This is a genomic window from Avibacterium sp. 21-594 (genome assembly GCF_026226815.1).
Taxonomy (GTDB): Bacteria; Pseudomonadota; Gammaproteobacteria; order Enterobacterales; family Pasteurellaceae; genus Avibacterium; species Avibacterium avium.
The window spans coordinates 2108812-2166482 of sequence record NZ_JAKKOC010000001.1; the positions used below are offsets into that span (position 1 = coordinate 2108812).

A 57671-nucleotide genomic window follows, 5' to 3' on the forward strand; every position below is an offset into this window, starting at 1 on the left:
TGGCTTCGATTAAAGGAATATTCAAAAGGCGCACTAATTGCCCCGCATTAATATTTACCCCTTTAGACTGTAAAAAGCCCTCTACATCTTTTTCACCCGTTGAAAGTGCGGTGATTTTCCAGCGTGAAAGTTCATCGTTGCCGCCTTCTTTCATTCCTTTTGCTCGCCCTTTTTCATTGAAAAGTGAATAGGCGATATTTTCCACGTCATAAATCTTTTTGGCTTGCCCTAATTCATCAAGGGTAATGAAGCCGTCATTTCTGGCTGCCGCTTCGTTATTTAGGGCGGTGGCTGTGGTGTTCCAGCTTAAATCAATTAAATCAGGGTTGCCATAAAGACTATTGGCAATGTTCAGCGTGGTTGTTTTCCCCTTACTTGAAGAATTAAATAAATGAACGCCAAAACTTTTTGCATTAATCAGGCGTAAAAGCGGGCTAGCTAAGGCGGTAGCAATGCCTAACATCATAGACGTGTTTTTGTTGGCATAGCGGGCAATTTCTTGCTGCCAGCTTTCAAGCGTGCCTTTGGTGCCATAGCCGCCCGCATTGGCGCTTTTGTTTTTGAAGATAATAGGTTGGCTAGGTTCGCCCAAAATCTCACCGCTAGGCAATAAATACGCCCCATTATGCCAGCCTGTGGAATGGGTAACCGCCCAAGATTGCACATTCAGCCCCAAGGCGTGAAAATGCTCAACAAGGTTTTGTGCAATCCCTGTTTTCGGTGTCATTTTAAAGCCTTGGTTTTTGAGTAAGCGCCAAGCGGTATCAGTGCCAAAATCACCGCAATTTATGGCCTCAATGCGGGGTTCTTTTTCGTCTGGGTTGTGCCATTGGAAAATATAGAAATAATCGCCGTTTTCGTTTTTACCTTTGCCGATTAATTCCAGTTTATCGCAGATCCATTTCAAATCTTCCCGCAGCACTTCGCCCGTATCTTTGTCTAGCTTTGGTACAACATAAAATAGCCCCTCAAGTAGCCCGTTTTCGCGATAATCAATATAAGGCGAGGTTTTCAGGGCGTTTTGGTCTATGCTGGCTTGTGCGATCAGTTTCGCCGCCTCCGCTTCGCCTTTGCGTATGCGCTCAATATAGGGGCTGAAGTTTTCGATTAATTCCCCAGTTGCGACATTATGCAAAGAAACCACTTTTGCGGCGGTTTTGGTGGCTAAATTATGGCAAATTGCTGTGCGTTGTTGCTCGCTTAATTGCCCGCATTCAAACAGTTTAATGTATTCTTGCATTTTTGGCGCAAGGGTTTGTGCGGGGATATTTTTAAGCGGATTTTCGCCAAAAATATAAGGCTTGAAATCGCAGCCTAATTTAAGCAAGTTTTCATTGAGCATTTGCCATAATGTGCCGTTTCCGTTATCCCACGCTTGCCACGCTTCATCACCAATTAAAATGATTTGATCTTCTTGCGCTTTGGGTTTGGTTGGCTGATATTTTCTCTTTCCGTTCATCATAATTTCTAACCTTTTTTGCGTTGATTGCCGCCTTAACTCAATAAGGCGGCGTGTATGACTAAGCTCTTTTTGGCATTGTTTTGTTGGGCTGTCTGCCAAGACTTAAGCGATTGGCGGCTTTTTCCGTTGGAATATGTGCGGCTAAATAAACAACCAATAACGGCAATTTTGTGTATGTCATTATTGCCCCCTTGCTCTGCGTCTTGCCTGCTTTTGGCGTTGTAGGTGCTTTCTGCGGGCTTTTTTCTGGTTGCGTTGGGTTTCTTTTAGCTGCTGCAAGTATGCCGCCCGTTTTTGGGCGAGCTGTTCGGCGTATTCTGGCAGCATTAGCGCCATTTCTTCCGTATTATTGGCGAAAAATTCGATAAGCGTGCCATCTGGTAGGGTGATGCGTTTAGTGATCATCTTTACCCCCTTTCAATTGCGTTATTGCCATTTCTAAGGCTTCTAAGGTTTGGCGGGCGTTGCTGGCTAAGGTTGAGGCGTTCCATAACATCGCACTAACAATTTCATTGCTTACGGTGAAATGGCTGTTTTCGGCTAAATCAATTTCTAAATAAGCAATAACGCCTTCAAGCTGAATTAAATGCTGGCTTAGTTCATCGTGTAAATTCAGGATATTACGCATAGCGCACCCCCTTAATGCGGGCAAAGCAAATCGCATCTTGTGGGGTGAGGTTTAGGAATTGGCGCGCGTGCGCTTCGCTTTTGGCATAGGTTGAAACGTGTAGGCGTGTGCCTAGCAATTGAAATTTGTAGATCATTGCTGATAGCTCCATTTGTTGAATAATTTGGGCTATCGCTAAACTTCTCACGGTTTGGCGATAGCGTGTAGCAGGGTGAGAAACTGCGACAAATGGAACGCAGCCAACCGCAAAGGGTTGCCCACTACACGCCATCATAGAGAGAATCACCGCTAGGCGGTTTTCTTTGGGTGTGTGAAATCTACGAACAAAAAAAGCACGGGTTGGCGTGCTGTTCGCCATTTGTTTATTCAGCTTCTCACGGCTGGCTTTCGATTTTGCGAAAGCGGGAATACTGTAATTTTTAAAGGCGTTTTCTGTCAAGCAAAAATCTGCAAAAAAAGCACCGCACTTATAAAAAAATGGCGTGAATGCCTTGATTTTAAGGCGTTTTGATGTATTATGAAAGTTATTCATAGCGTTCCTATTTTGTTATGAATTGTTTTAATCTCATTTTGATTTAATTGATGGCATAGTGAAAAAAGGCTTACATTATTGGGGTGTGAGCCTTTTTTATTGGCTAAAATCTGAATTTCTGTTGTGGTTCTTCCTTTTTCATTAGGCTGTCTAGCCGTTCTTGATTGCTCACGGCTTTTAGCGTGCCTTTGTCTATCTGTTCTTTTTCTGTTTCATTCCACTTTTGCGCCTCTGGGCAATCGATATAAACGGCTCTTTTCACTTCGTAAAGCTGCCCCATAAATTGCGCCTTTAGTTGCCCGCAACTCGGGCAATAAATGGTCGCTTTTACGCTTAATAGTGATGGTTTATTACTTGATCGGGTTTTGGTATCGCCCCCACAAAACGGGCATTTAATGTTAATTGCCATTGGGTTCCCTTATTAGTTGGTGAGTTGTTGCCATTGTGCTAACGCATTAATGAGGTTAGGCAAGCCAGCGAGTAACAAATACACAAAAACAGTAAAAAGTACCGCCCACATAAAGCGTCTAACGGTTTTTGATTTATCCATTAATTCAAGCATTTTTGTGATTTCCTTGAGTAAGTGAAAATTGATTTTCATTGGGTTGGTTGTTCTTGTTTCGCTATCCAAGCCCGCACGCTTTCCATATTCCAGCGCAAGCAGTTGCCTATCTTGATTGGCTTTGGAAATGTGCCGCTTTTGCTGTATTTATGAATGGCTGTTTTTGAAATGCCAAGCAACGCACAAACTTCTTTGGCATTGGCATAGCGGGATAATGTGATCGTTTCGGTCATAGTTTCCCCTGTGGTTTTGGTTGGTTGAAAAAGTTCTTTTTGTTTGTTCTGTGCTTTAAGCGTGTTTTTGTTCGGGGGTGATGATAGGAAGGTTAGGGCGTGAGAAAAATCGAAAAGAGAAAGAGAAAATCGAACGGCAAAAATTGCACCGTTCGATTATTTTATAGACTTTGTTCGATTATTTATTAGGCTGTTCGCTATCTAAGATAACGTTGATTTTGGTTTTTCGATTTCCGCTATTTTTTGGAAAGGTTAGCTTGAGTTCTTTTTTAGCTTTATCGAGATAATGGCGATCAGAATAAAGATCAGTAACATCTTTTAAATTATAACGCGCCTTTATTTCAGCGATTACGGCTTTAACTATCTGATAGCCGCCGCATTCTGGATTTGCTGCGGCGGTGAGCCTGATTGCGTTAAAAATTGCTTTGTTGTAAAAGTCTTTCTTGTTTTTGATTTTTTCATCTGTTCCATTATTCGATTCTTCATTCGATTTATTTTTAATCATTTTGTTTATTTTTTCGGCTGTTTCTGTCGTTTCTATTCTTTCATCGGCAAGAGATTTTAAATTTACCCGCTCATTTTCAATTATTCGCTGTAAATCATCATAAAGAATAATAATTTCTTCAGCGGGAATAAAAATAGGGCTGGTTAATTCTAAGCGGTAAAGGGCAAGTTTATCATCAAGATTTTCTATAGGCGGTGTAAATAAATCGGTATGGTAAAGCATTACGCCCTTTTCTAGTGTTCGCATTTCTTCAAAAGTTGAAGAATAGCCATTATATAGGCTGTCTATTTTTATTGCTAATAAGCCATCAATTCCATAGGTCATTACGCGATTTTTACTAAAAAAATTATCAAGTATATTGTCGTTGAGTTCATTTTCTGATTTAAGGTTAAGAATATCAAGAAAATTAGCTAGATATTCATTTATCCAAATTTCTGAAGGGATTTTAGGGCGATCTATATGAAAAACGGCTAATTTACAATAGTCATCAAGAATAGTTAAGTTTTGATAGTTTAGTTTAAGTGTTGAATTGATTTTCTCTAAAAGTTTATTCTTTGTTTCTTTAAAATCAAGATAATATTTACCGTTAAAAATAAGGGAGTGATTTAATTTATATTTTGTATGAATATAAGGTAAGAAATAACCATTAAATAAATAATGTATCATATCTGATACGGTGATTTGATGATTTATTTCATAAGTAAATTTTTCAGCGGCTTGTTTTAGGGTGTACCACTTTCTAGGCGGTAAATTTATTTTTTGTTGTGCCATTTTGATTTAATCCTTGATTTATTTGATGGTTATTTGATTGTTATTTGATAGCAAAAAAGCCCGTTATTGGGCTTTTCTTGATAGGGCTTTTTTATAGGCTTGTAGGCGTTCTCTTTTGCCTACTGAAAGCACAATAACTCTAATTTCATTGTCATTGACATCATAAACAAGCCGATAGCCCGCTGATCGCAATTTAATTTTATAAAGCGTTTGATAACCGTGCAATTTATCGCTTAAAACGTGGGGATTTTCCAGCCGTTCGATTAATTTTGCTTTAAATTGCTGGCGCAGGGTATCGCCCAATTTATGCCATTCTTTTAATGCCCGTTTATCAAAAGAAAGTTTATAGGTCATCTAAACGCACCTCGACGGGGTCAAGGGTTGCAAGGCGTTGTGTGGCGAGTTCGCCTAGTTCTTTGTCTTCAAGGATTTCTTGAATAACCGCAAAAAGACGGGGATTTACGCAATAAAACACGGGTTCATTACGGTTTAGAATAGCGATCGCCCCTTCTTGCTCTGTTCCCTCTGATACAATCCCCATAGGATTTTTTTTCAAGTCGCTAATGCTTGCCGTGTGTCGGGTTAAAATTTGCTGAATTGCCATTTTCTTAATCCTTACTTGTGGTTAATTTGTTCTAATATTAGCACTAATAAAAGATTTGTAAAAGTCTTATGATTGGTAAAATTGAGCAATAAAAAAGGGCGGTAATAAATCCGCCCAAAGCTTACTGCGCAACGAAAGCTAATCTATGATATTGATGTTTTCAATTAATGCTACGGCGTTGTAGTCTTCGATAATAAAATCAGCCACTAAAGAATTATAAATATCTAGGCGATCTTTGGCTGGGTTGCGTTCCATTATGCGGCGAATTGTGCCTTTTTGTACATAAAGGGAAAGATTATCAAGACGGGTAATTAAAATGCTGTCTGCGGGGAAATAATCCACGCCAACCGCTTTTAATCCGCCGATCAGTTTTTGCGATACGGTCATTCTTGGTGTTGATAAAGCCGCATCAATCGGGAAATCTGAAAGCACGTTGCGCCCACAAATTGCGATCATATCCCCGCCGCCTTTGATTGGATCGCCAATTTTGGCTAATCCAGCTTTCACTAGAGAATTAAGGTTTTTATATTCTTGATCAGCCCCTACGTTTGCCGCACTAATCAATTTATCTACGGCGTTTTCTCGAATTTTTTGTAGCCAGCCTTTTTTTACATCTTCAGCCAATTTATTAATTGCTGGGTTAGAGGTTTGAAGGCGGTTTTTACCATTCCAGCCAACTAATAATAAACTTAATAAAATTTCAGTTGTTAGGTGTTCATCAAATTTTCGGCTGAAATCAACGTCTAGCACGCCAGCAATGCGATCTAGTTTTGGATAGCTGATAGAGGTATCTAAATCAATTTGTTCACAATGGAATTTTTGCGGCGGTGAAATATGCCCTTTTTCGGGTGTGCGGTCGTGTTGGTTAATATCCGTCTGGCTTGGCATTGGTACGCTAATCCCTAGCGCTTCGCCTTTGTGTTCTGTTGTTTTGATGATATTGATTAAGCCTAAAAATGGTGAAGTTTCTAGGGATTTAAAAAATTCCTTTTCTACTTTTCCGTCTAAATCAAAAACGGCTAATGCACCGTCAATATTGACTTTAAGCATTGTAGATAAATGTTGGATATAGTTGTTATATTGTTTTGCTGTGAAGTTTTCCATTGTTTTTATTTCCTAATATAAGTTATCAATTAATTTTTGAAAGCCTTTTTTGGTTGTGGCTTGTTCTTTGCTGTCTTTCTCTTTTTGTGCCAATGTTTTTAATTCATCACGGTTCACAAAAAGAGGCAATTCCCATTCATTATCTAGCGGAATTTCGCTATTTATCCCTTTTTCAATCTTGTTAAGTAGCATTTGTTTTACGGCATATTCAAGCGAGCCTTTGTAGCTGTCATCAAGGGGATTAGGTTGCGCAATGCCGCTATATTTGAGCAATGAATAAAGGCGGGTTAGGGTGTCTTTTTGTTCATTTAAAAAATGTTCAAATAATGCGTTAAATTCAGCCAGCAGGCTTTTTTCTCGCATTTGCAAAATTTGCTGATATTCGTTAAATAAACGTTCTTTCTGTTGATATATTTTGGCGTCTATTTCTTCTAAATAGGCTTGGTAATATTCAATTCGTGTTTTTATCCCCGTTTCAGCCTGTTTTAATGCAACATAATCATCAGCTGAAATAAAATTTTCTTTTTCTAGCTTGTTTTCTGCATTATTCGCTTGTTCGATTAAATCTTGCTGAAGTGCGGCAATAATATTCTGCGTTTTGCTTTTTTCTTTCAGAAGATTATCTAAGGCTTGTTTTTCAGCTAGATATTTCGTTTTATGTTGCTGAAATTCGGTTTTTGATTTTTCCATTGGTTAAATCTCTTTTTGTGCGTTGATTTTGCTTTCTATCCAGTCTTCTATTTCGCTTTCCAGCCAAGCACGGCGATTTGCTGAAATGCTGATAGATTGTGGGAATTCATTTCTTGCCATTAGTGTGTAAATGGTCGTTTTTTTCAGGCTTGTGCGGTCGATCACTTGCTCAAGGCTGATAAATCGCTGTTTTCTTTGGTTTTCACTCACATTTTTAGCCCCTTGTCTTTTGTTTCCGCCCTGTTTCGTTGGCGTTCGTTTTTGTTCGTGTTAAGGATAAAAAAGGGGCGTTTTTTTGTCATTTTGTTTGAATTGTGAGGGTGATGATCACAAAATCAGGCTTATTTTTTATGTAGCAACGCCAAAAATAAGGCTAGAAATATGATAAGGGCAAAATTTAGGCAAAAAGCACCGCACTTTCTTATAACTCAAAGCACAATTTTTTGCGTTTTTTTGCGTTGATTTGCGTTGAAGAAACGCGGTTTATGAATTTAATTCATACCAGACGGGGCAAGGCTTGAACCATCACCGCAATTTGCGTTGAAAACACTACATTTAATGCGCGGGCGTGGCGGGGAAATGTCAGCGATTTTATCGCCGCACGTTTTCCAACGTTTAGCCCAAGCAGAAGCGCACCAAGAAGGGAAAATAAAAAATCTGTAAATAGACTAGGCTAAAAGAAACGCCCCAAAATAGGCGTTTTATAGCGTTTTTGGGGGCTGTATATAAATACAATAAAAATTAGCCGATTTATTGTTTATGAATTATTTTCATATTCCATTACGAGTAGCAAAGACAAAAAAGAAGAAAGCAAACAGAAATTATATAAAACAGAAGAGCAATATTCTTCCTATGATGATGAAGAATGCGAGGATGAAGAAGAATGCGAAGAAGAATAAAAAAAGCGGCATTGCGCCGCTTAATTTCTTGCTTAACGATTTTTCTTGCATTGCTCTACATAATCGCCCCATATTTGCATAACGGGGATCCGTCTTTCATAGAAGTTACTGCGCAAATAGACTTTTGCAGTTGTTGATTTCTCATTGTGCGCCAAGCAAGCGTTAATCACTTCGTGAGCTTCTGCCCCAACATCCTCTAAATACGTTGCAGCCAGTGAGCGCATACCGTGGGCAGTCATAATATCCTTGTAGCCAATCCGCTTAAGAACTTGATTTGCAGAACCTGATGAAGCGTGATTGCCATCTTCTGAACGATGCACAAAAACATATCTTTTATGCCCATTTAGCTTCTGTAATAGCCGCAATATCTCAATGGCTTGCGAGCTTAATGGCACATAATGCGGCTTATCCATTTTCATTTTTTCCGCAGAAATAACCCAGCGTTTATTCTCAAAATCAATATCAGCCCATTCTGCTGTAACAACTTCTTTAGCTCTCATCATTGTTAAAAGCTCAAATTCGATAATCAAGCGTGTTTGTAGCATTGTATTTGATTCAAATAAGCGCTTAAAGAATAGCGGTAATTCTTGCGATTTAATGCAAGGATTAGGCTTTGATTTCGGTCTAGGGAAAGACTGCTTGATTAAAGCGAGATGATTACTAGATAAAATCCCCATTTCAACGGCGTGATTGCCTAATTCTCTTAAATCCCGTGCAACTTTTTCAGCCATAAACGGGGCTTTATTGGCAATAGGTTTGATCAACTCTCTTGCATTAAAAAGGGTAATGGCTGAAATAGGGTATTCGCCCAAAATTGGAAATAAATGATTTTTAAAACGTGCTAAGCGATCTTTTAAATGCGCTTCGCTTAATCTAACGCCTTTTGTCTTATGCCAATCTTCCGCAATCTCTATCAACGTGATTTTTTGCAACTGTAATTGCTTTTCTTCTGCTTGAATTTGCGCTAAAGGATCAATGCCTTGGGCAATCGAAAGATTATAAGAAATCGCCATATTTAACGCTTCTTCAAGGGAAATAATATCAGCCCGCCCAAGGTTCTTTTTTCTAATCGCCTTGGTATCGGGTAAGCGGTAAATATAACGATAAGACTTGCTACCTTTAGGGGTCATCACTAAAAAGAGTTTATGCCCTAGTGAATAGCGTTCTTCTTTGCCTGTGGCTTTCAGTTTATTGATAAAAGTTTGGTTGATTTTTGTCATAGTGTTAGCTCTTGATTTAATTAAAAAATTTCAAGAAATGATCCCTAAAATCTAAAAAATCCATTTTTGTAAGTGAGAGCTAACAAAAAAGGGATCATTTGGGATCATTTCGCCAAGAACAAAAACACGCAAAAAGAACAGAAAAAACAGAACGAACTACAAAAAGCCTTGTTTTTTAATAAGTTAGTGAACAATACGAACAAAAAGAACTGAAAAAATATCAGCGATGGCGGTGAGAGGGGGATTCGAACCCCCGATGCACTTTCGCACATACACGCTTTCCAGGCGTGCTCCTTCAACCACTCGGACATCTCACCATCGGGAAGTAGTGGCTGAATATAAAGATTTCATTGGCTTTCGTCAAGCGTTTTTCCGCCTTCGGTGCTTAACTGGTTAAAATAGGGGCAGTCAAAGTGAGCGGTGGATTATTTGAGTTTTGATACTGTGTAAAAAAACAGTGTTTTTCTTTGCAAGTTTGGGGATTTCCGCTAAACTAAGCACAATTTTAATCCGTAAAAATAGATGAAAAAAGCACCGCACTTAGCCTTATGATGTATTTTGATTTGAATATCCCAACGCAAGCCAATGATCACAAAATTTTAGCCAATGTTATTGCAGGCAGCGATACCTTAGCCCTTGCCGAAATTGCCCAAAGCCACCAAGGGCTTACCGTAGTTGTAACGCCAGATACGCGAAGTGCGGTGCGTTTATCGAAAGTTTTGGCGGAATTCGTTTCGCAGCCTGTTACCTTTTTCCCAGATTGGGAAACCTTGCCTTATGACAGCTTTTCGCCGCATCAAGACATTATTTCTTCACGGCTCAGTGCGTTATTCCATTTGCAAAATGCAAAAAACGGCATTTTCATTTTGCCGATCAGCACCTTAATGCAAAAAATTTGCCCGCCTGAGTATTTGCAACACAATGTTTTGTTGATTAAAAAAGGCGATCGCATTGTGATTAACGACTTCCGTTTGAAGTTAGAAAATGCGGGTTATCGTGCGGTGGAACAGGTGCTGGAACACGGCGAATATGCGCTGCGTGGGGCGTTGCTCGATCTGTTCCCGATGGGAAGTGCGGTGCCTTTTCGTTTAGATTTTTTTGATGATGAGATTGATAGTATTCGCACGTTTGATGTGGATACGCAGCGTACGTTAGCAGAAATTCCTTCAATTCGTTTATTGCCAGCACAAGAGTTCCCTACCGATAGCAAAGGCATTGAGTTTTTCCGCGCGAAATTTCGTGATACCTTTGGTGAGATTCGCCGTGATCCTGAGCATATTTATCAACAGGTTAGCAAAGGCACGCTGGCAGCAGGGATTGAGTATTGGCAGCCACTATTTTTTGAACAAATGGCCACCTTATTTGATTATTTGCCTGAACAGACATTATTTGTAGATTTTGAGAGTAACCAGCAACAAGGTGAGCGTTTTTATCAAGATTGTGAACAGCGTTATGAAAGCCGCCGTGTTGATCCAATGCGCCCTTTATTACCGCCAGATCAGCTTTGGTTGCCCATTGACCAAATTAATCATCAGCTCAAACATTTTCCAAAAATCACCCTGAAAACGGAGAAAGTGGCGCGTGCTTCTGTGCGTCAGCAAAACTTGCCTGTGCAAGCCTTGCCTGATTTAAGCCTAAAATTGCAACAAAAAGAACCGCTCTTGCATTTGCAACAATTTATGGCGCAGTTTAATGGCGATATTGTCTTTTGTGTGGAAACGGAAGGACGGCGCGAAACCTTGCTTGATTTGCTCAGTCCGCTGAAATTAAGACCAAAACAAATCGCGCATCTTTCAGACTTGCAAGAAAAGCAAAGTTTGCTGATTTGTAGCCAAGATCGTGGTTTTATTGTGGATAAAGGCAAGGCTTCTCTTGCGTTGATTACGGAAACGGAATTGCTGGGCGAACGTGTGCAACAGCGCAGCCGAGATCGACAAAAATCGGTTAATCCTGATACCTTAATTCGTCATTTAGCGGAGCTTAAAATTGGTCAGCCTGTGGTGCATTTAGATCACGGGGTAGGGCGTTATGCTGGCTTGGTGACGTTAGAAAATGCGGGGATAAAATCGGAATTTTTGCTGCTGCAATATGCTAATGATTCCAAACTTTATGTGCCGGTAACCTCACTGCATTTGATTAGCCGTTATGTAGGCGGCTCGGAAGAAACCGCGCCATTGCATAAATTAGGCAGTGATGCTTGGGCGAAAAGCCGCCAGAAAGCTGCCGAGAAAATTCGTGATGTCGCCGCTGAATTGCTTGATGTGTACGCACGCCGCGAAGCGCAAAAAGGCTTTGCCTTTCATTATGATCGCGATGAGTTTATACAGTTTTCAGCCACTTTCCCTTTTGAAGAAACCTTGGATCAAATGACGGCAATCAATGCGGTAATTTCTGATATGACGCAGCCAAAAGCGATGGATCGTCTAGTTTGCGGTGATGTGGGATTTGGTAAAACAGAAGTGGCAATGCGTGCCGCATTTTTAGCGGTGATGAACCATAAACAAGTGGCAGTGCTTGTGCCGACCACGCTTCTTGCTCAACAACATTACGAGAACTTTAAAGATCGCTTTGCCAACTTGCCAGTAAATGTAGAAGTGCTTTCACGCTTTAAAACGGCAAAAGAGCAAAGAGCCCTGCTTGCTGATTTAGCGGAAGGCAAGATTGATATTCTCATCGGCACGCACAAACTGATTCAGCCAGAAGTGAAATTTAAGGATCTCGGCTTGCTGATTATTGATGAAGAGCATCGTTTCGGCGTGCGTCAAAAAGAAAAAATCAAGCAACTGCGTGCCAATGTGGATATTCTCACCCTTACGGCAACGCCGATTCCACGCACGCTAAATATGGCAATGAATGGTATTCGCGATCTCTCTATTATCTCCACGCCACCAGCACGCCGTTTGACGATTAAAACCTTTGTACGGCAAGCTGATGATTTAATTATCCGCGAAGCCATTTTGCGTGAAATTCTGCGTGGCGGACAAGTTTATTATTTGCATAATGATGTGGCGAGCATTGAAAATTGTGCAGAAAATCTTGCCGCACTTGTGCCAGAAGCCCGCATTGTGATTGGGCACGGGCAAATGCGAGAGCGTGAGCTAGAACGTGTGATGTCCGATTTTTATCATCAGCGTTATAACGTGCTAGTTTGTTCCACCATTATTGAAACAGGGATTGATGTTCCAACAGCGAACACGATCATCATTGAACGTGCGGATCGCTTTGGTTTAGCACAATTACACCAACTGCGTGGGCGAGTGGGGCGTTCGCATCATCAAGCCTATGCCTATTTACTCACGCCACCGCCAAAAGCAATGACAAAAGATGCCTTGAAACGCCTTGAAGCCTTGGAAAGTCTGGATAACCTTGGCGCAGGTTTTATGTTGGCAACGCAAGATTTAGAAATTCGTGGCGCAGGGGAATTGCTTGGCGATGAGCAAAGTGGACAAATTGAAAGCATTGGTTTTTCTTTATATATGGATCTGCTAGAAAGTGCGGTGAATGCGTTGAAAGACGGGCGTGAACCTTCTCTTGATGAACTCACCCAACGTCAAGTTGAAATTGATTTGCGTATTCCAGCCTTATTGCCTGATGACTACCTAGGCGATGTGAATATGCGTCTTGGTTTTTATAAACGCATTGCAGGGGCAGAAAATACGCAAGAGCTTGATGAATTAAAAGTGGAGCTTATCGACCGCTTCGGGTTATTGCCACAGCCAGCCAAGAATTTATTACAAATTGCTCAACTGCGTTTGCAAGCCAAGCCATTGCAGATCATTCGCATTGAAGCAACGGCACAAGGTGGCTTTATTGAGTTTTCCCCTCAAGCAAGCCTTGACCCAACAAAATTCTTGCTGCTTATTCAGCAATCCCCTGCGGTGTATCGCTTTGACGGCCCAACAAAATTTAGGTTTCAGCGTGATTTAACCGATAATAAAGTGCGGCTGGATTTTGTTACAGAATTGCTTCAAGCGTTACAACCCTAGGCACGGAAATATAATGAATTAATGGCAAAATCGTGATAGATTAACGCCATTTTAACTTTAATGCGTTATCTCAAAAGGAGAACAAAATGTACTTAGATCAAATTAAAGCCGAGCTGAACGAAGCGCAGGACGTGCTTAATAAATTCGTCAATGATGAAAAAAATATCGAATTAATTCAACAAGCTGCGTTGTTAATTGCGGATAGCTTTAAACAAGGCGGAAAAGTGCTTTCGTGTGGTAATGGCGGTTCCCATTGTGATGCGATGCACTTTGCTGAAGAACTCACTGGGCGCTATCGCGAAAATCGCCCCGGCTACCCAGCCATTGCTATTTCTGATGTCAGCCATTTAAGCTGCGTGAGTAATGATTTTGGCTATGATTATGTGTTCTCTCGCTATATTGAAGCAGTAGGGCAAAAAGGCGATGTGCTATTTGGATTATCCACCTCGGGCAACTCAAAAAATATTCTCAATGCGATTAAAGCGGCGAAAGACAAAGGAATGAAAGTAATTGCAATGACAGGCAAAGACGGTGGTCAAATGGCAGGGCTTGCCGATGTAGAAATTCGCGTTCCACATTTCCGTTATGCCGATCGCATTCAAGAAATCCACATCAAAGTAATCCATATTTTAATGATGTTGATCGAATTTGAAATGGCGAAAGCAGAATAAAAAACACAAAAAAAGCCCCGCACTTTATTTTGCGGGGCTATATTTTTATCATTTGTATCGATTAGCGTTTGAACATATTGCCAAGACCACCTAGGCCGCCCATTCCGCCCATCATTCCTTTCATTCCACGCATCATTTTTGCCATACCGCCTTTGCGCATTTTTTTCATCATACGCTGCATTTCGTCAAATTGCTTGAGCAATTTATTCACGTCTTGCACCTGTGTGCCTGAGCCTAAAGCAATGCGGCGGCGGCGTGAACCTTTGATGATCTCAGGTTTGGCGCGCTCTTTTAGGGTCATTGAATTGATAATAGCTTCCATTTTGATGAACATTTTGTCATCAACTTGATTTTTAATGTGATCAGGCAGATTTTTCGCACCCGGTAATTTTTCAAGCATTGTCATCATTCCGCCCATTTTTTTCATTTCAATGAGCTGATCGCGGAAATCTTCCAAGGTGAAGTCATCGCCTTTTTGGAATTTTTTCGCCATTTTTTCCGCTTTTTCTTGATCCACAGAACGTTGTAGATCTTCGATGAGCGAAAGCACGTCTCCCATTCCTAAAATGCGTGAAGCCACACGATCAGGGTGGAAAGGCTCAAGGGCGTCAGTTTTTTCCCCAACCCCTAGGAATTTAATCGGTTTGCCGGTGATTTGGCGAATGGAAAGTGCCGCACCGCCGCGTGCATCACCGTCCACTTTGGTCAGAATCACCCCAGTGAGTGGTAGCGCTTCATTAAAGGCTTTTGCAGTGTTGGCGGCGTCTTGACCCGTCATTGCGTCCACGGTGAAAAGAGTTTCCACAGGATTAAGTGCGGTGTGAATTTTTTGGATTTCTTCCATCATTTCGCCATCAACGTGCAGGCGACCAGCAGTATCCACAATCAACACATCATAGAATTTGAGCTTAGCCTCTGCTAGGGCGGCTTGCACAATCTCTACTGGATTTTGCTGACTGTTAGACGGGAAAAAATCCACTCCAACGGCTTGCGCGAGGGTTTCAAGCTGTTTGATCGCCGCAGGGCGATACACGTCCGCCGACACCACCATCACTTTTTTCTTCTGACGTTCACGCAAGAACTTGGCTAATTTCCCCACACTGGTGGTTTTACCCGCCCCTTGCAAACCCGCCATTAGGATCACCGCTGGCGGCTGAGTGGCAAGATTTAGGCTTTCATTTGCTTCACCCATCGCTTTTTCAAGCTCGGATTGCACTATTTTGAGAAATTCTTGCCCCGGCGTTAAGCTACGATTCACTTCTTCGCCGATAGCACGTTCTTTCACTTTATTGATAAATTCACGCACCACAGGCAGCGCAACGTCTGCTTCAAGCAATGCCATACGCACTTCGCGCAGGGTATCTTTAATATTATCTTCGGTTAAACGCCCTTTCCCTGTTATGTTACGCAGGGTTTTCGAGAGCCGATCAGAAAGGTTTTCAAACATCGTTTTTCCTAAATTTGAGTGGAATGAAATGAAATAAATTGTGCCAATTATACTGAAATCCCACAGATTTTCATCATTTGAAAGAAATTTATAGCGATTTTAGTGCGGCAAGGCTAGAATAAGAATAGTTCTTAATTTGGCATTAAAGCGAATAAATAAGGTGAATAAAAATGTGGTTTGCCGTTGTTTCAATTTTTTTATATTTAATTAGCATTCTTCTCATTACCCCGATGTTGTTGAAAGCCCATTCGGGCGAACAAACCAAAAAACCGAATAAAATATTGTTTTTTTGCACCGCACTTTTGGCGATTATTACCCACGGCATCAGCCTTGCACCGTTGTTTTCCCATTGGGCGAATGAGCAAACTTTCACCTTAATGGACATCAGTTCCTTGCTAAGTGTAATCGTGGCAGCTTTAGCAACTTTTGCCATTGGTTTTCGGGTGAATACGCTATGGTTTTTGTTACCGATTGTCTATTGCCTCGCCATTATCAATTTGATTTTACAAACATTTTTACCTTTTTCTATCGTGCAGCATTTGATCCACAATGTGGGCTTATTCCTGCATATCGGCTTGGCGCTGTTGGCTTATGCTGTCTGTTTTATTGCTACTTTATATGCTGTGCAGTTGTGGTGGATTGACCGTAATCTAAAAAGCAAAAAACTGGCGTTATCGCCAATTATTCCGCCATTAATGACCGTGGAACGCCATTTTTTCCGCTTAATGCTAAGTGGCGAAGTGTTGCTGACCTTAACGCTAATTTCTGGTGCGATTTATTTGCCTGATTTCTTCGGCGTGCAAAATGTACAAAAAGCCATCTTTTCTTTCCTTGCGTGGTTGGTGCTAGGTGTTGCGTTAATCGGGCATTGGAAATGGCATTGGCGTGGAAAAAAGGTGATTATTTATAGCATTTCAGGTATGATTTTGCTTTCGATTGCCTATTTTGGCAGCCGAGTTGCGTTTGGGCTAGGGCTTTAATTTTGCCGCCCAAGAACGATGGTTTTATAAAAGGACTTGATTTTGGATAGTATTCCCCTTAGTACGTTATTTATCACTTTAATTATTTTACTTATTTTATCCGCCTATTTTTCCAGTTCAGAAACAGGCTTGCTTTCCGCCAACCGCTATCGTATGCGCTTTTTAGCCGAAAAAGGGCATAAAGGGGCGAAAAAAGCAGAAAAACTTTTGAAAAAAACAGATATTTTACTTAGCCTGATTCTTATCTGTAATAACCTTGTGAATATTTCCGCCTCTGCCATCGCCACCATTATTGGTATGCGTTTATATGGCGATATGGGCGTGGCGATTGCCACAGGAGCATTAACCTTCGCAATGTTGATCTTTGCGGAAATTTTCCCGAAAACCATTGCCGCACTTTATCCTGAAAAGGTAGCGTTTTTATCAAGCCATATTCTCACCCCATTGCTGAAAATTTTTAGCCCCATTGTGTTCTTAATGAACCTGATTATTCGTGGCTTGATGAAATTATTCCGCGTGAAAAACGAGCAAAAAACCAGTTCTCTAAGCACAGAAGAATTACGCGCCATTGTGAATCAATCGGGGCATTTCATTCCTTCCGCTCACCAAGAAATGTTGCTTTCTATTTTAGATTTAGAAAAAGTTACCGTGGACGACATTATGGTGCCACGCAACGACATTGGCGGGATTGACATTGACGATGATTGGAAAGCCATTATGCGTCAGCTCAACCATTCAGCGCACAGTAAAGTGGTGCTGTACAAAGAGAGTATGGACGAAAATGTGCTAGGCATTTTGCGTGTGCGCGAAGCCTATCGCTTAATGCTAGATAAAAATGAATTCAGCAAAGAAACCTTGATCCGCGCGGTGGACGAAGCCTATTTTATCCCTGAAGGCACGCCACTTAATGCGCAATTATTGAATTTCCGCAACAAAAAAGAGCGTATTGGCTTGGTGGTGGACGAATATGGCGACATCAAAGGCTTGGTCACCTTGGAAGATATTTTGGAAGAAATCGTGGGCGAGTTTACCACCTCAACCGCCCCGTCCATTGATGAAGAAGTTACCCAGCAATCTGACGGCTCAATGATCATTGAAGGCTCTGCCAATATTCGTGATCTGAACAAATTGTTTGACTGGCATTTAGACACAGACGAAGCGCGCACTTTCAACGGATTGATTTTAGAGCATTTGGAAGAAATCCCCGAAGAAGGCACGGAATGTGAAATCAACGGCTTAAAAATCACCATTTTAGAAGTGGCGGATAATATGGTGAAACAAGCAAAAGTAGAAAAAATTTCACCAACAAAACAGCCAGAATAAACGGTTTTTCCTATCATAAAATCGCAAAGACGAAAGGTGGCTTGCCTTTCGTCTTTTTCTTTTGTCTTTCATTTACTTTTCATCTTTAAACGTTATCTAATTTATTTCACAAAGTGCGGTGAAAAATTAAAAAAATTTCACCGCACTTTTTTTATCTTTCTGGAATGATTTTCTTCTTTGTTTCAGGTTAAATTTTCCGCTAGAATGCAATGCAGTTTTATTAGAATATCGAGGTAATATGCGATCGGTTGCAATCGTTGGATTAGGTTGGTTGGGGTTACCCCTTGCGCGCCATTTAAAACATTTAGGCTGGACGGTGAAAGGCACGAAACGCACGCATGATGAAGTGGAGCAAATGCGTTTAATGCGATTTGAAACCTATCATTTGTTGCTAGAGCCTGAAATTAACGCTGATCCTGATGATTTATCCGCGCTGTTGGCGGTGGATAGCCTTGTCATCAACATTCCGCCAAGTCAATATTTTTTCAATGTGCAGGATTATGTGCAGGGCATTGAAAATCTGGTGAATGAAGCCTTAAATCACGGCGTTCAGCATTTTATTTTTATTAGCTCTAGCTCTGTTTTTCCGATGCAAAATGGGCATTTTGATGAAACGCAGATCCCACAGCCAGACAGTGACATCGGGCAGGGCTTGCTGGAAATTGAACAATGGTTGGCGGCATTACCGAATGTGGATTGTGATATTATCCGCTTTGCTGGACTGGTTGGAGCAGATCGTCACCCTGTCTATTCATTGGCAAATAAACAAGCAGTGCAGCAGGGCAACACGCCAGTGAATTTGGTGCATATTGATGATTGCGCACGCGCCATTCAGCTTTTGCTTGAAACGCCAAGCGGACAGCGGTTGTATCATCTTTCTGCGCCCCATCACCCACTGAAAGCACAATATTACGGGCAAATGGCGGAAAAACTGGGGTTAATTGCACCGCACTTTGTATGTTCTTCTGATGATCCTAAGCGGATTATTGAAGGGAATAAAATTTGCCAAGAGCTGGATTTTGTTTATCAATATCCCGATCCCGATTTGATGATCCCAACGCAAGAAAAATCTCTTTAATATCGCATAGACTTTAAAGGCAATTTCATTGATAATAAGCCGATTTAAAATCACGCAAACGATAACTTAAATAAAACCATAAGGTATTACTATGTCAAACACGATTTTACAAAGCCTTCCAGTAGGGCAAAAAGTTGGAATTGCCTTTTCAGGCGGATTAGATACCAGTGCAGCATTGCTTTGGATGCGTCAAAATGGCGCAATTCCTTACGCATATACAGCAAATTTAGGTCAGCCTGATGAAGAAGATTACAATGCGATTCCACGCAAAGCGATGGAATACGGTGCGGAAAACGCACGTTTAATCGACTGCCGTAGCCAGCTTGCACACGAGGGGATTGCTGCAATCCAATGTGGTGCGTTCCATATTTCTACTGGTGGCGCAACCTACTTTAACACCACACCATTAGGCCGCGCGGTAACTGGCACAATGCTGGTTTCTGCAATGAAAGAAGATGATGTAAATATCTGGGGCGATGGTAGTACCTTCAAAGGTAACGATATTGAACGTTTTTATCGCTATGGCTTATTAACCAATCCAAATTTAAAAATTTACAAACCTTGGTTAGATAACCGTTTTATTGAAGAGCTTGGCGGCCGCCACGAAATGTCTGAATTCTTAATCGCGAATGGTTTTGAATACAAAATGTCGGTAGAAAAAGCCTATTCAACAGATTCCAATATGCTTGGCGCAACGCACGAAGCGAAAGATTTAGAATTATTAAGCCGTGGCATTCGCATTGTAAACCCAATTATGGGCGTGCCATTCTGGCGTGAAGACGTAGAAATCAAACCTGAAGAAGTAACCGTACGCTTTGAAGAGGGCGTGCCAGTGGCGTTAAATGGCAAATCATTTAGCGATTTAGTGGAACTCTTCCTCGAAGCCAACCGCATTGGTGGTCGCCACGGCTTGGGAATGTCGGATCAAATCGAAAACCGCATTATCGAAGCGAAATCTCGTGGAATTTATGAAGCGCCAGGAATGGCATTATTACACATTGCTTACGAGCGTTTACTGAGCGCAATCCACAACGAAGACACCATTGAACAATACCGTATTAACGGCTTACGTTTAGGACGCTTATTGTATCAAGGCCGTTGGTTTGATCCGCAAGCGTTAATGTTGCGTGAAACCGCGCAACGCTGGGTTGCCCGTGCGATCACAGGGGAAGTTACCCTTGAGTTACGCCGTGGTAACGATTATTCCATCTTAAACACCTCATCTGCGAACAGCACTTATCATCCAGAGCGTTTGAGTATGGAAAAAATTGAAAATGCGCCATTCGATCCATTAGATCGTATCGGTCAATTAACAATGCGTAACTTAGACATTGTGGATACTCGCGATAAATTAGGGATTTACACCCAAACGGGGTTACTCAGCATTTCAAAAGAATCTTTCTTACCGCAATTAAGCCATAAGAAAGATTAATTAAAATCTTGTGAAAATTTGACCGCACTTTTGCCATCATTTGATGGCATTAAAAGTGCGGTTGTTTTTTTGGAACGTTTTTCACTTTTAGATTTTCCTTGTACAATCCACAAAATCTCAATAGACTACGCCAACTAATCCCTGTTTACCCTTATTTTAATAAAAAGAATTATGCGTGTTTCAGATTTTTATTTTGATTTACCCGATGCGTTGATCGCGCGCTATCCCAAAGCGGATCGCAGCGCCAGCCGTTTATTACAGCTTAACGGTGAAAATGGTGAACTTTTTCACCGCACTTTTGCCGATGTGGTGGATTTGATCAACGAAGGGGATTTATTGATTTTTAATAACACCCGAGTGATCCCCGCGAGAATGTACGGACGCAAAGCCAGCGGCGGTAAGATTGAAGTGTTGGTGGAACGAATTTTGTCGGAAGATCGTTTTCTCGCGCATATTCGTTCTTCCAAAGCGCCGAAAGAAGGGGCGGAGCTGTTTCTCGGCGAAGACAAATTAGGCGAAGGCAAGGGCATTAAAATGATAATGAAAGCCCGCCACGATACCTTATTTGAGCTAGAAATGGCAGAAAAAAGCACCGCACTTTTAGACGTGCTGCAACAAATCGGCCATATGCCACTGCCACCTTATATTGATCGCCCCGATGAAGATGCCGATAAAGAACGCTATCAAACAGTCTATAACAAAGTGCCGGGTGCCGTGGCTGCCCCTACCGCGGGCTTGCATTTTGATAATGAATTATTAGAAAAGCTGAAAGCAAAAGGCGTGAATTTTGCCTTTGTTACTTTGCACGTTGGCGCGGGTACATTCCAGCCTGTGCGGGTAGAAAATATTGAAGATCACAAAATGCACGCAGAATATGTGGAAGTGCCACAGGAAACGGTGGACGCCATTTTGCGCACCAAAGCCAACGGCAAGCGTGTGATTGCAGTGGGAACAACCTCAGTGCGCTCCATTGAAAGTGCGGCGTTATTTAGCCAAGAAAATCAGAGTGAGCAACTACTTGCGCCGTATTTTTCCGATACGTCCATCTTCCTTTACCCAGGCAAAAAATTCCTTGTGGTGGACGCCTTAATCACCAATTTCCATTTGCCAGAAAGCACGCTGATTATGCTGGTTTCTGCCTTTGCAGGATACAAGCACACGATGCAAGCCTATGAAAGTGCGGTGCAAAATGGCTACCGTTTTTTCAGTTATGGCGATGCAATGTTTATTACGAAAAATTCTAATGTAACGGGCTTAGATTAATCGCTAATGCCTATTAATTAACCCTCGAACTGTTTATTCGAAAAGGAAACATAATGACAATGAAATTTAAACTTCATAAAACCGATGGCACGGCACGCCGTGGCACAATGACTTTCCAACGCCCACAAGGGGAATTTGAAGTGCAAACCCCTGCCTTTATGCCAGTCGGCACTTACGGCACGGTAAAAGGAATGACACCAGAAGAAGTGCGTGAAACGGGGGCGGAAATTTTACTCGGCAACACCTTTCACCTTTGGTTACGCCCAGGGCAAGAAATTATGCGTAAACACGGCGATTTACACGATTTTATGAACTGGCATCGCCCAATTTTAACGGATAGTGGTGGCTTCCAAGTGTTCAGCCTAGGTAAATTACGCAAAATTACCGAAGAAGGGGTAAAATTCCAAAATCCAATTAATGGCGAACGGATTTTCCTTTCCCCTGAAAAATCAATGGAAATTCAATATGATCTGGGTTCTGATATCGTGATGATCTTTGATGAATGTACGCCTTATCCTGCCACCTTTGATTATGCGAAAAAATCAATGGAAATGTCGCTCCGTTGGGCAAAACGTAGCCGTGATCGTTTTGATGAACTGGGCAATAAAAATGCTTTGTTTGGCATTGTGCAAGGGGGCGTTTATGAAGAATTGCGTAAAGTTTCCCTTGAGGGCTTGGTGAATATCGGCTTTGACGGCTATGCCGTAGGGGGGCTAGCCGTAGGTGAGCCAAAAGAAGATATGCACCGCATTTTAGAATATGTTTGCCCACAACTGCCAGCGGATAAACCACGTTATTTAATGGGCGTAGGAAAGCCTGAAGATTTGGTGGAAGGCGTGCGTCGTGGGATTGATATGTTCGATTGCGTAATGCCAACGCGTAACGCACGCAACGGACATTTATTCGTCACAGACGGTATTGTGAAAATTCGTAATGCAAAATACCGTGATGACACCAGTCCGCTTGATCCAGAATGTGATTGTTACACCTGTAAAAATTACACCAAAGCCTACCTTTATCATTTAGATAAGTGCGGTGAAATTTTAGGCGCAAGATTAAACACCATTCACAATTTACGTTATTATCAACGCTTAATGGCTCAAATTCGTGAAGCCATTGAGAACGATACCTTTGAACAATTTGTGCAAGATTTCTATGCGCGCATTGGCAAGCCTGTTCCGCCATTGCAAAGTGAAGTGCAACAAAACGCACAAGCTGCTAATCCCCAAGCTGATAATCCACAAGGTGAACAAAATGCTTAATCTTCAACCGCAACAATTTGCCAGCTGGAATGAGCCGATTGAAATGCTTTACGCCTGCCACGGCAAAGTGAAAATGTTCTGCCGTCAGCTGAATATTTTGCCTAGCTATTTGGAAAAAAACGGCAATATTCAAGCGGTGCAAAAAGATGTGCAGCAAATTTTGAATTATTTTAATATTGCCGCACCATTGCACCACGATGATGAAGAAAAGGATTTTTTCCCTGCGTTGCTAAAATACTGCCCTCAAGCCAAAGCTGATGTGGAACGCTTAGAAAGCCAACACGAAACCTTGCATCAAAATTGGGCGGCTTTGTCGGTGCAGTTGAAAGCCTTGCTAAAAGGCGAAATTACACAAATTCCCACACCGCTTATTGCACAATTTATTGCTGGTTATGACAGCCATATTGCCATTGAAGAACCTTTATTTGAACTTGGCAAAATCCATATTCCACAAGAAGAATTAAGTGCTATGGGAAAAGTAATGGCAGCGCGCCGAAAAAATTAAATTAACGCATAAAATAAAACCTGCATTTTGGCAGGTTTTATCTCTTTCTAAGAAAGAGAAAGTGCGGTGCTTTTTGCTCAAATTTTTGTTGCAAAAACCTTGACATAAATCACCGCACTTTTGCAAAAGCGCTTTGTCAATAAAGGGTTTTTGTGCTATTTTAACGTCCTACATTTTCATTAACTAACAAAAAGGATTAAAGATGGAAGCTCAACAAGGTAGCCCAATGTCAATGTTATTTATTTTTGTTCTGTTCGGATTGATTTTCTATTTTATGATTTATCGTCCACAAGCAAAACGCAATAAAGCGCATAAGCAATTAATGGCTGAGTTAGCGAAAGGCACGGAAGTTCTTACTTCAGGTGGTATTATTGGTAAAATCACCAAAATTGGGGCAGAGAGCGATTACGTTGTTCTTGCCTTAAATGACAGCACAGAAATTACCATTAAACGTGATTTCATTGTTTCTGTGTTACCAAAAGGTTCATTAAAAAGCCTTTAATTATTAACTATTTCCGCAAGGGAACTGGAAAGTTATGTTAAATCGTTACCCTTTATGGAAGAATATAATGGTGACCCTTGTGGTCGCCATTGGTGTTTTATATTCTCTCCCAAATCTTTACGGTGAAGATCCTGCCGTTCAAATTTCAGGAACTCGTGGTCAAGAAGCCAACACAACAACGCTTAGCAATGTGCAAACGCTTCTTAACGAAAATCATCTCACTACCAAATCCATTAAATTAGAAAACGGTTCAATTCTTGCTCGTTTTAATAACACTGATGATCAGCTGCTTGCCAAAGATAAAATTAGCGAAAAATTAGGCAATGGCTATTCGGTGGCGCTTAACCTTGCGCCTGCTACGCCAAAATGGCTTTCTGATATTGGTGGTTCACCAATGAAATGGGGCTTGGACTTGCGTGGTGGTGTACGCTTTTTAATGGAAGTGGATATGAATACCGCGCTGGCGAAACGTCAAGAGCAGTTGCAAGACGGTTTATTAGGCGAATTGCGTAAAGCGAAATATCAATATACCAATATTCGCGCAGGGGAAAATCATAGCACTGTGGTTACCCTAAAAAATCCTGATCAGCTTTCAGCTGTTCAGCGCTTATTGCGTCAAGCGCACCCCAATTTAGATATTCGTGAAATTTCTAATAACACGCTTTCTTTAACCTTATCTGATGCTGCGTTAAATGAAGCGCGCGATCACGCCATTGAGCAAAACTTGAGTATTTTACGCCGCCGTGTGGAAGAATTAGGCGTTTCTGAACCTGTGATTCAACGCCAAGGCGCAGAGCGTATTGTGGTGGAATTACCTGGTGTTCAAGATACTGCCCGCGCAAAAGAAATTTTAGGCGCAACAGCCACGCTTGAGTTTCGTTTAGTGAATCAAAACGCCAATGTTGATGCGGCAATGCGTGGAATGGTGCCTTCAGACTCTGAAGTGAAATTTGATCGTAATGGCCGCCCTGTGGTGCTGTACAAACGTGCCGTATTAGGGGGGGAACATATTGTCAATGCGTCATCAGGGGTTGATCAAAATTCAGGTACGCCACAAGTAAGTGTAACCTTGGATAGCGAAGGCGGCGATATGATGTCGCAAACCACTAAAATGAATCTGAAAAAGCCAATGGCAACTTTATATGTTGAATATAAAGACAGTGGCAAAAAAGATGAAAATGGCAAAACCGTTCTCGCTAAACACGAAGAAGTGATCAATATTGCAACCATTCAAGGGCGTTTTGGTAGCCAATTCCAAATCACCGGGATTGATAGCCCAAATGAAGCGCTTAATCTTTCCGTGTTATTACGTTCTGGGGCATTAACCGCGCCAATCCAAATTGTGGAAGAACGTACGGTTGGGCCATCACTCGGTGCGCAAAATGTGGAACAAGGCTTGCAAGCAGGGCTTTGGGGCTTAGCCATTACCGTGGTCTTTATGCTGATTTACTATAAAGTGTTCGGCTTATTTGCAAGTATGGCACTGCTTGCCAATATGGTTTTGCTCGTTGGTTTAATGTCATTAATTCCGGGAGCAACACTCACAATGCCGGGGATTGCGGGGATTATTCTTTCGGTGGGAATGTCTGTGGACGCGAACGTGTTGATTTTTGAGCGGATTAAAGAAGAAATTCGTAACGGACGCACCATTCAACAAGCCATTAATGAAGGCTATAGCGGGGCATTTAGCAGTATTTTTGATGCTAACTTAACCACAATTTTAACTTCTATCGTGCTTTATGCGGTGGGAACAGGGCCAATTAAAGGCTTTGCGATCACCCTTTCATTAGGGGTTGCGATCTCAATGTTTACTGCGATTACAGGAACTCGAATGCTGGTAAATTTACTTTACGGCGGCAAACGCGTTGAGAAATTATCTATTTAAGGTGGTTACGATGAGCTTATTTGCAAAAGATAAAAAAGTGAATGAATATAAAGGGGTAATCTTGCCATTCAAGCTTATCCCATTTATGCGCTACCGCCTTGTGGGTTATATTTTCTCATTAATTGTTACCGCACTTTGTATTACAAGCATTGTAACCAAAGGCTTTAACTGGGGCTTGGATTTCACTGGCGGTACAGTGGTGGATACGCATTTTTCCCAACCCGCTGATTTAGAAAAAATCCGTGCCACCTTAAAAGAAAATGGTATCGAAAGCCCATTAGTGCAAACTACAGGTGGTGTGCGTGATGTAATGATCCGTCTTTCAGCTTCGGCAGGGGGCGCGGATATTGGCACGCAAATCAAAGGAATGCTCAGCAAATTGGATAATGATATCCAAATTCGCAGCGTGGAATTTGTTGGCCCAAATGTGGGTGAAGAACTTACCCAAGGCGCGATTTATGCGACATTAATCACCTTATTAATGTTGCTTGCCTACATTGCATTCCGCTTTGAATGGCGTTTAGCAGCAGGTGGGATTGTTGCTCTTGCGCACGATGTGATTGTAACTCTTGGGATCTTTTCTTATTTCCAAATCGAAATGGATCTCACCTTTGTGGCAGCCATTTTATCGGTGGTGGGATACTCACTGAACGATAGTATCGTAGTATTTGACCGTGTGCGTGAAAACTTCCGTAAAATTCGCCGTATTGACACCGTGGATATTATTGATATTTCACTTACCCAAACCCTATCAAGAACCTTGATGACATCGATCACAACGCTTTTCGTGGTGATCGCGCTGTTTGTGTTTGGTGGGCCTACGATCCATAGTTTCTCATTGGCGCTTTTAATCGGTATCGGCTTTGGTACTTACTCAACCATTTATATTGCTATTAGTATCGCCTATGATCTGGGCTTAAGACGTGAACATATGGTGATTCAAAAAGTGAATAAAGACGATATTGACGAATTGCCGTAAAAACTTCTAAAAATTTCACCGCACTTTTTTAGCCAAGTGCGGTCTAATAATCAGTTAGATTTTAAGCCCGATTTATTCGGGCTTTTGTTTATAAATGTAGTTATGAAATAGCCATTACAACAGCACAAAAGTGCGGTGGTTTTTACCCAATTTTTATCCTATCTAAAAAGTGCCGTAAAAAGGAATATTATGAAATTTACCCAAACCTTGCTTGCCTTAAGTTTATCTTCGCTTTCCCTTTTCGTGTGGGGAAATTCAGCACAGCCAGCTCGTGCAGTGAATTTAGCCGCACAAAATACAGAAATAAAAGCGGCAGAAAATGTAAAGCAAGCGCAAAACGTAACGGAAAAGCAAAATATCACAGAGGGGCAAAATGTAAATAAAGCTAATGCTAGCCCTGAAAATAATGATGCTGCAAAAGCATTGTTAGTAAGCCAACAAAAACTGGCGCGCGAACGAGAAATTTATCGCAAACTGCAACAATATTTAGCCCTTTCCCAAAGTGAAACTACACTAGATATAGCCAAAGGATTATTGGCTCAGCTGCAAGATTATCCGCTCTTACCTTATGCGGAACATCAATTTCTAACCGCGAAAAAAGCCGCCTTGTCTTTTGATGAAGTTATTGATTTTGCGAAGAAATATCCTGATTTTACGCTCAAGAATTTGCCTAATTATTGGCTGCAACAACAATACGATACCCAAAATTGGCGGGGGATTTTAGCCAATGTGAACGATTTACCCAAAGATAACAGCGCCTCTTGCATTGTGATGACAGCACAACAGCAAGAAAAACAATCTTCATCACAAACAGAGCCAGAGGCGACAGCGGACAAAATTATAGAAAAAAACACCGCACTTGCGATAAAAATCAAAGAGTTATGGCTCACAGGAAACAGTTCACCCACGCAATGCCAAGCTATTTTCCAGCAAGCCTACGATCACAGCGTAATTACGGAAGAGTTAATCAAACAGCGCGCCCTGCTTGCCGTAGAAAAAAATAATCGTGCCTTAATTAGCGAATTGGCAGCGCTTACACGAGATGCCGAATTAAAAACTTGGCTGACCAATCTGGCTAACTTATTGAAATCACCGCGTTTATTGCTTTCTCCAAGCAACGCTTTTTATATAGAAAATTTGCCTGCCAATGATGAAAATAAACAGATTTTGCTTGCCGTAATGCCTCGTTTCATCAAAACCATTACGGAAAATCAACTCAATGTCAGCGCCCCTTTTGCCCAATTACAACAATGGGCAGCTCGCTTTAATTTATCGCCTGCGCAAACTCAAGGCTGGCAATCTGCCTTGGTGAGCCAGCTTTTTGATAGCGAAAATCCGTCTATTCAGCAATGGCGTGATGCAACCCTGCAAACCTTAAAGGAAGATAAACAAACTGAACGCCGTATTCGTGTGGCAGTGCGTGAAAAAGCAGAGATTCAACCTTGGTTAAATTTGCTTTCGGAACAGGGTAAACAGAAAGATGAATGGCGATATTGGCAAGGTGAAGTGTTATTCCAGCAAGGAAAAACCGCGCAAGCCACACAGATTTGGCAGCAAATGCAGCAAAATGCACGGGGATTTTACCCAATGCTTGCAGCACAGCGTTTGGGCGTGGATTATCAGCCAACGATGAAAACTTTCTCGTCAAATGAACAAGATTCACAGCGCTATGCTCAGCAATTTGCACGCATTAATGAGTTACAGGCGGTCAATGATCGTGCCAATATTCAGCGTGAATGGCGAGCATTGTTAGATAGTTCAGATTTTGCGGGCAAACTTGCCTTAGCTCAATATGCTGAGCAAAATCAGTGGGCTGATTTACAAGTGGAAGCCACGATTCAAGCGAAAGCGTGGGATTATATTGCCTTACGTTTACCTAACGCTTACCAAACGTGGTTTGATTTGTTCATCAATAATAAAAATAACGCAAAAATCCACCGCACTTTTGCTATGGCAATCGCTCGACAAGAAAGTGCGTGGCGCGCAAATGTAACCTCTTCTGCCAATGCGCGCGGATTGATGCAACTGTTGCCAAGCACGGCGAAGCTCACCGCAGAGCAAGATCAACTCCCTTATAGAAAAGAGAGCCAACTCTTTGATCCGATTGATAATATTATGCTTGGCACAACCCATCTTAATCAGCTTGCAGAAAAATATGGCAATAATCGCATTTTAATTGCTGCAGCTTACAACGCAGGCGCACGGCGTGTTGATAGCTGGCTGGCAAAATCTAATGGCAAGCTCACAATGGCAGAATTTATCGCCACCATTCCTTTTTATGAAACCCGTGGATATGTGCAAAATGTGCTAGCTTACGATTATTATTACCAACTGTTGCAAGGAGAAAAGGCAGAAAAATTTACCCAAGCCGAACAGAATAGATTATACTAGTGAAGTAGTTTAATAGCACAGTGAAACGTTTTAATCCTAGGAGAAAGCTATGTATGTGAGCAAAAATATGGATCAATGGCAGGCATTTATCGAGATTTTACGCACTGCGTTTGCACAAAATAAAGAACAAGAATTACTCACGCTGCTACTTACTGCAGACGAACGAGATGCAGTAGGCCTGCGTTTACAAATTGTAGCGCAGTTATTAGATAAGCGCTGCTCACAACGTGAAATTCAACAAAATCTGAACACCAGCGCGGCAACCATTACAAGGGGATCAAATATGATCAAAACAATGCCACCTGAGTTTATGCAATGGGTAAAAGAACAGCTTGATGGGCAGAAAGAATAAAAAGCCAAAATGGTTGCAGCGCATTAAACAAAGAATCTTGCGTTATTCTTTCTATGCGTTCGCAGCTTTTTTAGGCATAACTTTGCTATTTCGTGTTGTGCCTGTACCATTTTCTTCCTATATGGCACAGCAGAAAGTGAGTCATCTTTTAAACGGTGAAAGTTATCCCATTAAATATCAATGGGTGAGCTTAGATAAAATTTCGTGGCAAATGCAATTAGCCGTTATTGCCGCCGAAGATCAAAAATTTGCTCAGCATCACGGGATTGATTGGGACGCTATCGATAAGGCATTGAAATACAATAAAAAATCGACAAAAGTGCGGGGTGGCTCGACTATCTCACAGCAAACCGTAAAAAATTTATACCTATGGCACGGACAAAGCTGGCTACGCAAAGGCATTGAATTGCCGACCACCTTAATGGTAGAGCTGCTTTGGTCAAAAAAACGGATTTTAGAAGTCTATTTAAACATTGCTGAATTTGGTAATGGCATTTTTGGCGTTGAAGCCGCCAGCCAAGCCTATTTTAAAAAATCGGCGAAACAGCTTAATCAGCAAGAAGCGGCGTTATTGGCAGCGGTGTTGCCTAATCCAATCATATTTAAAGCAAATAAACCCAGCGCGTTTGTGCAGAAAAAACAACGTTGGATTATGCGACAAATGAATGCCTTAGGTAAGGGATATTTAACTCAACTAAACTAGATAGGGGGAATTATGGCGATTTTAATTACAGGCGCATCGGCAGGCTTTGGTAAAGCAATGTGCGAAGTGTTTATTAAATCAGGATATAAGGTGATTGGCGCGGCTCGCCGTTTAGAAAAACTGGAAAAGTTACAAGCAGAGTTAGGCGAAAATTTCTTTCCATTACAAATGGATATGAATAATTTAAGCGAAATTGATTGCGCACTCTCCAAGCTTCCTGAAGCATTCCAACAAATTGATTTGCTCGTGAATAACGCAGGTTTAGCGCTAGGTTTAGAGCCTGCACATCAAGCCAATTTTGATGATTGGCTAACAATGATCAACACCAACATTGTGGGCTTAACCTATCTCACCCGCAAAGTGCTACCGCAAATGGTGGAACGCCAACAAGGGCATATTATCAATTTAGGCTCAATCGCAGGCACATATCCTTACCCAGGCGGCAACGTTTACGGCGCAACCAAGGCGTTTGTGGAACAATTTAGCTTGAATTTACGCGCTGATTTAGCTGGTACGAAGGTGCGCGTAACCAACGTAGAACCGGGGTTATGCGGCGGCACTGAATTTTCTAATGTACGTTTCAAAGGCGATGACAGCAAAGCCGCCAGCGTCTATGCCAACGTACAACCCATTGAGCCAATAGACATCGCCAACACCGTGCTATGGATCTACCAACAACCCGCCCACGTTAATATCAATCGCATTGAAATAATGCCCGTAGCACAAAGTTTCTCAGCGTTGAATGTGGTGAGAGAGTAATTGGTTTAAAAGTGCGGTGGAAATTTTGAGCTTTTTTGAGGAATTGAGATTCTCTAAGCTAAAAATTAATAGATTTTTATAAATTTTGCGTGGATTGGCTCACTGAATGTTATATTGTCAGACTTTTTATGGCAAAACCACTTTGAATTTCACCGCACTTCTTGCTAGAATATGCGAGTTTTGGGGCTGATTCTGGATTCGACGGGATTAGCGAAGCCCAAGGTGCACGTCGAGGTGCGGTTGGCCTCGTAAATAAACCGCAAAAAAATAGTCGCAAACGACGAACAATACGCTTTAGCAGCTTAATAACCTGCTCATAGCCTTCTCTCCCCAGCTTCCGCTCGTAAGACGGGGATCAAGAGGAGTCAAACCCAAACGAGATCGCGTGGACGCCTCCGCTTGAGGATCGAAACGTTAAATTGAATCAAGCTAGCTTAGCTATCGCGTGTCTGTCCGCAGTGGTTAAGTGAAATTAAAGACTAGACTAAACGTGTAGTGCTGAAGGTAGAGTAATTTCGGACGGGGGTTCAACTCCCCCCAGCTCCACCACTCAAATATCTCATCAAGTGTCAAATGGCTCAAAATCTTAGGTAAAATAAGGGTTTGAGCTTTTTATTGTGTCATAAAGTATCAGTCAGTATCATATAAATTCAAAATTTTAGTAGTAAAAATAGTAGTAAGATTTTTAGTAGCAAGAGTTCTTACTACTAAAATGATGAGAAGATAGGATTTATATGGTGCGAACAGTTAAACAACTTACCGTTACAGCAATGTTATTTAACTAGGTATCAACTATGTCCGTGGGGATTTAGTAGATTTTATGCCTATATTATAGGAGAAAGTAAATGAAAAAATACAGCAAGCAAGTGGACTATCTTTTTACTGAGATTATTGGCTTTTGGCTTTATATTATTGCTTGGTTAATGATTCCTGTACTTATTGTTTTTGCGATAGGTGGGGTAGAATGGCTTTTTTCTCCAGAAAATGGTTCAGCTAGAATGGTAGTGCTCAAGTCATTGCTTGTTGGATTGGTCGTTGGTGGTGGGGGAACTGCGTTATTATATTGGTATCTGAAACCTAAAAATAAAAAATAAGTTTATGTTAGAGAAAACCTCGCTTTTGCGAGGTTTTTTATGGGAGAAAATAAGATGGCTGGGTCGTTAGGACAACTAAATATTTTATTAGGGCTAAATAGTGTTCAGTTCAATAAAAGGCTTGAGCAATCTATAGTTAAAGCTCGTAATTTTGCTACGGAAACGAATAAATCTTTTAAATCTATTGAAAATAGTTTATCTATTTTAGAAAGATCTGCAAAATGGACTATCCGTTCTTTATTGGTTTATTTAACAGAAGATAGTGTAAGCGCCAATTGGTTCTTTTAGAGAGAAAAATATCAAGTTAAAAAAAGCGGAAGTTCTTCCGCTTTTTATTGATTTATTTACATTATCGTAAAATTAAAATTGGTTTTTTACCGTGGCGGGCAACTTTTACTGTGTTGCTGCTTAAGCCTTTGGCGTTTGGTTTGCTGCTGGCGAGCATAATAATGAGATCCACTTCTTTTTCATCGGCGATGCGGTTGATTTCTTCATAAATCGTGCCGTGAGCAACAATATGTTGTACTTTTGAACCTTCGGGAAAGTGGGCTTTGGTGAAATCGTGTAGGGTTTTGTTGGCTTCTTCGATGACTGATTTGTCAAAGTTTTTTGGTAAGAATGCGGAGATAAAGCTGTCGTCAATGGGTTCGATAATGGTCGCGACACGGTAAATGGCGTTAGGATTGTGGTTGGTGAGCTGAAGAGCGGTGTCCACCACATATTTTGCGCTTTTCAGATTGCTGAGATCAATAGCGATAAGCAGTTTGTTGTACATAATAAGATCCTTTTATTGGGTTGCGGTTTGTGCGTTTTATATTTTGCTAATTTCATAAAATTTTGACCGCACTTTAGGGTCTGTTGATAACTCATTTTGCATTTGAGCTGGTGGCTATTTTTTGTGAGAACAAGGCGAGCGGGGTGAAGTTTAGCCATTCTAAACGAACCACGTTCAACACAGTTATCACAAAAAATAGCCCCAGCCCTTCGGGTTAGCTTTAAAATTTGCGTACTCTTTGTTGCAGTTCTCACCAAGAGAACCACTCTTGGTTTTAAACTGCGCCGCGATTACGCTAATTTTAAACGATAACTCAAATGCAAAATGAGTTATCAACAGACCCTAACAAAGTGCGGTTAATTTTTTATTGTTTTTTCGCTCTACGGCGTTGATTAAATCCAACAAGAAGAATAATCAACAAGCCCGGAATGAACATCCATTCTTTGGCGATGGCCACTTTTGGTAAAGAAATATCGAGCAGGGTTTGATCCCAATTTAAGCCTGCTTTGGCGGCAGGAGAATCAATTTCAACCATATCAATAATGACTTTTGGTGTCGCTTTGCCATCAATTTCAATGGTTTCATCGGTATTGAGCAAGGTTAAGCCGAGTTTATTCAGGCGCTCTTCACCGGTTTTCCCTTCTGGCACGCTGAGTTCAGAATAGAACTCAATTTGTTTTCCATAAGGATTGGTGCCGGCCACTTTGACGGTAATTTTTTCATCAACTGGCACTTTTTCCAACTCTTGTGCCAAATGCACTGGCTCAATGTGATAAGAAGTTGGCGAAATATATTCCATAAAGAAGCCAGGGCGGAAAATAATAAATGCCGCAAAAATAAGGGCAAGAGTTTCCCACACTTTGTTCTTAGTGATGAAATAATTCATTGTGGCGGAAGTAAAGGCAAGTATGGCAATGGTGGATACCACTGCAACCAGTATGCCTTTAGCCCAGCCCACATCGATTAATAGCAGATCCGTATTAAAGATGAATAAGAATGGCAAGATCGCCGTTCTTAGGCTGTAAAAGAATGCCACTAAACCTGTTTTAATCGGATTGCCGCCAGATACCGCTGCCGCAGCGAAAGAGGCCAGCCCCACAGGTGGCGTTACGTCAGCCATAATTCCGAAGTAGAATACGAATAAATGTACGGCGATCAGCGGTACGATTAAGCCATTTTGTTTACCCACTTCTACAATCACTAATGCCATTAAAGATGACACCACGATATAGTTAGCCGTGGTTGGCAAGCCCATTCCGAGAATTAAGCTGAATACGGCCACAAGGATAAGCATAAGCAAAATGTTACCCATTGAGAGCATTTCAATAATGCCAGAGAGCTGTACACCAAAACCAGTGAGTGAAACAACGCCGACAATAATTCCCGCGGTTGCGGTGGCGATACCAATCCCGATCATATTACGTGCACCCGTTTCTAAACCATCAACAAGGGCATCAATGCCTTGTTTAAACAGATCTTTTGTGATCGGTTTGTTACGGAAGAAGTTTAGTAACGGATGCTGAGTGACTAAAATGATCATCAAGGTTACCGTTCCCCAGAAAGCAGATAGCCCTGGTGAAAGCATTTCGACCATTAAGCACCAAATTAGCACCACAACAGGAATTAAATAATGTAAGCCTGCATTTACTGTTGGTTTGGCGGACGGCAGTTTTACCACTGGAGAATTAGGATCATCAATTTCTAAATCAGGGAATTGTGCCACACGGCGAATTAAGGCGAGATAAATCAGCGCCAATAACACCGCAACGATTAAGAAACTATGATCAGGTGCAACGGTTTTCAACCAGCCTAAACCAAATTCCACGCCAATCACTAAGCCAATCACCACTAAAATAGTGCTGACCAATTTTAGCAAGGTCACTAAAAATGGATTTGGCGGATCGGTTCTTGGCAAGCCGTGCAAGTTCATTTTTAATGCTTCTAAATGCACGATATAAACCAATGCAATATAAGAAATCAATGCAGGCAGTGCCGCATAGGTGATGAGTTGGCTATATGGCATATTGACATATTCGATCATCAAGAAAGCCGCAGCACCCATTACCGGTGGCATAATTTGTCCATTTACCGATGAAGCCACTTCTACCGCGCCTGCTTTTTCTGCCGAAAAGCCCACGCGTTTCATCATTGGAATGGTGAATGTTCCAGTGGTTACTACGTTAGCGATAGATGAGCCTGAAATTAGCCCCGTTAAGCCAGATGACACCACAGCCGCTTTCGCTGGCCCACCACGCAGATGTCCAAGATAAGCAAAAGCGGTTTTAATGAAATAGTTACCCGCGCCCGCTTTATCGAGCAATGCACCAAATAACACAAACAGGAAAACATATTTGGTAGAAACCCCTAATGCCACACCAAACACGCCTTCCGTGGTTACCCATTGTTGGTTCACCATTTGTGAAAGTGATCCCGAGCGGTGGCTGATGATCCAATCTGTTGGCAGGAACTGTCCGAAGTAGTTATAAGCCAAAAACACACTGGCGATAATCACCAAAGGCAAGCCAAGGCTACGGCGACAGGCTTCTAACAGCAATAACACGCCTAGACAGCCAGCAATAATATCTTGCGTATTGGGTGCGCCGAAACGTGTGACTAAACCTTCATAAAAGAAAATGTAATAGGCGCCTAAAAATGCCCCAAGGGTGGCAAAAAACCAATCTAACAACGGAATACGGTGTTTTGGCGAGGTCGCAAAAGCAGGGAACGATAAATAGGCCAAGAACAATGCAAAGGCAAGGTGGATCGAACGCGCCTTGGTGTCATCGATCACCACGTTAATATCCAGCCCCCAATTGCGCACCACTTCTTGTAGCCAAAATGGCACAGGGGAGGTGTAATAAAGTTGGAAAACCGACCATAAAATCGCGGTAATTACAATGAGTTTTCTGCTTGCGCCCGTAGGATTTCGTCCACCTGAATCATTGGAGGCGACCATATCTTGCAGATCATCGTAATCCATTTTTTTTGTGGATTCGGACATAAAATCTCCCGAAAATTTTTAAATGAATGAAAACGGAAAAAGGCAGGGCTAAGCCTGCCTAAATAATAAAGATGAGATTATTGTAACCAACCGCGTTCTTTGTAGTAACGCACCGCACCTTCGTGTAATGGCGCAGAAAGTGCGTTTTTAATCATATCTTCTTCTTTAAGATTGGCGAACGCAGGGTGTAAACGTTTGAAACGATCAAAGTTATCAAACACCGCTTTAACTGCGGCATAAACTTTATCTTCTGGCACATCAGCAGAAGTGACTAGGGTTGCATACACACCGAAACTTTCTACTGGATTATCTGTACCACGATATAGTCCACCCGGAATAGTTGCTTTCGCATAGTAAGGATTTGCCGCCACTAAACGATCAATCGCTTCACCTGTTACAGGAACAAGATGAGCATTACAAGAAGCCGCAGCTTCTTTCAACGCACCATTTGGGTGACCTACGTTATAGGTAATCGCATCAAGATTGTTATCACACATTACCGATGCCATTTCTGCAGGTTTTAATTCAGACGCCACTTTAAATTCTTTGTCTGTCCAGCCTTTCGCAGCCAAGATCACATTCATTGTTGCACGCGTACCAGAACCCGGATCGCCCACATTCACACGTTTACCTTTCAAATCATCAAAAGAATTGATATTTGAATCATCACGCGCCATTAAAGTAAACGGCTCAGGGTGAATTGAAAACACTGCACGCAATTTATCATTTTTCTTACCCGCAAAGGAGCTTGTACCGTGGTAAGCGTGATATTGCCAGTCTGATTGTGCAATACCCATTTCCATTTGATCTGCAGCAATCGCATTTAAGTTTGCCACAGAACCACCTGTTGAAGGCGCGTTACATTTAATATGAGTTTTTGCAGTATCGCGGTTCACTAATTGACAGATTGATTGACCAACCACATAGTAAACCCCAGTTTGACCACCAGTCCCGATGGTTACAAACTTATCTTCTGCTTGCACAGAAAAAGAGGTGGCTGCCACACCCGCGATAAGAGAGAGTTTTAATAATTTCTTCATTTTTACTCCTTTGCATATTTAGTTTCTATTAAAGGCGAACTTGCGAACGCAAAGCTTGCCTTAAAGATGTTGTGAGTCCCAAAATTAACAAAAATTTTACAGACGGGATAAAGATATACCCTAGATTACCTTTCGTTGCAATCATTTTTTTCGATAAATCGCCTTAAAGTGCGGAAGAAATTTTGCGAATTTTTATAATTTCAAACAGGAATAAATGAACTTTTGCACGAATTAACACACTAAGAAAAGCATCTATAAAATATCATTAGAGCAATTTGTTGCCTGTTACTTATACGTTTCATTTATAAGTATGGCTATTTTTATAAAAAATTATTCTACTTAAGGAGTTAAGATGAAATTATTAAAATCTGTATTAGCATTAAGTTTTGCCGTTGCTACTTCAGGCGTTGCATTAGCAGAAAATCCATTGGCAAATGCAAAAACCACTGCGCAATCAATGAAACAAGATAGCGCATCAAAAGCAAAAGATTTAGTGAAAGAACAAGCTACTAAAAAAACAATCGTAGTGAAAGATGCGGCGAAAGAAAAAGCGAATGCTGCAAAATCATCGGCAAGTGAAAAAGTAGCAAAAGCTAAAGAAAAAGCAGCTGATGCCAAAAGTGCGGTAGAAAATAAAGCAAAATCTGCCAAAGAATCTTTAACAGATAAAGCGTCAAAAGATAAATCGCTCACCGATAAAGTGAAAGAAAAAGCATCTGAAAAAGCGAAAGAGGCTAAAGAAAAAGCAAAAGATGCAAAAGAAAAAGTAAAATCAAGCGCAGATAACGCAAAAGACAAAGCGAAATCATTCACTGAAAAAGCGAAATCTTATGCAGGTGAGAAAATCAACATTAACAAAGCAGATGCGAAAACCTTACAAAACCTTTCAGGTATCGGTGAAGCGAAAGCAAAAGCCATTGTTGAATACCGTGAAAAAGTAGGCAAAATTAAATCAGTAGAAGATTTGTCAAATATTTCAGGCATCGGTGCCGCAACAATTGAAAAAATTGCTCCTTATTTAACATTCTAAGTTTATTTTGAACAAAACAAAGGCTAATCAAATGATTAGCCTTTTTTCGTTTCACAAAGCAATTATTGCTGATTAAAGGTTTCCACCGCAGAATCAAATTTCTCAGCGATTTGTTTATCTACTGGTGAGAAAATTGATGAAGTTAAGGTAACGAAAGAACAAGCTAAGAAACCTGGGATAATTTCGTATAAGTTGGCGATGTCTTTCCAGTTTAGCGCGGTCATTAGCGGTTTCCACGCCACAACCGTTACGGCACCGGCTAACATTCCCCATAACGCGGCGTTGGAGGTGATATTGCGGTTAAATAGGGAAAGAATCACCAATGGCCCAAATGATGCGCCAAAGCCTGCCCAAGCGTAGGATACTAAGCCCATTACTTTAGAGTTCGGATCTTGTGCGATGGCAATGGCAACAATGGCGATAAGCAATACCATCACGCGGCCAACCCAAACTAATTCCGTGCTTGAGGCATTTTTGCGTAAGAAACCGTGGTAGAAATCTTCGGTAATGGCGGCAGAACACATTAAGAATTGTGCCGATAAGGTACTCATAATTGCCGCTAAAATGGCGGATAGCACAATACCCACAATCCAAGGATTAAAAATGGCTTTGGAAATTTCAATAAACACCGACTCGGCGGAATCTAAGGCGATACCTTTTACTTCAAAATAAGCTAAACCGAAATACCCCACGGCACAAGCGCCGCCTAAGCAGAGGATCATCCAAGTGATCCCGATTGTGCGGGCTTTATCTAAGGCTTGTACTGAACTGGCTGCCATAAAACGGGCTAAAATATGCGGTTGCCCGAAGTAGCCTAATCCCCAAGAAAGGGCTGAAATCACGCCAATACCTGATACGTTGTAAAGCCAGTTGGAATAAGGGATTCCCGTTTGTTGTGATTTAGCTTCTAGGGCAAGGGTGATTTCTTCCCAGCTAATGTTGAGCAACACGATGACAGGGGCGAGCAATAAAGCGAAAATCATCAATGAGGCTTGAATGGTATCGCTCCAAGAAATCGCTAAATAACCACCAATAAAGGTGTAAGCAATGGTTGCCATCGCACCAAAAATCAAGGCGGTGGTGTAATCAATGCCTAATAAACTTTGGAATAATTTTGCCCCTGCTACCACACCAGATGCACAATAAATAGTGAAGAAAAACAAGATCACTGAAGAAGACAGAATTTTCAGTGATTTTGCTCGTTTTGGAAATCGCATTGCAAAATATTCAGGTAAGGTAAGTGCATTGCCATATTGCTCGGTGAAAACCCGTAAACGCCCTGCCACAATGCGGTAATTTAGATATGCCCCGACAGTTAAGCCCACGGCAATCCAGGCTTCTGACAAGCCGGTAAGGAAAATCGCACCGGGCAAGCCAAGTAGCAACCAACCAGACATATCTGATGCGCCCGCCGACATTGCGGTAACAAAGCTTCCCATTTTGCGGCCGCCTAAAATGTAATCGTTAAAATTTTTGGTGGAAATATAGGCGTAAATCCCAATCCCTAAAATAATAACAAGATACAGTCCAAAAGCTGTGTAGATTTGATAATTCTGCATACTTTCTCCCTATAAAATTATTGTTCTTCAATGGCCATTAGGGTAGCGTTGCCCCCTGCGGCAGAAATATTCTCACTGCGTGAAAATTCGTTATATAGCAAGGTCAAATCCTGATTGACTGTCCAATCGTATAAACAGAAAATCGCAGGATTATTCTGCGCAAAGCGCTGACGTGTTTGGGTATCGATCGGCGATACAAACACCGCTTTTTGCAAATGCTGTCCTTCTTTTAGGATTTGTAGATGTGGTAATTGATAGCTCAACAGCGGATTATCTTTTTCTACAACAACATTAAATCCTGCTTGTTGTAACCGCTGATAAGCCGCAGTTAAACGAGCGTGATCTTGACCGAGTAATAAAACAGAAGTGGTTTTATAATCAATGCTATTTAATTCCCCTGTAATACTAGGCAATACGTTGTTTTTTGCAAGTACCGATGAATAATATTGTGATGTTTTGGTTAAACGTTGAACATAAAGCTCACCGCCCGCTTTCGGGCCTGTGCCTGATAAACCGTGTCCGCCGAACGGTTGCACGCCAACTACCGCCCCCACAATATTACGGTTAATGTAGAAATTGCCACATTCTAAATGCTGTTGCACAAAGGCAACATTTTTGCTGATGCGACTGTGGCAGCCCCCTGTTAAGGCATAGCCTTTGGCATTAATTTTTTGCAGATAATCGCCCAATTCCGCTTTTTTATAGCGCACAAAGTGCAGAATAGGCCCGAACACTTCACGATTAATTTGATCCAAAGAATCCACTTCATAAATGGCTGGCGCGACAAAATGCCCTGAAGTTGGGGAATCCAATTCAAAATATCGGCGAGAAAACGACCGCACTTGTGTTTGGTAATTGATTAAGTTGGCTTTTGCTTCTTCATCGATCACCGGCCCAATATCCGTATTGAGCAGCTCTGGGTTGCCAATCACTAATTCTTTCATTGCTTCGGTGATCATTTGGTATAAACGATCCGCAATGTCTTCTTGCACTAATAAAATACGCAAGGCAGAACAGCGTTGGCCTGCGGAATCAAAGGCGGAACTTAGCACATCAGTAATCACTTGTTCTAATAAAGCGGAAGAATCTACCACCATTGTGTTTAAACCGCCGGTTTCAGCAATGAGCACGGGTTGATCTTCTCGTTTCACAAGCTGTTTATTGATTAAATGTGCCACTTCCGTTGAGCCTGTGAACATTACCGCATTAAAGGGTTTAGCCACTAACGCCGCACCTAAATCGCCAGCCCCTAAGGTGAGTTGCAAGGCTTCTTGCGGCACGCCTGCTTGATGCAATAATTTCACCGCATAATAAGCAATGAGCGAGGTTTGCTCGGCAGGTTTTGCAATCACGTTATTGCCTGCTGCCAAGGCTGCGGCGATTTGCCCAGTGAAAATTGCCAGAGGGAAATTCCAAGGGGAAATACATAGCACATTGCCTAGCGGTGGTGCGAGGGCATTTTTGCTGTCTAATAAACGGATTTGTTCCGCGTAATAACGCAAGAAATCCACCGCTTCACGCAGTTCCCCAATAGCATTTGGCAAGGTTTTGCCTGCTTCTTCAATGGCAAGACGTAGCAACAAGCCAGTATTTTCTTGATAAAAATCCGCCGCTCTTTCTAAAATTGTCGCACGCTCTTCCACGGTTTTGTCTTGCCAAACACGAGATTGCAGCACATCAAATACTGCAGGCACATCATCTGGCGACATAAAAGTAGAAGTAGGCAGAGATTGTGCTGTATCAGCTGGTTTGCGGCCTTGATAACGTTGTGCTGCTTGCACAGGCACAGCACAAAGGGATTGCACGTCCGCATATTCAGCTTGATTTAATTGTTGTTGCAATTCCGCCAGTTGGATTTCATCACTTAAATTAAAGCCTTGGGAATTACGGCGATGGGGGAAAAGATCCGCCGGTAATTTAATGGCTTTATTTGACGCACCGTTAAAACGAGCAAATTTTTTCCACGGTGCTTTAATCAGTTCATTAACAGAAATATTGTTATCCACTAATTGATGCACGAAAGAGGAGTTTGCGCCGTTTTCTAGCAATCGGCGTACAAGGTAGGCGAGTAGGGTTTCATAGGTTCCCACCGGCGCATATACCCGCACACGGCGATTAAATTGATGTTCACCAACCACGTTATCGTAAAGGGTTTCGCCCATTCCGTGCAGACATTGAAACTCAAATTCTTTGCCTTTACCCAGTTCCGCAATGGTGGCTAGGGTTTGCACATTATGCGTTGCAAATTGCGGATAAATGGCATCTTGCGCATCTAATAATTTTTTCGCACAGCTAATATAAGAAATATCCGTATGCACTTTGCGTGTATAAACAGGGAAGCCTTGCACGCCTTCGGTTTGCGCCCATTTAATTTCGCTATCCCAATACGCGCCTTTCACCAAACGTACCATCATTTTGCGCTGATAACGGCGATTTAACGCAATAATATAATCCAATACATAAGGACAGCGTTTTGAATAGGCCTGCACCACAAAGCCGATACCATTAAAGCCAGCAAGATCAGGATCTTGTAATAATTTTTCGAGCAGATCTAAAGAAATTTCAAGGCGTGCCATTTCTTCTGCATCAATGTTCAAACTAATGTTATATTGTTTTGCCAAAACAAAAAGCTGTTTTAAACGCGGATAGATTTCGCTCATTAAACGATCTTGTTGTGAACGAGAATAACGCGGGTGGATAGCCGATAATTTCACTGATACGCCATTTGCATCATATAAGGCTCGCCCTGCGGATTGTTTACCCACGGCGTGAATGGCGTCCACATAATCTTGCAAATATCTATCCGCATCTTCCATTGTCATAGCGGCTTCGCCGAGCATATCAAAGGAAAAACAATAGCCCATTTTTTCTCTTGTAGTAATATTTTTTAGGGCTTTTTCCATTGTTTCGCCAGTAACAAATTGCTCACCTAAAATCCCCATTGCTTTTTCAATGGCTTTTTTCATCACTGGTGCGGAAAAGCGAGAGAAACTTTTCATCAACGCAGAAGAAAGGGCTTCTTCATCTAAACTAGCACTGATTTTATTGCCAAGCATTAAACCTAGGCTTGCGGCGTTGGTAAACAGCGATCCTGATTTTTTCAAATGGGCTTGCCAATTACCTTGCTGAAGTTTATCGTTAATTAAATCATAACGGGTTTGTGCATCGGGAATACGCAACAATGCTTCCGCCAAGCACATCAAGGCAATGCCCTCATCACAGCCTAAAGAAAATTCGTGCATTAAGGCATCAACGCCATAATGTTTTTGTTTTTTATTGCGGATTTTGCCGATTAATTCTCGGGCGACTTGTTCAATGGAAGATTCTTGTTGTGGTGTGAAATCTAAGGTTTGGATTAATTGATTTACTGCGGGTTGTTCAGGGCAATCATAATGCTCGCTGATAATTTTACGAAGTTCAGGTTCTACACTGGGTAGCGGAGGAAATTGAAAACGCATTTTATTTACCTACTTATTTTCAAATGTTTTTTAATTGTTAAAAAGACGTTAAGGATTGTAGCTAATTTTTTTAAGAATAAATCAAAAAATTATCAGAACTGTGATGTAGTTCAAAAAACGGGTTGTTTCTCAGGAGATTGGATTCAAACAGGGCAGGGAGAATCATAGCAAAAAGAATGAAAAAATTTACCGCACTTTTCTCTTTTATTATTAACTAATTTGAAAAAGTGATTTTCATTATTGTGAATTGTATAGGTAATGCAATTCCGTTATGATACGCGCTCTTTCGCTCCTACTGGAGTAAGATTATTTTTAAAGGAAACATTATGAATTCATTAAATAAAATTAGCCCTTATGCACTGGGATTATTACGCATTATTGCAGGCTATATGTTTTTATTACACGGCACGTCAAAATTCTTTGAATACCCAGTTTCAATGACAGGTGGCAACGGTGCTGTGGAACTCTTTTCAATGATGGGCATTGGTGGCGTGTTAGAAATCGTTGGTGGTGCATTATTGATCTTAGGGTTATTTACCCGCCCAGTGGCATTCATTCTTTCTGGTATGATGGCGGTGGCATATTTCCAAATTCACGCTTCTTTGGATAACGTGTTATTGCCAATCGTCAATAAAGGTGAGCTTGCTGCGTTATATTCTTTAGTTTTCTTAAACTTTGTTTTCTTAGGTGCAGGCGCTTTTGCATTAGATAACAAAGTTTGCAAGAAGAGCTAATAAAACTAATTTGTCTTTTTTAGAGTTGTTGATTTTAACCCGCATTAGCGGGTTTTTTTGTCTTTTAAGAAAAATAATTCAAAAATGCACCGCACTTTTGGTACGCCTTGCCTATGGAAATCTTGAATTGTTGGTTTTTTGTTAAGAAATTTGATTTCGTGCTACATAAAAGCAAACGATTGCGTTATAATGCGGAGGTTTTTTCATTTCATTAAATTAAAGGAAATCTCAATGCAACCAAATCGCCCTATTCGTCAGGCTTTACTCAGTGTTTCAGACAAAACAGGTATTGTGGAATTTGCTCAAGGCTTAGTGCAACGTGGAGTGAAACTGCTTTCCACAGGTGGTACTGCGAAATTGTTAATGGAAAAGGGATTACCCGTTATCGAAGTCTCTGATTACACCGGCTTTCCAGAAATGATGGGCGGACGAGTGAAAACCTTACACCCAAAAGTTCACGGCGGTATTTTAGGACGCCGTGGGGTTGATGATGAAATAATGGCGCAGCACCAGATTGATCCCATTGATATGGTGGTGGTGAATCTTTATCCTTTTGCTCAAACCGTGGCAAAACCAGATTGCACCCTTGAAGATGCAGTAGAAAATATTGATATTGGTGGCCCAACAATGGTGCGATCTGCAGCGAAAAATCATAAAGATGTGGCGATTGTGGTGAATAATCAGGATTTTTCTGCGATTTTGGCTGAAATGGATCAAAATCAAAATGGCTTAACCTTAGAAACACGTTTTGATTTAGCTATCAAAGCCTTTGAGCATACCGCACAATATGATGCGATGATCGCCAACTATTTTGGTAAATTGGTGAAACCTTATTTTGCCGCAGATGAAGAAGAGCAAAACGCCCTGTGCGGACAATTCCCACGCACCTTGAATTTGAATTTTATCCGCAAACAAACAATGCGTTATGGGGAAAATGGCCATCAAAATGCCGCATTTTATGTGGAAAAAGAACAAAAAGAAGCCAGCGTATCCACCGCAAAACAGCTACAAGGCAAAGCCCTTTCTTATAACAATATTGCCGATACGGACGCTGCACTAGAATGTGTGAAAAGTTTTAATGAACCTGCTTGTGTGATCGTGAAACACGCGAACCCTTGCGGTGTTGCCTTAGGCGAGGATATTTTAGACGCCTACAACCGCGCCTATCAAACCGATCCAACTTCCGCTTTCGGCGGCATTATTGCCTTTAACCGTCCTTTAGACGAAGCTACCGCACAAGCCATTGTTGATCGTCAATTTGTTGAAGTGATTATTGCCCCAGTGGTGCAAGAGGGAGCGAAAGCCGTATTGAAAACGAAGAAAAATGTGCGTGTTTTAGAATGTGGTGAATGGCATAGCGAGCCACAGCAACGCTTAGATTTTAAACGAGTTAATGGCGGATTATTAGTGCAAGATAGCGATTTAGGAATGGTCGATCTTGCTGATTTACAAGTGGTGAGCAAACGTAAGCCAACAGAAAAAGAACTGCAAGATTTACTATTTTGCTGGAAAGTGGCTAAATTTGTGAAATCGAATGCCATTGTGTATGCCAAAGATAATCAAACCATCGGCATTGGCGCAGGACAAATGAGCCGTGTTTATTCAGCCAAAATTGCGGGCATTAAAGCACAAGATGAAGGCTTGGAAGTGAAAGGTTGCGTAATGGCATCTGATGCGTTCTTCCCATTCCGTGATGGCATTGATGCCGCAGCCAAAGTAGGCATTGAATGTGTGATTCACCCAGGCGGCTCAATGCGTGATCAAGAAGTGATCGATGCCGCAGATGAACACAATATGGTGATGGTGCTAACGGGAATGCGTCATTTCCGTCATTAATTAAAAGTGGGGTAGAAAAAATGAATATTTTAATTATCGGAAATGGTGGGCGTGAACACGCCCTTGCGTGGAAAGCAGCGCAATCTCCTTTAGCCAGTAAAGTGTTTGTTGCCCCAGGCAATGCAGGCACGGCGAGAGAAAAGGGCTTCGGCAAAAGTGCGGTGGAAAATGTGGCAATTTCTGCGACAGATATTCCAGCATTAGTGAAATTTGCCCAAGAAAATCAAGTGGGCTTAACCATTGTTGGGCCAGAAGCCCCGTTGGTAGCAGGCGTTGTCGATGCTTTTGAACAAGCAGGTTTAACCATTTTTGGCCCAAGCCAAGCTGCCGCACAGCTGGAAGGCTCAAAAGCATTCACCAAAGATTTCTTAGCACGTCATCAAATTCCAACGGCAGAATATCAAAACTTCACAGACGTGGAACAAGCCCTTGCTTATGTCCGCCAAAAAGGCGCGCCGATTGTGATTAAAGCAGATGGCTTAGCGGCGGGTAAAGGCGTGATTGTGGCAATGACGTTAGCGGAAGCAGAAGAAGCTATTAAAGATATGCTTTCAGGTAACGCCTTTGGTGATGCAGGTTCACGCGTGGTGATTGAAGAATTTTTAGATGGTGAAGAAGCCAGTTTTATCGTGATGGTGGACGGCAAAAATGTTGAGCCAATGGCAACCAGCCAAGATCACAAGCGTGTGGGGGAGGGCGACAAAGGCTTAAATACAGGAGGAATGGGTGCTTATTCGCCAGCCCCTGTGGTTACCCCTGAAATTCATCAGCGTGTAATGGAACAGATTATTTATCCAACCGTGCAAGGAATGGCGGCCGAAGGCAATGTATATAAAGGCTTTTTATATGCTGGTCTGATGATCGATAAAAATGGTCAGCCAAAAGTGATTGAATTTAACTGCCGTTTTGGTGATCCTGAAACGCAGCCTATTATGATGCGAATGGATTCTGATTTGGTGGAACTTTGCTCAAAAGCCTGTGAAGGGAAGTTGGATCAAGTTCAATCTCAATGGAAAAAACAAGCCGCGCTAGGCATTGTGCTTGCTGCAGAGGGCTATCCTGCGGATTATCGCAAAGGCGATGAAATCCAAGGCTTACCAACTACTGAGCAGGCAGATGAAAAAGTTTTCCTTGCAGGTGTGAGTGAAGAAAATGACCAATTAGTGACTAACGGCGGCCGTGTTCTTTGTGCCACCGCATTAGGTGATTCCGTGCTTGATGCTCAACAGAAAGCCTTAAAACTCACCGAACAAATTCAATGGCAAGGACGTTTCTTCCGCCGTGATATTGGCTGGAGAGCTATTGCGCGCGAGAAGTCATTCGTCATAGATGAAAAAAATTCATCAAGATGATGAGAAATTAACAATTAAATTTTCATTAAAAAGTGTAACAGAACAGAGTAAACTATCTCCCATATTTTGAAACAAAGAGGACAAACACAATGTTAAAAAGAAGTATGAACATCGCTGATTACGATCCCGTACTATGGCAGGCGATCCAAGATGAAAATCGCCGTCAAGAAGAACATATTGAATTAATCGCATCAGAAAACTATGCCAGCCCACGCGTGATGGAAGCGCAAGGTTCTCAATTTACCAACAAATATGCGGAAGGTTACCCGGGCAAACGCTATTACGGCGGTTGTGAATATGCGGACATTGTTGAACAACTCGCGATTGACCGTGCGAAAGAATTATTTGGTGCAGATTATGCCAATGTGCAACCGCATTCTGGTTCGCAAGCCAATGCGGCAGTGTATATGGCATTGTTAAATCCGGGTGATACCATTTTAGGTATGAGCTTGGCACACGGCGGACATTTAACTCACGGTGCATCAGTGAGCTTTTCAGGCAAAATTTATCACGCAGAACAATATGGCATCACCGATGAGGGCGTAATTGATTATGACGCATTGCGTGAACAAGCGTTACGCGTTAAGCCAAAAATGATCGTGGGAGGCTTTTCTGCCTATTCTCAAGTAGTTGATTGGGCGAAAATGCGTGAGATTGCTGACGAAGTGGGCGCTTATTTATTCGTGGATATGGCACACGTTGCAGGCTTAATCGCTGCAGGTGTTTATCCAAACCCATTACCGCACGCGCACGTTGTGACAACCACAACACACAAAACCTTGGGCGGCCCGCGTGGCGGCTTGATTTTAGCGAAAGGTGGTGATGAAGAGCTTTACAAAAAATTAAACAGCGCTGTTTTCCCAGCGGGTCAAGGTGGTCCATTGGTTCACGTTATTGCAGCTAAAGCGGTATGTTTTAAAGAGGCTCTCGAGCCAGAGTTTAAAGCTTATCAGCAACAAGTGGTGAAAAACGCAAAAGCGATGGTGGAAGTGTTTAAACAGCGTGGCTATAACGTGGTGTCTAACGGCACAGAAAACCATTTATTCTTAGTGGATTTAGTGAGCCACGGTTTAACAGGGAAAGCCGCCGATGCCGCATTAGGCAAAGCGAACATTACGGTGAATAAAAATGCTGTACCAAATGATCCACAAAAACCGTTTATTACTTCAGGGATTCGTGTAGGCACACCTTCTGTGACTCGCCGTGGTTTTAAAGAAGCAGAAGTGAAAGAGCTAGCAGGCTGGATGTGCGATGTGCTTGATGCCGTGGGTAAAGAAAACGAAGCAGAAGTTATCGCAGCAACAAAAGCGAAAGTGCTAGATATTTGTAAGCGCTTGCCAGTTTATCCATAATGCTTTTTTAGTTTAGATAAGAAAAAATAAAAACCTTTCCCAAATGGGAAAGGTTTTTTTATGCCTATGTCTAATTAATGAGAATAACCCAATAATATTGCACCAGCAAATGAAATTAATGCGAGTAAAAATGGTATTAGGCTAGCTTGTTTTGCTTTGAAAAAGCGAGTGGCGAAAATAATGTAGCTAATTAATAAAGCAATTTTTGCACCAATCCACCAAGGGAAGCCAATTTCAAAATTAACTAAAATTATGATACCACTGACTAATAATAAGGTATCAGATAAGTGCGGTAGAATTTTCAGCAATTTTATTGCGCGCCAGTCTTTTTGTGCAAATTGCATTAGCGCGCGTAATACAAATAGCCCTAAGCTTACAAAGGCTGAAAAAGCGTGGAGATAAATTAAATATAAAATCATCATCGTTAGGTTTTTTGAGTAAGAGAAAAGGCTACTTCATTGAAGTAGCCTGATTAAGATTATTCGACTTTCACAATCCAACCAGCAGGTGCTTCAACATCACCAAATTGGATTCCTGTCAATTCGTCATAAAGTTTGCGCGTGATTTCGCCTACTTCTGTTTCAGAATAGAAAACGTGGAAATCATCACCATACTGAATACCACCAATTGGGGTGATCACAGCCGCAGTACCACAAGCGCCCGCTTCTTTGAATTGATCCAGTTGGTTAATGTAAACATCGCCTTCAATGGCTTCTAAACCAAGACGTTCTTTGGCCAAATAAAGTAGGGAATATTTTGTAATACTTGGCAGAATTGATGGTGAAAGTGGGGTAACAAATTTGTTATCTTTTGTGATACCAAAAAAGTTTGCCGCACCCACTTCTTCAATTTTGGTGTGAGTGGCTGGATCAAGGTAAATACAATCACTGAAATTACGCTGTTTAGCTAGTTTTCCTGGATAAAGGCTAGCCGCGTAGTTTCCACCGACTTTAGCAGCACCGGTACCGTGCGGCGCAGCGCGGTCATATTCTGACACAATAAAGTTAGTTGGTTTTAGACCACCTTTAAAGTAAGCGCCAACAGGACAACAGAAAATTGAGAAAATATATTCTGTTGCAGGGGTTACACCCACGTTATCACCCACACCAATCATAAATGGACGTAAGTAAAGTGTTGCGCCAGTGCCATAAGGAGCAAGCCATTCTTGGTTTGCTTTCACCACTTGTTTACAAGCATCAATAAACATTTCTGTTGGAATTTCTGGCATTAATAAACGTTGGCAGCTTTTTTGCAAGCGTTCCGCATTTTGATCTGGACGGAATAAATTAATTGAACCGTCTTTACAACGATAGGCTTTTAAGCCTTCGAAGCATTGCTGACCATAATGCAATGCAGTAGAGCCTTCGCTAATATGTAAAACGTTGTCTTGGGTGAGTTCACCTTTTGACCATTTTCCATCTTTCCAATATGCGATGTAGCGATAATCGGTTTTGATATAACCAAAACCAAGATTTTGCCAGTCAAGATCTTTGATTGCCATTTTGTTTCCTTAATTATGATATTGTTACAACTGAATAGGATTAATTTACACCATTCTTAAAAACTTGCAATGAGAAAAGTGCGGTAATTTTTGTGTGAATTTTTTTGAGAAATGTTGGAATAGCGGATTTGAGTAAATCTATTTCGAGCAAATCGTAAATTATGCTAAGATCTTACGGAAATAAATGAGCAGCAGACCCTAGAAATAAAAAAACACCGCCCAATTGAGCGGTGCTTAACCAAAATGGTTTAATAAATATACAGGAAGTGAAATGAGTAACTAAGTTACTCCGTTCGGTTTCCCGAACTATGCAAACACAACATCATACTTAAGTCGAAACTCTTAACCAATAAGGAATTACCAATCATTAAGTATGTGTAGCATTGTAGAGAGATGCACTTTACTGGACAAAGGATATTTTTTTATCCTTAGCATTAAAAAAACTAATAGGAAAGTTAGGGCATTATTGTTACTGACGATTTTATCTTTGAGAATAAATTATGAATAAACGTTTGCCTCCCTTAAATTCATTGAAAGCCTTTGAATGTGCGGCACGTCATTTAAGTTTTACCAAAGCTGCCGATGAACTCTTTGTTACCCAAGCAGCGGTGAGCCATCAAATTAAATTATTAGAAGATTTTTTAGGCATTACTTTATTTAAACGCAAACATAGAGCGTTAGTTTTAACCGAATTGGGACAAGTTTATTTCAAAGAAATTAGCGAAATTTTGTCTCATTTATCTGAAGTAACACAAAAGTTAATGAGCCAAAAAAATGAAAAACGTCTTGCGATTAGTGTACCACAAACCTTTGGTATTCAATGGCTTGTACCTCGTTTAAGCGATTTTAATGCCCTTTATCCCGATATTGAAGTGCGCTTGATGGGAGTAGATCAAGATGAGGGTTTGTTAAATCGTGAAATTGATATTGCCATTTACTATGGACGTGGCGCGTGGGAAAATCTGCAAGTGGAAAAATTAGCAGAAGAAAATTTGCTCTTGCTTGCCTCGCCAAAACTCTTGGCTAAACAACCTGTACATTCCGCAGAAGATCTGAAAAAACATACGCTTATTCATATTCATACCCGTGATAACTGGCAGAATATGGCAAATTATTTACAATTAAAAGAGCTAGATCTTCAACACGGGCCAATTTTCAGCCATACTTTTATGGCATTGCAAGCTGCGGTACACGGACAAGGCATTGTGTTGGCTAATCGTGTGCTGGCTCAGCAAGAAATTGACAGTGGCACATTGCAAGTGGTGTTACCTATTCAGCTAAAAGATCCAAAATCTTTTTATGTGGTAAATCAATTAGATAAAGCTAATGATGAACAAATTTTGGCATTCCGCCAATGGATAATTAAAGAAATAAGAAACAATAATGAATAAACTTGCCTTATATTGCCGTATTGGTTTTGAAAAAGAATTAGCCGCGGAAATCACCGATAAAGCCAGTGAGCGCGGTGTGTTTGGTTTTGCACGTGTTGAGCCGAATTCAGGCTATGTGATTTTTGAATGTTATCAAACAGGCGAAGCGGATCGTCTTGCACAAGAATTACCTTTCGATCAACTGATTTTTGCTCGCCAAATGATCGTGGTGTCTGATTTATTGCAAGATCTTTCCCCTGAAGATCGCATCAGCCCTATTTTATTGCAATATCGCGAAAGTGAATTGGCGAAAAAGCTCAAAAATAGCACGGAATTATTTGTGGAAACCGCCGATACCAACGAAGCAAAAGAGCTTTCGGGATTTTGCCGCAAATTTACTGTGCCGCTGCGTAACGCGTTGAAAAAAGAAGGCTTTTTACAGGGCAAAGGCAATCATCAACATACCCTAACATTGCACGTTTTTTTCTTGCAATCAACAGCGTGCTATGTAGGGTATTCGTACAACTATAATCATTCGCCATATTTTATGGGCATTCAACGGCTTAAATTCCCCGCAGATGTGCCAAGCCGTTCAACCCTGAAATTAGAAGAAGCTATCTTAACCTTTATTCCGAAACAAAAAGAAAGCCAATATCTGAACGAAAACCAATATGCGGTCGATCTTGGTGCTTGCCCCGGTGGTTGGACATATCAACTGGTAAAACGTGGTTTATTTGTTTATGCCGTGGATCACGGAAAAATGGCTGCCAGCCTGCACGAAACAGGGCGAATCGAACATTGCGCGGAAGATGGCTTTAAATTTCAGCCCCCGAAACGCCGCCGCATTGATTGGCTAGTGTGTGATATGGTGGAACAGCCTAGCCGCATCGCGCAACTTATCACAAAATGGTTGATCAATGGCTGGTGTCACGCCAGTATTTTCAACTTAAAATTGCCGATGAAGAAGCGTTATGCGGAAGTCAAAGAATGTTTAGCAATGATCGAGCAAGCCTTGGATAAACAAGGACTTAAATTCAAGCTCAAAGCAAAACATTTGTATCACGATAGGGAAGAGATCACTGTTTATCTCTATTTATTGCCTTAATTAAAGTGCGGTGAAAAAATCATAAAAATTTCACCGCACTTCTTGCCTTTTAATAAAATCTCCCTATAATTTAAACTGTATAAAAAAACAGTGGTGATGTAATGGATATTTCTGAATTACTTGATGGTTTAAACGATAAACAACGTGAAGCGGTGGCCGCGCCCTTAGGCAATTATTTAGTGCTAGCAGGTGCAGGTAGCGGTAAAACGCGAGTGCTGACTTTTCGCATTGCTTGGCTGATTGCTGTGGAGCAAATTTCTGAAGGAAGCATAATGGCGGTAACTTTTACCAATAAAGCCGCAGCAGAAATGCGTCATCGAATTGAAGAAACTTTGGCGAAATATTCATCACAACGTGTAATGGGAATGTGGATCGGCACATTTCACAGCATTGCTCACCGCTTATTACGCGCCCATTATGCCGATGCAGGGCTGCCACAGGATTTTCAAATTTTAGACAGTGATGATCAGCTACGCTTAGTTAAACGCTTGATTAAATTGCATAATATTGATGAAAACGCTTATCCTCCGAAACAAGCGTGCTGGTATATCAACAACAAAAAAGAAGAAGGTTTGCGACCGCATCAACTTGATGATGACGGTGATATTCAAGAACGTACTTGGATTAAAATTTATCAAATTTATCAAGATGCTTGCGATCGCGCAGGCTTGCTGGATTTTTCCGAATTATTGCTACGCGCTTATGAATTATGGCTGAAAAAACCGTTGATTTTGCAACGTTATCAGCAACGTTTTTCGCAAATTTTAGTTGATGAGTTTCAGGATACCAACAAAATTCAATATGCGTGGATCAAATTATTAGTAGGTGAAACGGGAAAAATAATGATCGTGGGTGATGACGATCAGTCTATTTATGGCTGGCGTGGCGCGCAAGTAGAAAACATTCACCATTTTTTAGAAGATTTTCACAATGCACAAACCATTCGCCTTGAGCAAAATTATCGCTCTACGGCCAATATTCTCAACAGCGCAAACCATTTGATCGCCAATAACAGCAACCGCCTTGGCAAAGATTTATGGACAGAGGGTGAGCAGGGCGATCCTGTGGGAATTTATGCCGCATTTAATGAAATTGACGAAGCGCAGTTTGTGGCAAACCAAATCAAAATCTGGCTTGATGATGGTGGAAAGCTAGATGATTGTGCCATTTTATATCGTAGTAACAGCCAATCGCGCGTGATAGAAGAAGCCTTGATTCGTGCGCAAATTCCTTATCGCATTTATGGTGGATTACGCTTCTTTGAACGGCAAGAAATTAAAGATGCCTTAGCCTATTTGCGTTTAATCGCCAATCGCTTTGATGATGCCGCCTTTGAACGTGTTATTAACACGCCTGCGCGTGGTATTGGCGATCGAACCTTAGATGTGTTACGTCAATTAACCCGTGAGCGACAAATTACCCTATGGCAAGCCATTCAAGTTGCCATTCAGGAAAATATGTTAGCAGGACGGGCAGCAACTGCTTTATTGCGTTTTACTGAATTAATTAATTCCTTACAACAAGATAGTGCAGAAATGCCACTATTTGCCCAAACTGATTTTGTCATTAAACACTCGGGCTTGTATGAAATGTATAAGCAGGAGAAAGGTGAAAAAGGTGAAGTGCGGATCGAAAATTTGGAAGAATTGGTAAGTGCAACTCGAGAATTTATTAAACCAGATGAAGCGGAAGAAATGACAGATTTAATGGCATTTCTCACCCACGCGTCTTTAGAAGCAGGGGAAGAGCAGGCATCACCACATCAATCCAGCGTGCAAATGATGACCTTGCATTCTGCCAAAGGGCTAGAGTTTGCCCGTGTTTTTATGGTGGGCGTGGAAGAGGGATTATTCCCGAGTTTCCGTTCCTTTGAAGAACCGGGGCGTTTAGAAGAAGAACGCCGTTTAGCTTATGTGGGGATTACCCGAGCTAAACAAAAACTGACCATTAGCTATGCAGAAAGCCGCCGCTTATATGGTAAAGAAGAGCGCCATTTGCCTTCACGGTTTATTGAGGAACTGCCAGAAGATTGCATTCAAGAAGTGCGCTTACGCGGTACGGTTACCCGTGCCTATAACCGCGCAGCCGTGGGATCGCTCAATACGCATAAATCAGGTAACGCTAGCGAATGGCGAATGGGACAAAAAGTCAAACACGCCAAATTCGGTAATGGCACAATTATTAACGTGGAGGGCGAAGACAACAACACCCGCCTACAAATCGCTTTCCAAGGCGAGGGCATAAAATGGCTCATTGCCGCCTTAGCGAAGTTAGAAAAACTCTCCTAAACCTAAATTAAAAAATTAAGCGAAAAAGCACCGCACTTTGGTTTTATAGGAACTCTGTTTTATGGGGATTCTTATGCGTAAAAACAAAAGTGCGGTGCTTTTTTATGTAATTTTGATCTTAAATATCATTATTAAATGATTGATGGATTGTTATCTTTTTGTTAAAAAATAGATGCAGTCAAAAAATAGAGTGAAATTTTTCTATGTGATGAGAATTTGCTTGGTTTTTTGATTGGGATTGTTGAGCAGAAAGTTGTTCAGCAATCTAACTATCTTTATAAATTATAACTATCAGGAAGGTAACACATTATGCATTTTCGTAAATCTCTTATCGCTGCATTGTTAGCGATTCCTTTTTCTTTATCTGTGGTTTCTTTGCCAGCATATTCCGCTGAGGCAACGCAACAATCTATCTTAGCGGCTCAACGTTATGATCAGAGCAAGGACATTTTCCACCCTGTATATGCCAAAAATGGAATGGTAGCAACAGAGCAACATTTAGCAACGCAAGTTGGCTTGGATATTTTACGTCAAGGTGGTAATGCCATTGATGCGGCGGTTGCTGTGGGATTTGCTTTGGCCGTAGTCTTACCAAATGCAGGGAATATCGGTGGTGGTGGCTTTATGGTGCTACACGATGCCAAAACTGGCGAAAATATTACCATTGATTTTAGAGAAATAGCTCCGCAAAAAGCACATCGAGATATGTATTTAGATGAAAAAGGTGAGCTAGTAGATGGTAAATCTTTATTTACTCACTCTGCTGTGGGTGTACCGGGAACAGTTGCGGGTTTATTGTTAGCATTAGAAAAATGGGGAACCTTATCTCGTGAGCAAGTGATTGCGCCGGCAATTAAATTAGCTGAGCAAGGTTTTGCGATTAGTCCAACTTTAGCGGCAACTTTAGAAATTGAAAAAGAGAATTTAGCCAAGTGGCAAAGCACGAAAGCAATCTTTTTCAAGCAAGATCAGCCACTTACTTTTGGTGATAATTTAGTTCAGCAGGATTTAGCACATTCTTTGCGCCTTATTGCACAACAAGGAAAGTCAGCGTTTTATGAAGGTGAGATCGCACAAAAAATTGTGCAAGAAATGGAAAAACACGGCGGTTTAATTAGCCTTGATGATCTGAAAAATTATAAGGCAGTGATTCGTAAACCCATTGAAGGGGAATATCGTGGCTATAAAGTGGTAACAATGCCACCCCCAAGTTCTGGCGGTGTTCATTTAGTTCAATTGCTAAATATTTTATCTCATTATCCGATGAAAGAATTTGGTGTTAATAGTGCCAAAGCGATTCATCACTATGCTGAGGCAATGAAATTAGCTTATGCTGATCGTGCAACCTATTTAGGTGATCCTGATTTTGTTAAAGTACCGGTGGCAGGCATTACATCAAAGGCTTATGCCGATGAGTTAGTGAAAAAAATTAATCCAGAAAAATCAACGCCAGCAACAGAGATTAAAGAAGGCAATCCAATCCCTTATGAAAGTGATCAAACAACCCACTATTCAATTATGGATAAAGATGGAAATGCGGTAGCTGTAACTTATACGCTCAATCTTAATTTTGGCTCAGGCATTGTGGCGGAAGGAACAGGTATTTTATTAAATAATGAAATGGACGATTTTTCTGCAAAACCTGGCGTACCTAATGCGTTTGGTTTGATTGGTGGCGATGCAAATGCTATCCAAGCAGGAAAACGCCCATTATCTTCAATGACGCCAACAATTTTGTTAAAAGATGGTAAGCCTTGGTTGGTCACTGGCACACCGGGTGGGGCGAGAATTATCACAACCGTATTACAAAGTATTACAAATGTGATTGATTATGGAATGAATCCTGCGGAAGCCATCAACGTTCCACGTATTCACCATCAATGGCAGCCAGATCAATTACGCATTGAAGAAGGCATTAGCCCAGATACCATAGAACTGCTTAAACAAAAAGGTTACGATGTCGTGACAAAAGCGACAATGGGACGTGAACAAGTTGTTCAAGTAACCGAAGGCGGATTTTATGGCGCTTCAGATCCGCGTAATCCAGATGGCGCAGCGATGGGATATTAATCCTTTTGTAATTTAACCGATAAAGCTGATTTCAGTATGAAGTCAGCTTTTTTTATGCACTATTAGTGACATTATTCAGCCCAATTAAAACAAAAGTGCGGTGCTTTTTTGTCTATTTTTTGTAAATCAAATGCTGTGATTAGAAAAGAGAGAAAAAATTCCTGATGATTTCGCAATTTCTTATTTACAACATCAGAAAATTCCTTTATTAATGAAAGCCATTTTATAAAAACAATCTAGGAGGAAAAGATGCACACGTCATTCAAAAAAACACTTTTATCTGCCATTTTAGGGCTATCCCTTTCTGTGGGGGCGGCAATGGCGGCTGAGGTACCTGCTGGGACACAGTTAGCAGAAAAGCAAGAATTAACTTGGAATATTAACTCTAACCCTGCCACCCTTGATCCACAAAAAATGGAAGGCGATGTAGAAGGTTATTATGCGCGTCAGTTGTTTGAAACCTTAGTGACTTCTGATGCGAAAGGGCATATTATTCCGGGGGCGGCGACCTCTTGGGAGCATAGCCCAGATTTTAAAACCTGGACATTCCACCTTCGCCCTGATGCAAAATGGTCAAATGGCGATCCTGTTGTGGCAGGTGATTTTGTTTATGCGTGGCAGCGTTTAGCCGATCCGAAAACGGCAGCACCTTATGCAAGCTTCTTAGAATTTGTGAAATTGAAAAATGCGGATCAAGTTACCGCAGGCAAACTTCCTGTTACTGATCTCGGTATTGAAGCCAAAGACGATCATACCCTAGTGTTACATTTAACGGAATCTGTGCCTTATGTTGATAAATTGGTTGAGCATTATGTGTTAGCGCCAGTAAATAAAAAAGTGGTAGAGCAATTTGGTGATAACTGGACGAAACCGGGCAATCTCGTGGGTAACGGTGCATTTGTGCTGAAATCTGCGGTGGTAAACGAAAAAGCCGTGTTAGAACGTAATCCGAATTATTGGGACAACGCGCGCACCGTGTTGGATAAAGTGGTGTTATTGCCGATTGAATCTGCTTCTACTGATGTGGCACGTTATCGTGCAGGCGATGAAGATATTACAGGGAAAGAAATTCCAATTGAATTATATGGCAAAGTGAAAAAAGAATTAGGCGATGAGCTAACGCACGCGCCGCAACTTTGTACTTATCTTTATGAAATCAATACGGCAAAAGCACCGTTTGATAATCCAAAAGTGCGTAAAGCCTTATCTTTAGCCTTAGAACGTGAAATTTTAACAAATAAAGTGTTACAACAAGGGCAAAAACCAGCTTACATTTTCACCCCACCATTTATCAATGGAGCTGAGAAAATGACTAACCCTGAGTGGGCAAATTGGACGCAAGATCAGCGTAATCAAGAAGCGCTTAAATTGTTGAAAG

Annotated in this window: 52 protein-coding genes, 1 tRNA gene and 1 other RNA gene (2 of these 54 only partly in view); 30 read left to right on the forward strand and 24 right to left on the reverse strand. The window is 41.4% G+C overall.

Annotated elements, in window-relative coordinates:
• The 14 genes from L5B76_RS10190 to L5B76_RS10255 form a co-directional block, all read right to left on the reverse strand.
• A protein-coding gene (locus L5B76_RS10190) for a DUF927 domain-containing protein (protein WP_265755335.1) crosses the window boundary here: on the reverse strand, positions 1-1462 show its 5' portion. The gene continues 728 nt to the left of window position 1, outside the view; the window shows 1462 of its 2190 coding nt (coding positions 1-1462); it begins with the start codon at positions 1460-1462; the stop codon falls past the left edge of the window.
• Positions 1463-1520: 58 nt separating this feature from the next.
• The gene (locus L5B76_RS10195; protein WP_265755336.1) at positions 1521-1643 is read right to left on the reverse strand and encodes a hypothetical protein; all 123 of its coding nucleotides are present in this window, start codon (positions 1641-1643) and stop codon (positions 1521-1523) included.
• A complete protein-coding gene (locus L5B76_RS10200; protein ID WP_265755337.1) occupies positions 1643-1867 on the reverse strand; it encodes a hypothetical protein in 225 nt (74 codons plus the stop codon). The genes L5B76_RS10195 and L5B76_RS10200 overlap by 1 nt, the downstream gene beginning before the upstream one ends.
• Entirely contained in the window at positions 1857-2090 is a 234-nt protein-coding gene (locus L5B76_RS10205; RefSeq protein ID WP_265755338.1) for a hypothetical protein, read from the reverse strand. Before L5B76_RS10205 ends, L5B76_RS10200 begins: the two co-directional genes overlap by 11 nt.
• Positions 2083-2622 (reverse strand): ash family protein, encoded by a 540-nt coding sequence (locus L5B76_RS10210; RefSeq protein ID WP_265755339.1) that lies wholly within the window; start codon positions 2620-2622, stop codon positions 2083-2085. The genes L5B76_RS10205 and L5B76_RS10210 overlap by 8 nt, the downstream gene beginning before the upstream one ends.
• Positions 2623-2725: 103 nt before the next feature.
• Entirely contained in the window at positions 2726-3031 is a 306-nt protein-coding gene (locus tag L5B76_RS10215) for a transcriptional regulator (protein WP_265755340.1), read from the reverse strand.
• 12 nt (positions 3032-3043) lie between these two features.
• Positions 3044-3184: a hypothetical protein gene (locus L5B76_RS10220; RefSeq protein WP_265755341.1), complete on the reverse strand. Its 141-nt coding sequence runs from the start codon at positions 3182-3184 to the stop codon at positions 3044-3046.
• Between the two features lie 35 nt (positions 3185-3219).
• Complete coding sequence (locus L5B76_RS10225) at positions 3220-3417, reverse strand: helix-turn-helix transcriptional regulator (RefSeq protein WP_265755342.1); 198 nt, start codon at positions 3415-3417, stop codon at positions 3220-3222.
• A 178-nt stretch (positions 3418-3595) separates the two neighbouring features.
• Entirely contained in the window at positions 3596-4693 is a 1098-nt protein-coding gene (locus L5B76_RS10230; RefSeq protein ID WP_265755343.1) for a hypothetical protein, read from the reverse strand.
• A 63-nt stretch (positions 4694-4756) separates the two neighbouring features.
• Positions 4757-5047 (reverse strand): type II toxin-antitoxin system RelE family toxin, encoded by a 291-nt coding sequence (locus tag L5B76_RS10235; protein ID WP_110479397.1) that lies wholly within the window; start codon positions 5045-5047, stop codon positions 4757-4759.
• Complete coding sequence (locus L5B76_RS10240) at positions 5037-5297, reverse strand: type II toxin-antitoxin system Phd/YefM family antitoxin (RefSeq protein ID WP_110479398.1); 261 nt, start codon at positions 5295-5297, stop codon at positions 5037-5039. The genes L5B76_RS10235 and L5B76_RS10240 overlap by 11 nt, the downstream gene beginning before the upstream one ends.
• 138 nt (positions 5298-5435) lie before the next feature.
• Positions 5436-6401, reverse strand: coding sequence for a P2 family phage major capsid protein (locus L5B76_RS10245; protein ID WP_265755344.1), 966 nt, complete (start codon positions 6399-6401; stop codon positions 5436-5438).
• A gap of 12 nt (positions 6402-6413) precedes the next feature.
• Positions 6414-7091, reverse strand: a complete 678-nt coding sequence (locus tag L5B76_RS10250) for a hypothetical protein (protein ID WP_265755345.1) — start codon at positions 7089-7091, stop codon at positions 6414-6416.
• A gap of 3 nt (positions 7092-7094) precedes the next feature.
• A complete protein-coding gene (locus L5B76_RS10255) occupies positions 7095-7301 on the reverse strand; it encodes a helix-turn-helix transcriptional regulator (RefSeq protein WP_035688126.1) in 207 nt (68 codons plus the stop codon).
• A 330-nt stretch (positions 7302-7631) separates the two neighbouring features.
• Here L5B76_RS10255 and L5B76_RS10260 point away from each other — a divergent pair, with 330 nt between their 5' ends.
• The gene (locus L5B76_RS10260; protein ID WP_265755346.1) at positions 7632-7754 is read left to right on the forward strand and encodes a hypothetical protein; all 123 of its coding nucleotides are present in this window, start codon (positions 7632-7634) and stop codon (positions 7752-7754) included.
• Positions 7755-8022: 268 nt separating this feature from the next.
• Here the strand turns inward: L5B76_RS10260 and L5B76_RS10265 are convergent, their stop codons facing one another.
• Together L5B76_RS10265 and L5B76_RS10270 are read right to left on the reverse strand one after the other, a co-directional pair.
• Positions 8023-9210, reverse strand: a complete 1188-nt coding sequence (locus L5B76_RS10265; protein ID WP_265755347.1) for a tyrosine-type recombinase/integrase — start codon at positions 9208-9210, stop codon at positions 8023-8025.
• A gap of 227 nt (positions 9211-9437) precedes the next feature.
• A tRNA-Ser gene (locus L5B76_RS10270) sits at positions 9438-9527 on the reverse strand.
• Positions 9528-9761: 234 nt separating this feature from the next.
• Between L5B76_RS10270 and mfd the strand changes: the two genes are divergently transcribed.
• Both mfd and lpcA read left to right on the forward strand, forming a co-directional pair.
• Positions 9762-13196 (forward strand): transcription-repair coupling factor, encoded by a 3435-nt coding sequence (mfd, locus tag L5B76_RS10275; RefSeq protein ID WP_265755558.1) that lies wholly within the window; start codon positions 9762-9764, stop codon positions 13194-13196.
• Between the two features lie 86 nt (positions 13197-13282).
• Positions 13283-13867: a D-sedoheptulose 7-phosphate isomerase gene (gene lpcA, locus L5B76_RS10280; protein ID WP_115249353.1), complete on the forward strand. Its 585-nt coding sequence runs from the start codon at positions 13283-13285 to the stop codon at positions 13865-13867.
• Between the two features lie 61 nt (positions 13868-13928).
• Here lpcA and ffh read toward each other — a convergent pair whose 3' ends face one another.
• Positions 13929-15314 (reverse strand): signal recognition particle protein, encoded by a 1386-nt coding sequence (ffh, locus tag L5B76_RS10285; RefSeq protein ID WP_194751593.1) that lies wholly within the window; start codon positions 15312-15314, stop codon positions 13929-13931.
• Positions 15315-15484: 170 nt separating this feature from the next.
• On the opposite strand from ffh, the gene L5B76_RS10290 reads away from it, so the two are divergent.
• From L5B76_RS10290 to L5B76_RS10370, 17 genes are all read left to right on the forward strand, one after another.
• Positions 15485-16294, forward strand: coding sequence for a cytochrome C assembly family protein (locus L5B76_RS10290; RefSeq protein ID WP_265755348.1), 810 nt, complete (start codon positions 15485-15487; stop codon positions 16292-16294).
• A gap of 42 nt (positions 16295-16336) precedes the next feature.
• The gene (locus tag L5B76_RS10295) at positions 16337-17617 is read left to right on the forward strand and encodes an HlyC/CorC family transporter (protein ID WP_265755349.1); all 1281 of its coding nucleotides are present in this window, start codon (positions 16337-16339) and stop codon (positions 17615-17617) included.
• A 238-nt stretch (positions 17618-17855) separates the two neighbouring features.
• Entirely contained in the window at positions 17856-18695 is an 840-nt protein-coding gene (locus L5B76_RS10300) for an SDR family oxidoreductase (RefSeq protein WP_265755350.1), read from the forward strand.
• Positions 18696-18786: 91 nt separating this feature from the next.
• On the forward strand, positions 18787-20127 hold the full coding sequence (gene argG / locus L5B76_RS10305; RefSeq protein WP_115249357.1) for an argininosuccinate synthase: 1341 nt from the start codon (positions 18787-18789) through the stop codon (positions 20125-20127).
• Between the two features lie 171 nt (positions 20128-20298).
• Entirely contained in the window at positions 20299-21390 is a 1092-nt protein-coding gene (queA, locus tag L5B76_RS10310; RefSeq protein WP_265755351.1) for a tRNA preQ1(34) S-adenosylmethionine ribosyltransferase-isomerase QueA, read from the forward strand.
• 59 nt (positions 21391-21449) lie between these two features.
• A complete protein-coding gene (gene tgt, locus L5B76_RS10315; protein ID WP_265755559.1) occupies positions 21450-22652 on the forward strand; it encodes a tRNA guanosine(34) transglycosylase Tgt in 1203 nt (400 codons plus the stop codon).
• Complete coding sequence (locus tag L5B76_RS10320; RefSeq protein WP_265755352.1) at positions 22645-23157, forward strand: hemerythrin domain-containing protein; 513 nt, start codon at positions 22645-22647, stop codon at positions 23155-23157. Before tgt ends, L5B76_RS10320 begins: the two co-directional genes overlap by 8 nt.
• 202 nt (positions 23158-23359) lie before the next feature.
• Complete coding sequence (gene yajC / locus L5B76_RS10325; protein WP_103852637.1) at positions 23360-23659, forward strand: preprotein translocase subunit YajC; 300 nt, start codon at positions 23360-23362, stop codon at positions 23657-23659.
• 34 nt (positions 23660-23693) lie between these two features.
• The gene (secD, locus tag L5B76_RS10330) at positions 23694-25544 is read left to right on the forward strand and encodes a protein translocase subunit SecD (protein ID WP_265755353.1); all 1851 of its coding nucleotides are present in this window, start codon (positions 23694-23696) and stop codon (positions 25542-25544) included.
• Positions 25545-25554: 10 nt separating this feature from the next.
• A complete protein-coding gene (gene secF / locus L5B76_RS10335; RefSeq protein WP_115249361.1) occupies positions 25555-26523 on the forward strand; it encodes a protein translocase subunit SecF in 969 nt (322 codons plus the stop codon).
• 189 nt (positions 26524-26712) lie between these two features.
• Positions 26713-28914, forward strand: coding sequence for a transglycosylase SLT domain-containing protein (locus L5B76_RS10340; protein WP_265755354.1), 2202 nt, complete (start codon positions 26713-26715; stop codon positions 28912-28914).
• A gap of 49 nt (positions 28915-28963) precedes the next feature.
• Positions 28964-29266, forward strand: coding sequence for a trp operon repressor (gene trpR, locus L5B76_RS10345; RefSeq protein ID WP_103852641.1), 303 nt, complete (start codon positions 28964-28966; stop codon positions 29264-29266).
• The gene (gene mtgA / locus L5B76_RS10350) at positions 29250-29969 is read left to right on the forward strand and encodes a monofunctional biosynthetic peptidoglycan transglycosylase (protein WP_103852642.1); all 720 of its coding nucleotides are present in this window, start codon (positions 29250-29252) and stop codon (positions 29967-29969) included. Before trpR ends, mtgA begins: the two co-directional genes overlap by 17 nt.
• 9 nt (positions 29970-29978) lie before the next feature.
• Positions 29979-30728: an SDR family oxidoreductase gene (locus L5B76_RS10355; RefSeq protein ID WP_265755560.1), complete on the forward strand. Its 750-nt coding sequence runs from the start codon at positions 29979-29981 to the stop codon at positions 30726-30728.
• Between the two features lie 182 nt (positions 30729-30910).
• Positions 30911-31277, forward strand: a transfer-messenger RNA (tmRNA) gene (ssrA, locus tag L5B76_RS10360).
• A gap of 296 nt (positions 31278-31573) precedes the next feature.
• Positions 31574-31822 (forward strand): hypothetical protein, encoded by a 249-nt coding sequence (locus L5B76_RS10365; protein ID WP_265755355.1) that lies wholly within the window; start codon positions 31574-31576, stop codon positions 31820-31822.
• A 39-nt stretch (positions 31823-31861) separates the two neighbouring features.
• Positions 31862-32110: a hypothetical protein gene (locus tag L5B76_RS10370; RefSeq protein WP_265755356.1), complete on the forward strand. Its 249-nt coding sequence runs from the start codon at positions 31862-31864 to the stop codon at positions 32108-32110.
• Between the two features lie 61 nt (positions 32111-32171).
• Here the strand turns inward: L5B76_RS10370 and L5B76_RS10375 are convergent, their stop codons facing one another.
• The 3 genes from L5B76_RS10375 to L5B76_RS10385 all read right to left on the reverse strand — a co-directional run bounded on the left by L5B76_RS10375 (position 32172) and on the right by L5B76_RS10385 (position 36638).
• On the reverse strand, positions 32172-32597 hold the full coding sequence (locus L5B76_RS10375; protein ID WP_265755357.1) for a universal stress protein: 426 nt from the start codon (positions 32595-32597) through the stop codon (positions 32172-32174).
• A gap of 364 nt (positions 32598-32961) precedes the next feature.
• Entirely contained in the window at positions 32962-35598 is a 2637-nt protein-coding gene (locus L5B76_RS10380; protein ID WP_265755358.1) for a TRAP transporter permease, read from the reverse strand.
• A gap of 77 nt (positions 35599-35675) precedes the next feature.
• Entirely contained in the window at positions 35676-36638 is a 963-nt protein-coding gene (locus L5B76_RS10385) for a TAXI family TRAP transporter solute-binding subunit (RefSeq protein WP_115249366.1), read from the reverse strand.
• A 352-nt stretch (positions 36639-36990) separates the two neighbouring features.
• Here L5B76_RS10385 and L5B76_RS10390 point away from each other — a divergent pair, with 352 nt between their 5' ends.
• Positions 36991-37668: a ComEA family DNA-binding protein gene (locus tag L5B76_RS10390; RefSeq protein WP_265755359.1), complete on the forward strand. Its 678-nt coding sequence runs from the start codon at positions 36991-36993 to the stop codon at positions 37666-37668.
• A gap of 62 nt (positions 37669-37730) precedes the next feature.
• Here L5B76_RS10390 and putP read toward each other — a convergent pair whose 3' ends face one another.
• Both putP and putA read right to left on the reverse strand, forming a co-directional pair.
• Positions 37731-39227, reverse strand: a complete 1497-nt coding sequence (gene putP / locus L5B76_RS10395; protein WP_265755360.1) for a sodium/proline symporter PutP — start codon at positions 39225-39227, stop codon at positions 37731-37733.
• A gap of 17 nt (positions 39228-39244) precedes the next feature.
• Positions 39245-42685 (reverse strand): bifunctional proline dehydrogenase/L-glutamate gamma-semialdehyde dehydrogenase PutA, encoded by a 3441-nt coding sequence (gene putA / locus L5B76_RS10400; RefSeq protein ID WP_265755361.1) that lies wholly within the window; start codon positions 42683-42685, stop codon positions 39245-39247.
• Positions 42686-43011: 326 nt separating this feature from the next.
• On the opposite strand from putA, the gene L5B76_RS10405 reads away from it, so the two are divergent.
• From L5B76_RS10405 to glyA, 4 genes are all read left to right on the forward strand, one after another.
• Positions 43012-43419, forward strand: coding sequence for a DoxX family protein (locus L5B76_RS10405; RefSeq protein ID WP_103854912.1), 408 nt, complete (start codon positions 43012-43014; stop codon positions 43417-43419).
• Positions 43420-43650: 231 nt separating this feature from the next.
• Positions 43651-45255: a bifunctional phosphoribosylaminoimidazolecarboxamide formyltransferase/IMP cyclohydrolase gene (gene purH, locus L5B76_RS10410; protein WP_265755362.1), complete on the forward strand. Its 1605-nt coding sequence runs from the start codon at positions 43651-43653 to the stop codon at positions 45253-45255.
• Positions 45256-45275: 20 nt separating this feature from the next.
• Positions 45276-46607, forward strand: a complete 1332-nt coding sequence (gene purD / locus L5B76_RS10415) for a phosphoribosylamine--glycine ligase (RefSeq protein WP_265755363.1) — start codon at positions 45276-45278, stop codon at positions 46605-46607.
• Positions 46608-46696: 89 nt separating this feature from the next.
• Complete coding sequence (glyA, locus tag L5B76_RS10420) at positions 46697-47959, forward strand: serine hydroxymethyltransferase (protein WP_265755364.1); 1263 nt, start codon at positions 46697-46699, stop codon at positions 47957-47959.
• A gap of 74 nt (positions 47960-48033) precedes the next feature.
• On the opposite strand, the gene L5B76_RS10425 is transcribed toward glyA, so the two are convergent.
• Together L5B76_RS10425 and L5B76_RS10430 are read right to left on the reverse strand one after the other, a co-directional pair.
• The gene (locus L5B76_RS10425) at positions 48034-48378 is read right to left on the reverse strand and encodes a SirB2 family protein (protein WP_265755561.1); all 345 of its coding nucleotides are present in this window, start codon (positions 48376-48378) and stop codon (positions 48034-48036) included.
• 59 nt (positions 48379-48437) lie between these two features.
• Positions 48438-49460 carry a branched-chain amino acid aminotransferase gene (locus L5B76_RS10430; RefSeq protein ID WP_228516280.1) on the reverse strand — a complete coding sequence of 341 codons (1023 nt, stop codon included), beginning with the start codon at positions 49458-49460 and terminating at the stop codon, positions 48438-48440.
• A gap of 500 nt (positions 49461-49960) precedes the next feature.
• On the opposite strand from L5B76_RS10430, the gene L5B76_RS10435 reads away from it, so the two are divergent.
• From L5B76_RS10435 to L5B76_RS10455, 5 genes are all read left to right on the forward strand, one after another.
• Positions 49961-50851, forward strand: coding sequence for a transcriptional regulator GcvA (locus tag L5B76_RS10435; protein ID WP_265755365.1), 891 nt, complete (start codon positions 49961-49963; stop codon positions 50849-50851).
• Positions 50844-51935 (forward strand): 23S rRNA (cytidine(2498)-2'-O)-methyltransferase RlmM, encoded by a 1092-nt coding sequence (rlmM, locus tag L5B76_RS10440; protein ID WP_265755366.1) that lies wholly within the window; start codon positions 50844-50846, stop codon positions 51933-51935. Before L5B76_RS10435 ends, rlmM begins: the two co-directional genes overlap by 8 nt.
• Before the next feature lie 101 nt (positions 51936-52036).
• Positions 52037-54223 (forward strand): DNA helicase II, encoded by a 2187-nt coding sequence (gene uvrD / locus L5B76_RS10445; protein WP_265755367.1) that lies wholly within the window; start codon positions 52037-52039, stop codon positions 54221-54223.
• 309 nt (positions 54224-54532) lie between these two features.
• Positions 54533-56293, forward strand: a complete 1761-nt coding sequence (ggt, locus tag L5B76_RS10450) for a gamma-glutamyltransferase (RefSeq protein ID WP_265755368.1) — start codon at positions 54533-54535, stop codon at positions 56291-56293.
• Positions 56294-56542: 249 nt separating this feature from the next.
• A protein-coding gene (locus tag L5B76_RS10455; RefSeq protein WP_265755369.1) for an ABC transporter substrate-binding protein crosses the window boundary here: on the forward strand, positions 56543-57671 show its 5' portion. The gene runs 512 nt beyond the window's last position; the window shows 1129 of its 1641 coding nt (coding positions 1-1129); its start codon is at positions 56543-56545; the stop codon falls past the right edge of the window.

Excerpts from the sequence above, each read along its gene's own strand:
- L5B76_RS10195 (WP_265755336.1), bottom strand. The coding sequence starts at position 1,643 with ATGACATACACAAAATTGCCGTTATTGGTTGTTTATTTAGCCGCACAT.
- L5B76_RS10200 (WP_265755337.1), bottom strand. The coding sequence starts at position 1,867 with ATGATCACTAAACGCATCACCCTACCAGATGGCACGCTTATCGAATTT.
- L5B76_RS10205 (WP_265755338.1), bottom strand. The coding sequence starts at position 2,090 with ATGCGTAATATCCTGAATTTACACGATGAACTAAGCCAGCATTTAATT.
- L5B76_RS10210 (WP_265755339.1), bottom strand. The coding sequence starts at position 2,622 with ATGAATAACTTTCATAATACATCAAAACGCCTTAAAATCAAGGCATTC.
- L5B76_RS10215 (WP_265755340.1), bottom strand. The coding sequence starts at position 3,031 with ATGGCAATTAACATTAAATGCCCGTTTTGTGGGGGCGATACCAAAACC.
- L5B76_RS10220 (WP_265755341.1), bottom strand. The coding sequence starts at position 3,184 with ATGCTTGAATTAATGGATAAATCAAAAACCGTTAGACGCTTTATGTGG.
- L5B76_RS10225 (WP_265755342.1), bottom strand. The coding sequence starts at position 3,417 with ATGACCGAAACGATCACATTATCCCGCTATGCCAATGCCAAAGAAGTT.
- L5B76_RS10230 (WP_265755343.1), bottom strand. The coding sequence starts at position 4,693 with ATGGCACAACAAAAAATAAATTTACCGCCTAGAAAGTGGTACACCCTA.
- L5B76_RS10235 (WP_110479397.1), bottom strand. The coding sequence starts at position 5,047 with ATGACCTATAAACTTTCTTTTGATAAACGGGCATTAAAAGAATGGCAT.
- L5B76_RS10240 (WP_110479398.1), bottom strand. The coding sequence starts at position 5,297 with ATGGCAATTCAGCAAATTTTAACCCGACACACGGCAAGCATTAGCGAC.
- L5B76_RS10245 (WP_265755344.1), bottom strand. The coding sequence starts at position 6,401 with ATGGAAAACTTCACAGCAAAACAATATAACAACTATATCCAACATTTA.
- L5B76_RS10250 (WP_265755345.1), bottom strand. The coding sequence starts at position 7,091 with ATGGAAAAATCAAAAACCGAATTTCAGCAACATAAAACGAAATATCTA.
- L5B76_RS10265 (WP_265755347.1), bottom strand. The coding sequence starts at position 9,210 with ATGACAAAAATCAACCAAACTTTTATCAATAAACTGAAAGCCACAGGC.
- mfd (WP_265755558.1), top strand. The coding sequence starts at position 9,762 with ATGTATTTTGATTTGAATATCCCAACGCAAGCCAATGATCACAAAATT.
- lpcA (WP_115249353.1), top strand. The coding sequence starts at position 13,283 with ATGTACTTAGATCAAATTAAAGCCGAGCTGAACGAAGCGCAGGACGTG.
- ffh (WP_194751593.1), bottom strand. The coding sequence starts at position 15,314 with ATGTTTGAAAACCTTTCTGATCGGCTCTCGAAAACCCTGCGTAACATA.
- L5B76_RS10290 (WP_265755348.1), top strand. The coding sequence starts at position 15,485 with ATGTGGTTTGCCGTTGTTTCAATTTTTTTATATTTAATTAGCATTCTT.
- L5B76_RS10300 (WP_265755350.1), top strand. The coding sequence starts at position 17,856 with ATGCGATCGGTTGCAATCGTTGGATTAGGTTGGTTGGGGTTACCCCTT.
- argG (WP_115249357.1), top strand. The coding sequence starts at position 18,787 with ATGTCAAACACGATTTTACAAAGCCTTCCAGTAGGGCAAAAAGTTGGA.
- queA (WP_265755351.1), top strand. The coding sequence starts at position 20,299 with ATGCGTGTTTCAGATTTTTATTTTGATTTACCCGATGCGTTGATCGCG.
- tgt (WP_265755559.1), top strand. The coding sequence starts at position 21,450 with ATGAAATTTAAACTTCATAAAACCGATGGCACGGCACGCCGTGGCACA.
- L5B76_RS10320 (WP_265755352.1), top strand. The coding sequence starts at position 22,645 with ATGCTTAATCTTCAACCGCAACAATTTGCCAGCTGGAATGAGCCGATT.
- yajC (WP_103852637.1), top strand. The coding sequence starts at position 23,360 with ATGGAAGCTCAACAAGGTAGCCCAATGTCAATGTTATTTATTTTTGTT.
- secD (WP_265755353.1), top strand. The coding sequence starts at position 23,694 with ATGTTAAATCGTTACCCTTTATGGAAGAATATAATGGTGACCCTTGTG.
- secF (WP_115249361.1), top strand. The coding sequence starts at position 25,555 with ATGAGCTTATTTGCAAAAGATAAAAAAGTGAATGAATATAAAGGGGTA.
- L5B76_RS10340 (WP_265755354.1), top strand. The coding sequence starts at position 26,713 with ATGAAATTTACCCAAACCTTGCTTGCCTTAAGTTTATCTTCGCTTTCC.
- trpR (WP_103852641.1), top strand. The coding sequence starts at position 28,964 with ATGTATGTGAGCAAAAATATGGATCAATGGCAGGCATTTATCGAGATT.
- mtgA (WP_103852642.1), top strand. The coding sequence starts at position 29,250 with ATGGGCAGAAAGAATAAAAAGCCAAAATGGTTGCAGCGCATTAAACAA.
- L5B76_RS10365 (WP_265755355.1), top strand. The coding sequence starts at position 31,574 with ATGAAAAAATACAGCAAGCAAGTGGACTATCTTTTTACTGAGATTATT.
- L5B76_RS10370 (WP_265755356.1), top strand. The coding sequence starts at position 31,862 with ATGGGAGAAAATAAGATGGCTGGGTCGTTAGGACAACTAAATATTTTA.
- L5B76_RS10375 (WP_265755357.1), bottom strand. The coding sequence starts at position 32,597 with ATGTACAACAAACTGCTTATCGCTATTGATCTCAGCAATCTGAAAAGC.
- L5B76_RS10380 (WP_265755358.1), bottom strand. The coding sequence starts at position 35,598 with ATGTCCGAATCCACAAAAAAAATGGATTACGATGATCTGCAAGATATG.
- L5B76_RS10385 (WP_115249366.1), bottom strand. The coding sequence starts at position 36,638 with ATGAAGAAATTATTAAAACTCTCTCTTATCGCGGGTGTGGCAGCCACC.
- L5B76_RS10390 (WP_265755359.1), top strand. The coding sequence starts at position 36,991 with ATGAAATTATTAAAATCTGTATTAGCATTAAGTTTTGCCGTTGCTACT.
- putP (WP_265755360.1), bottom strand. The coding sequence starts at position 39,227 with ATGCAGAATTATCAAATCTACACAGCTTTTGGACTGTATCTTGTTATT.
- putA (WP_265755361.1), bottom strand. The coding sequence starts at position 42,685 with ATGCGTTTTCAATTTCCTCCGCTACCCAGTGTAGAACCTGAACTTCGT.
- L5B76_RS10405 (WP_103854912.1), top strand. The coding sequence starts at position 43,012 with ATGAATTCATTAAATAAAATTAGCCCTTATGCACTGGGATTATTACGC.
- purH (WP_265755362.1), top strand. The coding sequence starts at position 43,651 with ATGCAACCAAATCGCCCTATTCGTCAGGCTTTACTCAGTGTTTCAGAC.
- purD (WP_265755363.1), top strand. The coding sequence starts at position 45,276 with ATGAATATTTTAATTATCGGAAATGGTGGGCGTGAACACGCCCTTGCG.
- glyA (WP_265755364.1), top strand. The coding sequence starts at position 46,697 with ATGTTAAAAAGAAGTATGAACATCGCTGATTACGATCCCGTACTATGG.
- L5B76_RS10425 (WP_265755561.1), bottom strand. The coding sequence starts at position 48,378 with ATGATTTTATATTTAATTTATCTCCACGCTTTTTCAGCCTTTGTAAGC.
- L5B76_RS10430 (WP_228516280.1), bottom strand. The coding sequence starts at position 49,460 with ATGGCAATCAAAGATCTTGACTGGCAAAATCTTGGTTTTGGTTATATC.
- L5B76_RS10435 (WP_265755365.1), top strand. The coding sequence starts at position 49,961 with ATGAATAAACGTTTGCCTCCCTTAAATTCATTGAAAGCCTTTGAATGT.
- rlmM (WP_265755366.1), top strand. The coding sequence starts at position 50,844 with ATGAATAAACTTGCCTTATATTGCCGTATTGGTTTTGAAAAAGAATTA.
- uvrD (WP_265755367.1), top strand. The coding sequence starts at position 52,037 with ATGGATATTTCTGAATTACTTGATGGTTTAAACGATAAACAACGTGAA.
- ggt (WP_265755368.1), top strand. The coding sequence starts at position 54,533 with ATGCATTTTCGTAAATCTCTTATCGCTGCATTGTTAGCGATTCCTTTT.